We start from the raw sequence: 57,671 nt of genomic DNA on the forward strand, positions 1-57,671 counted from the left end.
CAGGCACCTGTTATATAGGTGCCTGGCACCTAAAAAAGACAAAATGTGCCATAAAAGTCCATTGTACACGGACTTGAGAAAAGGGAATTAGCGCTTGCGCTAATTCCCTTTTTTGGTGGATTAGGTGCCTGGTACTAAAAAATAAGCACAAAAATAAAATTACAAACAAGGTCTAATCTCTAGTAAAAGAGCATACAATGCTAGAGACAATATATTAGAAGTATCGTCTACTAATCGAAGCATAATATCAAAGTATGGGGGCGTAGTACATGCGGCAAATCATTATTATTGGGGCAATCTTATGTAGCGTTATTCTTATTATACCGACAATGCTAGTTCTAGCATTTCAGGGAAATGAAACAGACAAGTCTATCAAATCAGTATCAGTTCAAACGTCAAACACTATTAACTCTACTAGCGAGGGAATGGACTTACCAGAAGATCTCACGGTCGCTGTTTTTAGGTCTAAAACACAAAAGATAGAGGAGTTTGACTTCGAGGACTATATCATTGGCGTAGTTGCTTCAGAGATGCCAGCTGAATTCTCCATAGAAGCTCTAAAAGCGCAGGCGTTAACAGCTAGAACCTATATTATTAAGCATATGTTAAATCCTAGTGAGATAAATATCCCTAAGGGTGCACAAGTAACCGATACGGTGCAGCACCAAGTGTTTCGAAGTGATGCTGATCTCAGAGAATTTTGGGGCAAAGACTATGATTGGGCTAAAGCAAAAGTGACAGAAGCAGTCCGTGCTACTCGCGGACAAATTATTACCTATGAGGGAAGTCCAATAACAGCTTCATTCTTTTCGACAAGTAACGGTTATACAGAAAACTCTGAAGATTATTGGCCAAACAAGTTTCCATACTTAAGAAGTGTTGAGAGTCCATGGGACAGTGAATCACCTAGATATAAAACAGAAAAAACTATTACATCACAAGAATTTTTTAATGCTTTAGGAGTAAAACTTCCTGGGGATGGAACGGTTGGAGAAATTACTTCAAGGACACAAGGAGGTAGAGTAGCTACAGTTGAGGTGAATGGTAAAACATTTACAGGTAGAGATATAAGAGAGAAGCTAGATTTAGATTCAAGTGATTTTCAATGGAAAAGGAATGGAAATAATGTCGTCATCCAAACAAAGGGTTGGGGACATGGAGTTGGAATGAGCCAATGGGGCGCGGAGGGAATGGCTAAAGAAGGGAAAAATTATCAAGAGATCATTAAATACTATTATAATGGAGTTCAAATCTCTTCGATTGATCCGTTTATTGCAAATGTAACAGCAAAAAAATAGCTAGAAATAGAATTTAGAAGTAACAGTGGAGCGGCTTTTAACGTAATCTCAACCACTTCTAAATTCTATTTTTTTATTTTTATAATCTTATGAATTTCATAATTCATATTTTCGCTATTAAGTTCTATATGTAGTTGCGTATAAACCATTCGCAACTACATATAGTTTTATTATAGCTTGATTAAGGTAATTATGAAATTCACCTAATCTATGAATAATTTCTCCAACTTTGTCGAAAAATAATTTATTAAAATTTTTTTCTAATTGAGTATATAATTCTAATAATTTGATCACACTGATTGCTGAGGTGATGATTAAATGAGAGAAGAAAACCAATCTTCTAAATTAGCAAAAATGAAGGCAAACCTTCAGAAACAAATGAAAAAACGTTGGGTATTACCTGCAGTTTATCTTGGTTTAGCAGCACTAGTATTAAGCACAGTGATTTGGCTTCAAGGTTCTGACGAAATTGTAAAAGACGATCCTAATCCAAATGTTAGCCAAGGTACAGAAACAGATTTAGGTCCAGATTTTGAAGAAGCTTTACCAGTAACGACAGTCAATGAAGTGTTTAAAAAGCCAGTTTTAAATGAAGAAGAAGTTAAGATTATTGGACACTATTTTGACTTTAATGCAACAGAAGAAGAACAGCAAGGTGCTCTCGTCCTTTACAATAATACTTACCGTCACAACAAAGGTATTGATTTCGCGATGGAGAGTGGGGAAACATTTGATGTTGTTGCCGCTTTAAGTGGTACTGTAGTAAAAGCAGAAAAAGATGCTCTGTTTGGTAACCAAGTCTATATTGAGCATGGGAACAACGTTATTACAGTTTACCAAAGCTTAGAAGGATTAAAAGTTGAAGAAGGTCAAACGGTTAAACAAGGTGAAGTTATCGGGCAAGCTGGTAGAAACCTTTATAACCAAGATGCAGGCATTCACGTACACTTTGAAATTCGTCATGATGGAGTTCCAGTAAATCCAAACGACTTCTTTAACCAACCAGTATCAGCTATTCCAACAGCTGATAAGGAAGAAGAAGAAGCTGTTGTAGAAGAGCCGCTTGAAGATGATGATCTTGAAGAAGACGGCGTTGATGGAAACGACGTTGAGGAAAATGAAGAAACACAAAGTTAATCTGAATTCAAAACAGCCTCCAGTTGTTGCAAATAGCAACTGGAGGCTGTTTTTTTACATCCCTCCTAATACGACAGTTTTCGCTGTCACATCCCATAAATTAAACAATTTTGTCGACAAAAAAATAGTGGGACAGTGTAATTTCTCACTTGTAATTGGAAATTAATTCTGTAATAATACAATTATTGTAAAAATTATGAATATTTAAAAAACATAGAGTTGGAGGGCATAAAATGTTTTATGTTTTTTTATTAATAGTTTTAGTAAGCGTTTTCACTACAGTGAAATATAAACGGCCAAGTTTACTAGGAATTCCTATTTTAGCACTAGTTCTATTTATTTTTATTCAAATTGCGATGGTTCCATTAGGCTTTTTTGAGACAGTAAAATTTATTTTCAGTCTTAGGTAGTATACGTCTATCATAGGAACTCTGTTCCTATGTGACGATAAATTAAACAAAAAGGAAGGGGGTAAAAAATTTCTATGAAAAAAATTGAAAAGGAAGTAGCGGATGCATATTTTCGTGTTAGAACAAGAAACATCATTATCTTTTTAACGATTGGTTTTGCTGCTTCATTTGGAATTGTTGCTTTTGCAGAGTTTTTTTCGCAATTTACATTGATCGGTGGGGTACCATTGCACTACTTCATGGGAGCTCAAGGGGCAGTCTTAATATTTATTTGCCTTCTGTTCACCAACGCTGTGTTAAGCGACAAGGTAGACCGAGATTTTGGCATTGATGAAGAAAGGAATGCATCTTTGAGTGCAGGGAAATCGTTAGACCATTAAATATAGAAATAGGGGGTGAAAAATATGGATGCACAAGGTTTAATGTCTATTTCAATTATTTTTGCAACTTTCGCCCTTTATATTGGGATCTCGATTTATTGTCGAGCGAAAGTGACGTCTGATTTTTACGTAGCGAGTCGTGGTGTTCCACCGTTTTGGAATGGGATGGCGATTGGTGGTGACTGGATGAGCGCTGCCTCATTCATAGGGATGGCTGGGACGGTAATGATCTTAGGCTATGATGGTCTTGCTTATATTATGGGTTGGACCGGTGGTTACCTATTCTTAACCTTTTTATTGGCTCCACAACTGCGGAAATATGGGAGATATACAGTTCCTGAGTTTATCGGAGATCGCTTTGGAACAAACACTGGTAGATTGATTGCTGCGATTGCGACAATTATTATCAGTTTTGTCTACATTATCGGTCAGCTATCAGGATCAGGAGTTGTAATAGGTAGAATTTTGCAAATTAATACGATGTATGGAACTATGATTGGTGTTGTTATCATCGCTATCTATGCAACGCTAGGTGGAATGAAGGGGATAACTTGGACGCAGGTCGCTCAATATATTATTCTCATTATCGCTTACTTAATTCCTGTGCTTTTTATGTCGCTACAAATAACAGGAAATCCACTGCCTTGGCTTTCTTACCATAATATCGTCAGCCAGCTTGGTGATATAGATAAGCAGCTTGGATTTACCGAATACTTTGCACCGTTTGCTAGTAGTAACAAAGCACAATTTTTAGGGTTAATGTTTTGTTTAATGGTTGGGACAGCAGCATTGCCACACGTTATCGTTCGTTTCTATACAGTTGCAACGATGAAGGCAGCACGCTGGAGCGGAGCTTGGGCCCTACTGTTTATCGGACTTTTATACTTATCAGCTCCTGCCTATGCGGCGTTTTCACGATTTATTTTAATGACGAAAGTAGCTGGTAGTCCAATTGACCAATTACCCGCTTGGACGACAAGCTGGGTTGATACAGGACGACTTAAGGTTGCCGACTTAAACGGAGATGGAATTCTTGATTGGAAAGAGATTGTCATTAGTAATGACATCGTAGTAATGGCAACACCTGAAATTGCCAACTTAGGTATGTTCGTCATCGGTCTTGTCGCAGCTGGTGCCATGGCTGCTGCTCTTTCTACCGCTGGTGGATTATTAATTACGATATCATCATCATTTGCTCATGATATTTACTATCGACTCATGCGCCCAGATGCAAGTGATGCAAAACGATTAAAAGCTGGACGCTTGGCAATTGTTCTTTCAACAGTTGTTGCTGGGATTGTTGCTCTTGATCCGCCTGGAGTAATTACGCAAATTGTTGCCTGGGCATTCTCGCTTGCAGCAGGAACGTTCTTCCCGGTACTACTCTTAGGTGTATGGTGGAAACGTGCCAATGCCCAAGGGGCGATCGCCGGAATGCTATCAGGACTTCTCGTGACGATTACGTATATTATATTAGCGAAGAATGGTATTACGATTTTCGGATTACTAGATACAGCTGCTGGAGTATTTGGTGTTCCAGTTAACTTGATCGTCATGTACACTGTCTCTAAATTAACCGCAGCACCACCACAACATCTTCAGGATGAGTGTATTGATCTAAGATACCCTGAACAGATGACTTACAAAGATGGTGAGGTTTGGTTAGATGACGCTTCAACAAGATAACCCATTTTTTGAAAAAATTAATCGACACCCCTTGTTTCAAGGGGTGTCATCTGAAGTTTTTTCGGAGTTAATGGAAAAGTGTACGTTACGAAGCTATAAAAAAGGGGATACGGTTCTATATAAAAAAACACCGCGTGAAGGTCTACTCATTATTTTACAAGGGATGGCAGAGGTACTAGTTAATTCTGATAACCTAGGAGAAGTGCTAGAAGTTCTCCAAACAAATGATATCATCGGTTTTTCTAGTCTTGCAGATTTTTTAGGAGAGCCACAAACCCATGTCTACCACTATACTGTAGAAGTAAAGGCCATTGAAGATACAACATGCTTACAAGTTCCATACTCAGTTGTAGAGGAACGCTGGCCTGATGAAAATGTGAGAGACTTTGTGTTAAGGCAGGTTTCAGTGAGGCTGCGTGATATATACGGCTCACTCGCTGAACAAGTTGAACTGGCTAGTAAGTGGGGCGAAAGTGATCCTTTCATACAGAGAATACGTGATATTATGCATTTCCCTGTCAATTCAATCTCGCTTAATGACACGATCCAAAACGTCGCTAAACAAATGCTTGAAAAGAAAACAACCTCTGTATTAGTCATGGATGGAGTTAAGCTTGTCGGAATTATTACCGAGAATGATATTGTTGCTAGAGTCGTAGCAAGTAATGTCCGGCTAAATAGACCCGCGTTCGAGATTATGACGACTGATCCATACAGTATAAGTCCGGATGCCTACTATTATGAAGCTCTTTCAACGCTTCTGATGAGTGGAATTAAGCATCTTCCAGTTGTCGAAGATAATGGTGAAGTTGTTGGTATTGTCACGTTGTCAGATTTAATGAGGAAAAAAGATCGCGGAAAATTAAATGTGATTCAAACTATAGAAGACTCAACTTCTGAGAATATTGGTGAAGTAAAAGATGCTATTTATAAAGTTTTAGAGACATTAATTCATGACGAGTTACCATCTATTTATATCTTAGAAGTAATTACAAAGCTTTACGATCGTCTTGTACGCCATTGTGTAGAGCTAGCTTTACAAGTCGTAGGAAAACCACCTGTTCCATTTTCGTGGTATCAAATGGGCAGTGGTGGACGTGGCGAACAGTTTCTTTTAACTGATCAAGATCACTTTTTAGTTTACGAAGATGGTGAAGATGTTACAGAGTATTTTCGTTTGCTCGGTGCTGAGATCGTCAGGCAGCTAACATTAGCGGGGTACGAGCATTGTAAAGGGAAAATGATGGCTAGTGAAGATGCATGGTGCGGATCGATAAGTACCTGGAGTGACAGGCTCCGGCGCTGGAGTGTGCGCTCGACAACAGAACATATTTTACTTGGGCAAAATTTCTTTTCGATGAGGTTTGTTTACGGAGATGCAAGTCTCCATAACCGTTTCCTTTCTGTTATTAAGGAACAAAACGCAAAGGCGCGCATTTTTATGTATCAAATGGCTAAAGTAGAAAAAGATTACCCAGTACCAACGCTCGACCATCCAATTCGTGCCTTATTTCGCTTGGAAAAAACGATCATTGATATAAAAAAAGATGTGTTGTTTCCGTTTCACCATTGTTTGCAAATACTAGCAATAAAAAACGGAATTTACGAGGGGACCCCCCTGCAGAAAATAGCCACCTTAACAAAATCAAATGTATTTACTAAAGACTTTGCAGATGGCTTGAAATTCGCTTATAGTGTTGCGATAAAAATTCGCGTTAGTCAGGGGTGGACACGGTTCAAACAAGGTAAAGAGAGCACATCAGTCGTGAAATTTACACATTTAAAATCTCGTGAAAAAGAAGAGTTAATTCAAGCGTTAAAGATCATCAAGTCATTGCAGAACCAAGTGCTGGCACTTTTTGCGATATGACACTGCCGTTTATGGCGGTGTCTATTTTTTCGGTCTCTTTTTATTTAGTGAAAGGTATATAAACAGTAAATGTAGATCCTTCTCCCAATTTTGAATCGACAATAATTCTACCATGATGACTTTTGATAATTCGCTCACATACGTATAGGCCTAAACCAACACCATCTTCTTTTGTGCTAAAAAATGGAGAAAATAGTTGCTCCTGTTGCTTGTTTGAAATTCCTTTTCCGGAATCTTTAATTTTTATAGAGATGCCCTCAGCATCCTCCAATGCCTCAACGTAGATTTCTCCGCCGCTAGGTGTAGCATCCATTGCATTTTGAATTAGATTAATTAAAACTTGTTTTATTTGATTAACATCAATACACAAATCGTGGGCTTTTGAAAGGAGGTTGAAAACTTTTATTTGAATATTTTTCAAAGCTACCTCACTTTTTAAAAAAAGGACGGTTTGTTCGATTAGTCCAAAGACATTTGTATTCTTTTTTGATGGGGCATCGGGTTTCGATGTAAGGACAAAATTTGTAACTAGCTGATTGACCCGTTGTAATTCCTCACCAATGATTGTTAAATACATTTTTGTTGTATCATCTGAATAGTATTTTTCTAACAAATGAACAAACCCCATAATAGGTGTCAGTGGGTTTCTAATTTCATGGGCTAAACCAGCACTAAGTCTACCAATTGTTGATAGCTTTTCATTTTCAATGATTTGTTGCTCTAGCACATACCTTTCTGTAATATCTCGAAATTGTCCAAAACAGCCTATGAGCTCTTCTTTTTGATCATAGATAGGAAGAACATCAATGATAAAATATTTTTTTTCATTGCCCACCTGATAACAGATTTCAACATTGACCGTTTTCTCGTTTTTTTCTAGCGCATTCATAAAGTATTGGCCGATTTTCTCAAGGTTAACAATTGAATTACCTATACAAAGTGGTTTGTTAATTTCAAATAATCTTTCGGCATTCTCGTTAATGGAAGTAATAATACCATCTTGATCAGTAATAATAATCCCGTTACAGGTTGTGTTGAGCATAATTTGATTTAATTCTTGGAGTTTTCTATTTTGGACATTTACCGTTATTTCACGCTCAATGGAATCGACGGCGGAAGATAGCAGTCCAAGATGAAAGGTACTACTGTCATCTATTTTCGTCATTAACGTTACTGTTCCAACCACAGGATTATACTTTTGATCAATACTTTGGAATAAGCAGCTTGTACAAGAAAAATCATAAAAACAATGATGATAATGGTGCTTACCGATCACCTGAATTGGATGTTTATGTTTTAAGCATAAGCTGACTGAATTTGTTCCTGCAGTTTCTTCCTCAAACTTAAGTCCAGGAATAACACTAAAGGTTTTTTTTAATTCGCTGTCGCCAAATATCTCAATAATGGTTCCTTCTTCATTTGTTAGGATAAAAAGAGTCTGAACGCCCTCCATGTATAACGATAATTTACTCATAAAGTGCTTGGTGACATTCAAAATTTCCTCATACCGTCTTTTTTCGCTCAATATTAGAGTTTCAGTAAGGGCTAAATTAAGTTTAGGAAATTCAGTAGGGTCCAAATTGTATTTATTTTTACAATTATATTTCGAATTAAGAATATATAATGGCTCGGTATTCATGACTATCCCCCTGGCTTTTTAAAAGACCTTAATTTTGGCCTACTAAAACCTATTTTAATATTTGTATTACTTTGATCACTTTAATTCATACAAGTTCGCCAACTAGTTTAGTGGTCAGTAACTAATTTCTCAAAATGATAAGAATATTGTATATTATAATCCAATTACTGAGAAGAATAATTCTACATATTTCCAAAAGGGTAACTAAAGGACCTAGTTTTATTTTATCAATGAATACTAGATTGATTACACCACTTGAATCTAGTATTAGGGGAATTATTCACCTAATACTACTCTATTAATCGTCCAGGTGGCGATTGTAACTCCTCATCAAGATAGATTAGGTCATATAATAGACAACGATCTAAATCGCGCACCTTTCCTCCCCACAAATCTTTGAGACCACATCAGACCCTCAAAAAATCAATCTGCATAAATTAAAAACCTTGTCTCATCACCTTTTATGCATATATACCCGTCTACCTTAATAAAATGTTACAAATCATCAGTTATTAAAGGAAGGATCTCGCGAAAACTGGACGGAGGCGTATTTTACATGAGAGTTCATCTTTACATAAGGGATGGGTTTTTATAATGGACTGCTTAAGTTCAGCTCGAGGGACCTCATGAATTGGGAGGCGAGAGGTGTGCACGATTACATCAAAGAACGAACAATCAAGATTGGCAGGTACATCGTCGAAACAAGGAAAACCGTCCGCACGATTGCAAAAGAGTTTGGGGTTTCCAAAAGCACTGTTCACAAAGATTTAACAGAACGATTGCCTGAAATTAATCAAGAGCTGGCAAATGAGGTAAAAGAAATTTTAGAGTACCATAAGTCAATACGCCATTTAAGGGGCGGAGAAGCTACAAAAGTTAAGTATCAGAAGACTGAACCAGTCCAAAGAAAGGTAGTAGAAACTCAACCTTAAACTCAAAAAAAAAAAAATATCCCTGCACTTACAAAATATGATAAAATATTACATTAGATATAAACTTTTAATAATAGATGAAACGGCTACCAAAAGCAGGGAGGAAAATTGATGTTTGGCAGGGACATTGGAATTGATTTAGGAACAGCAAATGTTCTCGTTCACGTAAAAGGAAGAGGTATTGTTTTAAACGAACCTTCAGTTGTCGCAATAGATACACAGACAAATAAAGTATTAGCAGTTGGAGATGAGGCATTCCGTATGGTTGGGCGTACGCCAGGAAATATTGTTGCCCTTCGTCCAATGAAAGATGGAGTAATTGCAAATTTCGACTTAACAGAATCAATGCTTAAACACTTCTTAGACAAGATTAACGTGAGAGGATTTTTTGCGAAACCTAGAATTTTAATTTGTTGTCCAACAAACATTACTTCTGTTGAACAAAAGGCGATTCGAGAAGCCGCAGAAAAAAGTGGCGGTAAAAACGTTTACTTAGAAGAAGAACCGAAAGTGGCAGCTATTGGTGCAGGAATGGATATTTACCAACCAAGCGGTAACATGGTCGTAGACATAGGCGGTGGGACAACAGATGTTGCTGTATTATCAATGGGCGATATTGTCACCGCCTCTTCAATCAAGGTTGCAGGGGACAGGTTTGATCATGAGATTTTAAACTACGTGAAAAAGAAGTATAAATTATTAATCGGAGAACGCACTGCTGAAATGATTAAAATTCAAGTGGCAACCGTTTTCCCAGGCAGCAGAAAAGAAGAAATTGACATTCGTGGACGTGATTTAGTTAGTGGACTTCCACGAACCATTACCGTATACTCAGATGAGATACAGAAAGCTCTTGAAGAGGCAATATCACATATTGTCCAAGCTTCAAAAAGTGTCTTAGAACAGACGCCACCAGAGCTTTCAGCAGACATTATTGATCGTGGTGCAATTCTAACAGGTGGTGGAGCATTACTGCATGGAATAGATCTACTACTAGCAGAGGAGTTAAAAGTTCCTGTGTTAATTGCTGAGGACCCAATGCATTGTGTGGCAAAAGGAACAGGTATTCTACTTGAAAACTTGGACAAGGTCTCAAGGCGTAAATATAAATACTAACAGGAAATATAGATTGGTAGTGATTGGTAACAAAGGGTGAAACCCCTAATCACATCACGTAAATTACTATATATTACAATTTAAACTAATAGGCAAACAAACCGATATATATAGAAGAACGTAATTACTAGGGGTGAAAAATAATGATCCGTGGATTTTATACGTCTGCTGCCGGAATGATCGCACAGCAAAGGCGCCAGGAAATGTTAACTAACAACTTAGCTAATGCTAATACACCAGGCTATAGAGCTGATGATGCTTCACTTCGTGCATTCCCAAACTTGCTTATTAAAGCAATGGGTGTCGACAATCGTCCTCTTGGAAAATCACATCACGTTGGTGAATTAAGTACAGGTGTTTATTTACAAGAACGTACATTAAACTTTCGTCAGGGAGACATCCATGAAACAGGGAATACCACAGACATTGCCCTCGTTCAAGGCTTAGTGCCAACAAATCAAGAGACTGGCAAACCTGGCGCATTATTTTTTACCGTTGAAAATCAAGCAGGTGAAACACGCTATACAAGGAATGGGAATTTCACAATTGATGGACAAGGCTTCTTAACGACAAGTGAAGGGTATTATGTCCTTAATAATAATGGTGCACGACTAAATGTAGGTAATGAGGATTTCCAAATGACGCGAGAGGGAGTTCTCGTTAACGAGGCTGGAGAAAATCTTGGGCAAATTAACGTGGCATTTGTTGCTGACCCTAATCAGCTCGTCAAAGAAGGAAATGGACTCCTTCGTTTTGAGGGTGGACAACCTGTCATCTCAGCTATAGGAAACGCAAATGTTGCTTATCAATTACACCAAGGCTTCATTGAGCGATCTAATGTTGATACAGCGCAAACAATGACAGATATGATGACAGCTTACCGTGCGTTTGAAGCGAACCAAAAAGTACTGCAGGCTTATGATCGAAGTATGGAAAAGGCTGCAAATGAAATAGGAAGACTTGGCTAATAGTAAATAGTTGTACATTTAGCAAAGGTGTAATAATCTACATTCACATTAAAAAGAGGTGCTCTCATGAATCAATCTATGATCACAGCGTCAGTGACAATGGGGCAATTGCAAAAAAAATTAGATACGATTTCTAATAATGTTGCAAATGTTAATACAAACGGCTTCAAACGTCGTGATGTTCAGTTTCAAGACTTGTTATTTCAACAATTAAACAATCAAACTGTAGCTAGTCAAGAAACAGGTCGAAATACACCGTTTGGTCTACGTGTTGGTTCAGGTGCTCGTGTCTCTCAAACAAATGTGAGAATGGAACAAGGGTCAATTATGCAAACTGGACGAGCCTTAGACTTGGCGTTATCGGAAAAAGGTGTGTTCTTTGAAGCTATGCCGACAGAACCAGGTGGAGAGCGTCGTTTTACTAGAGATGGTACCTTTTATTTAAGTCCCAATCCAAACAATGGTGAAGAATTATACCTTGTTACTGGTGATGGTGACTACGTAATGTCTTCTACAGGAACGCCAATGGTGATTCCAGCAAACTACGATTCGATTAGAGTAACTGAAGAAGGTAGAGTAGAAGTTACTTTAAAGGACAATACGCAACGTAATGTAGGCCAACTTCAATTAGTGAAGATTACGAAACCGCAACTACTTCAAAATAATGGAGATAATTTCTATACCTTTCCTAATCTACAAGAGTTAGGATTAAACTTTGGTGACGTTGTCGACAATGTTGTAAATCGTGGAGTACTAATTCAAGGTGCTTTAGAAGGTTCGAACGTTGATCTTGGTAAAGAAATGAGCGAACTAATTTTGGCTCAACGTGCATATCAATTTAATACAAGATCGATTTCGATTGCTGATCAAATGATGGGCTTAGTCAATAATATTAGAGGTTAGTTGGTTTTTTTAAAAATCAGCATTTAAAACTTTTTCTCACTCCAAAACTGAAAAGGTGTATCAAATGACGAATGAAAACGAAAAGCAAACTAATGAAGAAAACAATAGGCAAGAACTGAAGAAACAAAAAAAGGTGAAAACAAAGCGAAATAAACGTAAACGAATTCGGTTAATACCGATTTGGGTACGAATTATTTTAGTGACACTTATTTTTGCTGGAAGCCTTATAGCTGGTGCTATGTTTGGATATGGTGTAATAGGTGACGGTGAACCAAAGGATATCTTAGAAAAAGGCCCTTGGTTAAAAATTCATGATATTATCTATAAAGATACTGAATAAAAAGCTAGGAGACTTATAAGTTTCCTAGCTTTTTATTTATGGCTAAGTTCCAGTAAGCTCACTTTTGCTTAAATGAATGAAGTTTAGGGTAACAGTTCACTAACGTGGTGTAGACACGAGCTAAATATGATACAATGTAAATATAAGATCTGTTATTAATAGGAGGTACTAAAAGTATGTTAGATATTCAACAAATAAAAGAAATCATTCCACACCGTTATCCATTTTTGCTTGTTGACCGTATTGTTGAACTTGAGGAAGGAACACGAGCAGTTGGTATTAAAAACGTCACCGCTAATGAAGAATTTTTCAATGGTCATTTTCCTGATTATCCAGTAATGCCTGGTGTATTAATTATTGAGGCACTAGCGCAAGTAGGTGCTGTAGCCATGTTAATAAAAGAAGAGAACCGTGGACGGCTTGCATTCTTTGCTGGAATTGATGGTTGCCGTTTTAAAGGCCAAGTAAAACCAGGTGATCAACTACGCCTTGAAGTCGAAATTACACGCCTTAGAGGGACAATTGGCAAAGGAAAAGGCATTGCCTATGTAGACGGGAAAGTCGTCGCTGAAACTGAACTAATGTTTGCTTTAGGTGAGAAACAGTAAATACAGCAAGTTTGTCCCAGGACTTATAATGACGTTGACAATGGTTTTGAAAGCACCGAGTCAATAGTCCTATATGTCTTGGGTTATTTAAATTAATTAGAGAAGGCTTTAGTTGCTTTTCACCCCTTGTGTTACATCTAGAATGATCTTTCTCACTACTGTAATTAACGGTTTTCTCTCACCGATTAATCCGACAAATTCGGCTGTGAACTGTATTAATAATAACGAAATGACAATAATTGTATAGCATACCCAAAGAGTTGCAGTTGAAAATAAGATAGCTGCTACACCAAAGAAAGTGCTATATAAATAAATAATTAATACAGAAGAACGATGTCCAAATCCCATCGCTAGAAAGCGGTGGTGCAAATGTGACTTATCAGGAGCAGAAATTTTTTGTTTGTTTAATATACGGCGAATAATTGCAAAAAAAGTATCAAATATTGGTACAGCCAAAATGATAATTGGAATAACAAAGCTTAACAAAGTAACACTTTTTAGTAACCCCATCATTGAAATAATCGAGATGGAAAACCCTAAAAACATTGAACCTGTATCACCCATGAATATTTTTGCTGGGTAGAAATTAAAGATGAGAAATCCTAATGTACTACCAATGATGATAACTGACAAAGCGATGATAACCAATTGATTATTAAGAATGGCCATAATTAAGATCGAAGTTAGTGCAATAATCGAAACACCTGCAGCCAGACCGTCTAAGCCGTCAATTAAATTAATTGTATTTGTAATACTTACTATCCATAAGATTGTAAATATATAGCTAAAAACACCGAAATGAATTTCCCCATATAAGGGTAAAGTAATAAATTCAATTTTTAAGCCAGCAGTTACTACTAAGAGTGCTGCTAAAGTTTGCCCAGTTAGTTTATAGATGGGAGCTAAACTATAAGTGTCATCGACTATGCCAACGGTAATAATGATTAGTGCACCTATAAAAATAGATGGTAAATAAACAGAGTATGGTGTTAAATAAAAGTAACCAGATAAGGTACCAAATATAATCGAGAGTCCACCAAGTCTTGGTAATGCCTTCTTATGAACTTTTCTGGAATTTGGTTTATCTAAAGCGCCGATTTTTTTTGCGAACATTGAAATGATTGGTGTAGAAATAACGGCAACCAAAAAGGAAATAATAAGCGCAAAAAGATAAGTACTAACTAATTCATTCATGTTATTTACCTCACTATTTACTTTGATTGGGATTGGATGAATAGTACTTAGTGTTTATACTGTCCTAGGTGTCCAATTCATAAACAAAAAAATGAACTTTAGCAAGAAATAAAAAAATTATGAAGTTTACCTCCAACTTAGATGGTTAATGTCCCCGAACACTAAACCGGCATCACCTATAAAAGTCGCTGGCTTCCCTTTCTCTTCGCTGTAAAATTTTAGCGGATTTTAGAGGCTTGTTAAAGGGAAACCAGCGACATCATGTTGAAGGTAAGTCATTATTGATTAGCCATAAAAAGATGTTTTGCAGTTGCTCTAGGAACAATTTTTAAAAAACATAAAGAAGCAGTTCGTTTTTTAGAAAACCGAACTGCTTCTTTATATTGAGTGATGTTTACTAACTATTCGGCTATAATATAACATCGTAATACATGTATTCGGTCTCACCTTTGACTATATTTGCCTGCCCATTCGTCAAATCTGTCATCCAATTAATAAAAGTGTCTTCCTCGCCACTAGTCACATACGTCTGAACTTCTACCTGATCTAAATAATTTATTTCTTTTATGAGATAAGGGGAAGTCCGGAGTTCATTTTCTAACTTTCCAAGCCAAGTATATTCAACTTTAGTATGAAATATTTGCATTAGTCTTCGCTCAAAAATTCCTGTCGCATTAAGACCTTCACTAGTAGCACTTCCATATGCGCGAATTAATCCACCTGCACCGAGCTTAATTCCACCGAAATAGCGAGTCACGACGACAACGGTATCCTTTAGTCCACGTTTTTTTAATACTTCAAGCATTGGTACGCCAGCAGTTCCACTCGGTTCACCATCATCATTTGCTTTTTGGATATGGTCATTTTCGCCGATAAGATATGCTGAACAATTGTGATTTGCATCCCAGTGCTTTTTTTTAATTTTTTCAATAAAGGCTTGAGCATCTGCTTCAGATGATACACGATCTACATACGTAATGAAACGTGATTTTTGAATGACGAGCTCATGCTCTCCATACCCCTTAACAGTAAAGAATGTTGTCGCCAAAAAATACACCTCTTCCGTAATCTCACGGTACCAGCACTAAACGTAGGGTGCCAGGCACCGCTTTTAACGTAAGGTGCCTGGCACCCGTTTTGGTCTTTGCCTAAGTGTAACACATCACACTTAGGTAAAATCAACTATTTACCACTATTGAAATACATTAAACCTCTCGATATATGGTAGAATGAAAACAAGAGTTGTCAAAACAATGAAATAGTGTACAAACTGTATCTGACTAATAAATTTCATTTAGAAAAAATACCAAAAGCGAAAGTCAACTAGTAAAGTTTACCTATATAAATATTAGGTAATTAGTTTCTATTATCTAGAAGTATAGTTCTGTACATTAAAGTGAGGGACTAAAATGTCGAATAAAACAAAATTAGATGAGATTTTGGATAAAATGCTAGAAACTGTTAGTCAAAGTAAGGAACAAGTTTTTGATATAACGGAGCAATCACGAAATGAATATTCGCAACTTCAGGTTGAATTAGCTCAAGTCCAAATGAAAGTAGCTACAGTTATTGAAAATACAGATCGAATGGAACGACATGCGCGTTTTGCCCGTAACCGCTTAGCAGAGATTAGCAAAAATTTTGATAAGTATACAGATGAAGAAGTTCGTAACGCTTACGAAATGGCAAATGATTTCCAAGTGAAACTCGCATTATATCGGCAAGAGGAAAGTCAGCTAAGAGAACGACGTGACACCCTTGAACGCAGGCTCATTGGAATTCAAGAGACGATTAAAAAAGCAGAAACGTTAGTTGGGCAAATATCCGTTGTATTAAATTATCTAACAAGTGACCTTCAACAAGTGACCGAACTAATTAATGATGCAAAAGAAATGCAAGAGTTTGGTTTGAAAATTATTGAAGCTCAAGAAGAAGAAAGAAAGCGCGTTTCAAGGGAGATTCATGATGGACCGGCACAAATGATGGCAAATGTACTCCTTCGCTCAGAACTAGTTGAACGGATCTATCGTGAAAAAGGCATTGATGACGCCTTAAAGGAAATCCGCGACTTAAGAGTAATGGTCAAGAATTCATTGTCTGAAGTAAGAAGAATTATTTATGATCTGCGTCCGATGGCTTTAGATGACCTGGGGTTAATTCCGACATTAGCAAAATACCTAAAAAATTTCCAAGAGCATACCGGAATGACAATCGCATTCCGAAATATCGGGAAAGAAGAGCGACTCCCTGCCGCCCTTGAAATAGCTATTTTCCGTTTTGTGCAAGAAGCTGTTCAAAATTCCTATAAACATGCAAAACCAAAACAAGTCCAAGTTAAAATAGAAATAAAGGCTTTGAAGGTCGTTGTTGTCATAAAAGATGACGGTAAAGGTTTCGATCAAAGTGAAAAAAGAGAAGGTACCTTTGGCTTACTTGGTATGAAAGAGCGAGTAAATATGTTAAAAGGTGAGCTGGTTATCGACTCTAAAGTTAATAAAGGCACAATGATTATGCTAGCAATTCCTATACATAAGTAGAAATTAGAGGAGGGATTTATTTTTATGTTCAATCAAGAAGAAAAAATTATCAAGATTGTCATTATTGATGATCATCAGTTGTTTCGTGAAGGCGTTAAGAGAATTTTAGCGATGGAAAATAACTTTGATATCGTAGCTGAAGGTGATGACGGTGCATTAGCTATGAGCCTTGTTGAGGAACATCAACCTGATGTCATTTTAATGGATATTAACATGCCTAAAGTGAACGGGGTTGAAGCTACAAGGCAGCTTATCGAAAAATATCCTAATGTCAAAGTGTTAATCCTCTCTATTCATGATGATGAAACATATGTAACACATGTATTGAAGACAGGTGCTTCAGGATATTTATTAAAAGAAATGGATGCCGACTCTTTAATTGAAGCAGTAAGAGTCGTTGCCGATGGTGGTGCTTATATCCATCCTAAGGTAACTCATAACCTTATTAATGAATATCGCCGTTTAGCTACTGAAGCAACTTCCGACACCGAAATTGGTTACCGAGAAGTTGAATACTGTCGACCACTACATTTGTTAACTCGTCGTGAGTGCGAAGTTTTACAGCTAATGACAGATGGAAAAAGTAACCGTTCAATTGGAGAACTCCTATTTATTAGTGAAAAAACGGTTAAAAACCATGTAAGCAACATTTTGCAAAAAATGAATGTCAACGATCGCACCCAAGCAGTTGTGGAAGCGATAAAAAATGGTTGGGTCATGGTTCGCTAACTTGGAAGGATATTGTAACACGAAAAACTGCTAATTAAGCTGTTTATCTGACACGACTCTACTAACTCATCAATCTTTTATTGTTGTCGGATTTTGCTCTTATTTGTAAGGGAATAATGATGGACAGTTATTAAGGTTATTGGTACTATAAAAGTATATAATTAGGTTAAGTGTGAGCTTGTACAATTACTGTACAGGCTTTTTTGAAAACGAAAATACATTAAAGTGAGGATATAACTATGAGTAAGATAGCAATTGTTACAGACAGTACGGCTTATATTCCCAAGCAGATAAGAGATGAGTTAGGGATTACAATGGTTCCCCTCAATGTAATTTTTGGCAATGAAACTTACAAAGAGGAAACTGAAATTACAGCTCCCGATTTTTATGAAATGATGAAAAAAATTGAAAATTTGCCGACGACTTCTCAACCGGCGATCGGCTTATTTGCGGTCGAATTCGAGCGCTTAGCTAAAGACCACAACCAAGTAATCTCGATCCATCTTTCAAGCGAAATAAGTGGCACGTACCAATCAGCTGTAGCAGCCGGAAGCATGGTTGAAGGGATTGAAGTGATTCCCTTTGATTCTGAACTGAGCTGTATGCCACAAGGCTTTTTCGTTCTAGAAGCAGCAAAGCTTGCGAATGAAGGTAAGTCATCAGATGAAATCCTCGCTCGTTTGCAGGAAATGAAAGCTAATATGCGTGCTTACTTTATGGCCGATGATTTAAGTCACTTGCATCGTGGTGGTCGACTAAACGGTGCGCAATTATTAGTAGGAAGTCTCCTACAAATTAAGCCAATCCTTCATTTCGAGGCAGGAAAGATCGTTCCTTTTGAAAAAGTTCGAACAGCAAAAAAAGCTCTTAACCGTATTTACGGTCTTTTAGATGAAGATGCTAAGACTGGCGAACCTATTCATATTGTCGTAATCCACGGCAATTGCGAGGAAGAAGCTGAAAAAATTGCAGCGCATCTTAAAACGGAATATCCTCATGCGGACTTATCAATCAGCTACTTTGGACCAGTAATCGGAACTCATCTTGGTGAAGGTAGTATTGGCATAGGTTGGTATAAAGGCTAAAATTAGTAGGGTGTTGAGTTATGTGGGTAAGCGATAAATAATTTACTCGCCTAAACTCTTAACTCAACACCTATATCTTTAATTAAAAAAGAGGTGTATAAGTTTATGAAATTTGTATCTTATGACTCCGGTTCCTTTCGCTTTGTCGCCCCTGCTCATTTGCACCCCTCAAATTCACTACCTACAGCAATCAGCAAGTTACCAGACATCCAAACCCCTCCTATAAACGCCACCTATAACTACTCAACTTCTCTCCAAAAAGTGCTCAATGGTCGTATCCTTCTTCTTCAAGAAATACCTTTTCCGCTAGAAGACATCGATGAACATTATAAAAGTGGGTATGTTACTTATCATAAAGCGATTATCGAAAAAAATAACTCTTATTTTTGCAGGCGCTGTGGCAACGAAAAAAGACAATTGTTTGCCAAGCATGCTTGTGCAAGATGTGAAGATGAATGTTTGTATTGTCGTCACTGTATTACGATGGGGAAAGTTTCGCAATGCACACCATTACTAACATGGTCAGGGCCAACCATCGACTATGGAAAGAGAGTGCGAACTCTTAAGTGGCAAGGGACATTATCAGCTGGTCAAGAACATGCCTCAAGTAAAATTGTTGCGGCTGTCGGAACACCACGGAAAATCCTTATCTGGGCCGTTTGTGGTGCCGGAAAAACAGAAATATTATTTGAAGGAATAAATAAAGCGATCGAACATGGCCAAACAGTTTTGATTGCGACACCAAGGAGTGATGTTGTCCACGAACTAACCCCTCGAATTAAAGCAGTCTTCCCGAATGTATCCGTACTTTCTTTATATGGCGGTAGTGAAGACCGTGGCAAAGAGGGTCAACTTGTCATCGCGACGACGCATCAACTGCTCCGCTATGAAAACCATTTTGACTTTGTTGTGATTGATGAAGTCGACGCATTTCCCTTTTCCTATGACCCGATGTTAAAATATGCGGCCAATAAAGCAGCCAAGAAAGAAGCAACGACCATCTTCCTAACAGCAACCCCGGATAAAAAACTGCAAAAATCACCCGACCTCGAGATTGTTAAAATTCCCAGCCGTTTTCATGGCTACCCACTACCAGTACCTAAACCGACATGGGCCGGAAACTGGCGTAAGCTACTCAAAAAAAAGCAGGTGCCAGGCACCATTATCAATTGGCTCACTGAAAGAGTTGCCAAGCAGCAACAAACCTTCCTCTTTGTACCATCGGTTATCGTGCTCGACCAACTTGTACCAATCCTCCAACGAAAATTTGAACGACTTGATGGTGTTCATGCTGAAGATCCTAACCGTCGCGAGAAAGTGCAAAAATTTCGCAATAACGAAATTCAACTATTAGTAACAACGACAATTTTAGAGCGTGGTGTAACCGTTCCGAATGTAGCGGTAGCTGTTTACGGAGCTGATGATGATGTCTTTACTGAAAGTGCTCTCGTTCAAATTTCCGGTCGCGCCGGCAGAAGTGCGCAATTTCCATGTGGTGAAATCATCTTTTTTCATTATGGTCATACCGAAGCGATGCTTGATGCGATCGACCATATTAACTTGATGAATAAGCTGGGAGGTTTCTAAATGCACTGTCTCTGGTGTCACTCCACTTTTATTGAAAGTATTAGCTGGCAGTTTGTCTTTGGTAGATCAACTCCTATGCCGTTATGTGAGCAATGTAAACCTAGATTAGAAAAAATCAAAGGCGACATTTGTCAAAAATGTGGTCGTCCTTTTACTGACCTAGACCCTAAATACCGGGTTGGTGATCTTTGTAGTGATTGTCACAGCTGGGGTGAAGCTGCGTTAATAAAAAACCGTTCGCTTTACGTTTACAATGATTTTTTGCAAGAGGTCATCGCAAGGTGGAAATTTCGTGGTGATGCCGAACTGGTCAAATTATTCTGGCCAAGTCTTCAAAAGCTGCTTAGCGATTACGAGAAGATTGATGTTGTTGTGCCAATCCCGTTAAGTAGTCAGCGATTATACGAAAGAAGTTTTAACCAAGCCATAGCTTTAGCAGAGAGTATACCGTTTCCGATAATTGAAGCACTTCTCAAACCTGAAGATACAGTAAAGCAAAGCAAGAAAACGCGGAAACAGCGCTTAGAGAAAAAGTTAGAATTTCAATTGGCACCGAACTTACAAAACAAAATACAAGGTAAGACTATTTTGTTAGTCGATGATATCTATACGACAGGTGCAACGCTATATGCAGCAGCCGGTGTTCTGAGAGCTATCGGTGGAGCAGAGAAAGTTTTTGCGGTTACCGTAGCCAGAGGCTAAGTGTCTAACGATTTGCTGCTATCAGTCATCACCATTGCGTCCCCTCGCTGTTCGACAAATTTTTTATAAACGCTTAACGAGATCATTTTATATGCCGATATAATTAATATCAAAATTTATCACAGGGGGAATTTCAATGGCAGAGCTACTTAATTGTCCACGTTGTAATAAAATATTTGTGAAAAGCTTTCGTGACGTTTGTCAGGATTGTCAAAAACAAGAAGATCAAGATTATCAGACTGTTTACCAATATGTAAGAAAAAAAGAAAATCGTATGGCATCAATTATTGAGGTGGAAGCAGCAACAGGTGTTGATCAACAATTTATTTATAAATTTATCAAACAAGGCCGGATTTCACTGCAAAGCTTCCCAAATCTTGCATATCCATGTGATGCTTGCGGAACAATGATTCGTGAAGGGCGTATTTGCGGGAGTTGTAAAGGTAATATTACTTCAGGTTTAGATCGTTTAGAAGCTGAAAAGAAGTTTGAAGCACGCAAAAGGCAAGAGGAAAATAGTCGGATTACAACTTATCACTCATTAAAAAATAATCGTGGCAAGTGATGTACGTTGTTGTGCGGATTCTTTTTCCTATAATCTTCTATTTACCCTAAACAAATCTGTATTTTTGACGATATAAATAACAAAGTAGTTTTTGGAATAAGGAAAGAGGTGGAGAAGAATGAAGATCAATCCGTACGGAAATATTCAAAATATTTATCGGAAATCGATTGAAAAACAACAGCCAAAAGGTGATGTTTCTAAAAAGAGAGATCAACTAGAAATCTCGACAACGGCAAAATTAATGCAGCAAGAAACAAGAATTGCTACTGAACGTAAAGAAAAGGTCGAAGCGCTAAAAGCTAAGATTGACTCTGGAGAATATAAAGTCAACGCCCAAGATGTGGCGAAAAAGTTTTATGAATTTTGGAACGAATAGACTCGAGGTGAAAAAAGATGTCCGCCCAACAAATAATTGAATGTATGAAGAAATTAGGACAAGTCCATACAACATTTAATCAACTAGCCGAAGAAAAAACTGAGGCATTAAAAAAGGGCGACATCTCTCACTTAAGGTCACTCCTACAAAAAGAATCCGCCTACTTAAAACAACTACAACAGCTTGAACAAGAGCGAGTCCGACTAGTTCGTTATTTTATCAATGGTAAGGGATTAGCGTCAGAAGGCGGAACGGTCACTGAACTCCTTCTTCATGTAAATGAAGAGGAAAAAAATCAGCTAATAAGTCTGCAAAAAGAATTAATTGAGGAAATTGAAAGACTCAAGATGCAAAATGAATTAAATCAGCAGCTTATTCAAGATTCGTTACGTTTTGTTAACTTATCTCTCGACGTAATACAACCGCAGTCGGATACAGGGAATTACCAAAGAACAACGAATGATGACGATGAGCAATTAGGAAGATCGTTATTTGATACAAAAGCATAAAACAAAAATAGAGAGCTTCTTGGAATAAGGGAATGGAGGAACAACAACAATGCGATCCACTTTTCACGGATTAGAAACCGGTCGCCGCGCGCTTTTTACGCAGCAAACGGCACTACACACAACAGGACATAATATTGCCAATGCAAATACTGCTGGTTTTTCAAGGCAACGAGTGAATTTTAGTCAGACTGAAGCCTTCCCAAAACCTGGTTTAAACATGCCGGGGATACCAGGACAACTGGGGACAGGGGTAAAAGCTGGGGCAATTCAACGAATTCGTGAAGGGTTCCTCGATACACAATTCCGCGCAGAAACTAGTAAGTTCGGATATTGGGATTCACGTCAGGTTGCTCTAAGGAAAATGGAAGACGTTATGAATGAACCAACAGAAGACGGCTTAGCAAAGACTTTGGATCGTTTTTGGTCGTCACTTCAAGATTTATCTGTTCACCCTGAAGACTCGGGTGCAAGGTCAGTTGTCCGCCAACGCGGAATGGCTCTAGCAGAAACATTTAACTACACTGCTGATTCGTTGAAAGCTGTTCAGCGTGATATGAAGGAACAAATCAACGTTACGCTAAATGAGGTTAATTCTTTAGCAAGACAAATTAATAACTTGAATAAGCAAATTGCTTCTGTAGAACCACATGGGTATTTGCCAAACGACTTGTATGATCAGCGTGATCTGTTAGTCGACCGTCTTTCGCAAATCGCTAATGTAAAGGTTGAACGTGTAGGTAGTGGTGGTCAATCGTTAGAAATTGCTGAAGGTAAATATACGGTAAAACTAATCGACGATAATGGTCGTGATATGGGTGTAACACTAGTCGATGGTAGGCGTCTAGAAGCAAACGAAATGAGAGTAGCCTTTCACGAAGGTACAGGTTTAGTAGAACATGTTTACGTCGCATCAGCAAATGCACTTAAGGATCCAAATTTTGATTATAAAACATCAGGTGGAGTAAATATATTTGATGTTGATACATTCCGTGCCGTTGGTAAATTAAAGGCGGATCTTGAAGCGTATGGATATGTAAAGATGAACAATGGCCTATTGGAGCAAAAAGGGTTATATCCAGAAATGCTTCGTAATTTGGATCAAATGGTATTTACTTTCGTCCAACAGTTTAATGCTGTACACAGTGCAGGTTGGAATTTGACGGATATTGCAAGCGGCGTACATTCACCAGTTGATTTTTTTGATTTCGGTAGCCTTGTTCCGTCTGATGGCAATTTCCAAGGAGCAGCTTCTAGTTTAAGAGTTTCAGATAAAATTATGTCGCATTTGGACAATATTGCTGCTAGTAAAGGGATTAATGGAGAAGCTTTCTCTGGAGATGGATCTAACGCACTCTTATTAGCAAACGTAAAAGACGCTAATCTAGATTTTGGTGGAACGACAACGAATGTAATGAGCTTTTATCAAGGGGTCATCGGAGATATGGCTGTTAATACAAATGAAGCCGAAAGAATGACTCGTAACTCTGATACATTAAGGCTTTCTGTTGACCAACGCCGTGAAAGCGTAAGTGGTGTTTCGCTTGACGAAGAAATGACAAACTTAATTCAATTCCAACATGCATACAACGCAGCTGCCCGAACGATCACAATGGTTGATGAAATGCTAGACAAAATCATTAATGGTATGGGCTTAGTTGGTAGATAAATAGTTTAGTTACTTTAGTAATTGATAACTTTATATAATTAGCAATTACTTCGAAACTAGGCGTTTTGAATAATCAAAACTAAAACAGTAGGTGAACATAGATGAGAACGACTCAAGCAATGCTGGCAAACAATTCCTTACGTCATTTGAGTAACAATTATAAAAATATGAGTAAAGTTCAGGATCAGTTAGCAACTGGGAAAAAGATTAGTCGTGCTTCCCAAGACCCTGTAGTGGCGATGAACGGTATGCGCTACAGAACTCAGGTTACTGAAGTAGAGCAGTTTAAGCGGAATCTTGGTGAAGTATACAACTGGATGGATACAGCTGATGCAACGCTAGACAAAGTGACGAACACACTCCAACGTATCCGCGAATTAACTGTTCAAGCTTCAAATGATACGTATGAAAGTACACAACGTGGCAACATGGCTAAAGAGGTAGAGCAATTAAGGGAACATCTAATTGCATTAGCGAATACGAAGTCAAATAATAAATTTATTTTTAACGGAACGAACACAACAAATCCGCCAGTCGATACGACAAAAATTAATTTAAGTGCCGATGTGTTACAACCAGGTAGCCCTGATTTGGCTTCATTAGAGATCACGTATAATGGTGAGTTATATAAGTTTGATACTGCTGACACTTTTAAAAGTGCAACGGGAAAAACGATTAACATAGCAAATGACAATGGTGCAATTAGCATCAGTCATAACTTTTTAGATAAAGATAACAATCAAGTTTCTCAAAAAATAACTGGTGGAGATATTGTCATTTCTGACAGAACAGCCGTTTCTACTAATGGACAAAATGTTAATATTGAAGTGTTAAAGGGTGTAAACATTGCTGTTAATATTAACCCAGCAAATGTATTTTCAAATGATTTCTTTGGGGAACTTATTCGTCTAGAAAATACATTAAAAAACCCAGCTACAAAGGCTGAAGATTTGACGAAATTTTTAAGCAGTATAAGTGGTCAATTAGACAGAGTTGTAAACGAACGAGCGGAACTAGGTGCGCGCGTGAACCGTGTCGAAATGATTGAAGACCGAGTAATGGAACAAGAAGTTATTGCTAAACGAATTCTTTCCAATAATGAAGATGCGGATATGGAAAAGGTTATAATTGACCTTAAAACACAAGAAAGTGTTCACCGAGCAGCCTTAGCTGCTGGAGCTAGAATTATTCAACCGACGTTAATGGACTTTTTAAGATAAGCAATAGTATAAGGTGAAGAGGTTTCACGTGACGGGCAAAAGAAGGGGGATGACTGATGCAAGTACCATATATACAAATGAACTCAGTTCTAGGTCAGATTGGCTTGCAACCAAATCGCCCCCAAATGCAAATCAATCAACGCAATGCCGAGCTCTCAATTCACCAAGACCATTCAACGATGAGCATAAGTACACGGGCGTCAAAATTGTATATTGACCAAACCGAAGCATTTGCTGATGCTCACTTGAAGGGGCCATTGCGCAGTTCAAATGAATTTATCTCAAAAGCAGAAGGTAAAGTTGCACAGTACATTGCGAAAACAGCGCAACAAGGCGATATGATGATGAGAATTGAAAATGGTTTTGGGGCCATCCCAAGGATCGCTGAAATCAATTCAGAGTTGTATCCCGAAAAAGAGCTTAACGTTGGATTTTTACCGCGTTCAACTTCTCAAGTGAAATTTAATTATGTCCCTAGTGAAGTGAAGATACAAGTGACGAGTAGTATGCCTGAAATTCATGTCAGAAAGAACGACCCGCAAATATCAATTCCCAAATGGCAGTCAAATGCTTACGTAAAACAAAAAAACAATCTCACAATGAAGGTCATCGGTTTAAACGTAAACCGCCAACTCTAGCTTCGATATCATATCGGGGCTTTTTCTATATCATAACTTGTCCATAAAAGTTCATTAGTGACGTTTAAATTCTTTGGTAACTGCATTACAATAGAAGTAATAAAAAGTAAAGTGGTGGTAATCTATGAAGATTAATACGAAATATTTAGGTGAAGTAGAAATAAGTGAAGAAAAGATCATCCATTTTGAAGCTGGTATCCCAAGTTTTTTAGATGAGAAAAAATTTGTTTTATTACCGTTTGATGAGAGCACCCCTTTTTACATACTACAATCAGTCACGACACCTGAACTCGGTTTCGTAGTCGTCTCACCGTTTCAGTTTTTCCCGGACTATCAAGTAAAGCTCTCAGATGCAACAATTGAAGCATTAAAAATCGAAAAAGAGGAAGACGTTTCGATTTTCTCTATACTTACAGTTCAAGAACCATTCACGAAAACAACAGCCAATTTGCAAGGACCAGTTGTCATTAATAACAAAACAAATCAAGGCAAGCAGATTTCCTTAAATGATCCGAACTACGGTACTAAGCACTTACTCATGCCACAAGCTGTCGGTAAGGAGGGATAACGATGCTCGTCTTATCACGAAAAAAGGATCAGTCGATTATGATTGGTGACGATATTGAGATTACGGTTATTGCTGTTGAAGGTGACCAGATTAAACTAGGTATTAATGCACCGCGTTCAGTGGAAATTCAACGGAAAGAGATATTCCTTTCAATCAAAGAAGAAAACGCAAGTGCAGCAAATACTTCGGTTGATTTGCTAAAACAATTGACAGGGACTTTTCTAAAAAAAGAAGAGCAATAAATGAATATAGTCACTCCTTCAATTATGAGGGAGTGTTTTTTTGAGTTAGTCGTTCAGAAATTTCTACTAAGTTTATAGTAACATTTACGATTAATATAGTAAGTTATAGTAACAAAAAACTGCAATTCGACAAGAAACAAAAATATTTTAAAAAATAAATAAAAAAGTTAAAAATTTATCGAAAAAACTCTAAACATTCTATTAATCTATCCGATATTATTAGTGTAAAGCAAAATGAGAAAAAAGGCGGCCGACTTTTCACTCACTTTTGTTTAAACCCTTTCCAACCACAAGGATGTGGGCGGAGTAAAAAACAATTTCAAGGAGGAAATTATAATGATTATCAATAACAATTTAAATGCAATGAACGCTCACCGTCAAATGGGCATGAATGTTAACTCAACTGGTAAAGCTATGGAGAAATTATCTTCAGGTCTTCGTATTAACCGTGCTGGTGACGATGCAGCTGGTCTTTCAATCTCTGAAAAAATGCGTGGACAAATTCGTGGTTTAGATCAAGCATCTCGTAATTCTCAAGATGGTATTTCTATGATTCAAACAGCAGAAGGTTCTCTTAACGAAGCTCATGCAATTTTACAACGTATGCGTGAACTAGCTGTACAGGCAGCGAACGATACGAATGTTACAGAAGATAGAACGGCTATCAAAAACGAGATTGACGAATTAGCACTTGAGATCACTAGAATTAGTACTGATACTGAGTTTAATAAACAAAAATTACTAGATGGTACAGCTGGTGATGCAGGAACAGTTACGCTTCAAGTAGGAGCTAATGAAGGTCAATTTATGGAATTAGACTTTACAGCTACTGGAATTGATTTATCTGCTGTAGCTACTGCTGTAACTGGACTTGATGTTGACACTTATGCAAATGCTGATGCAACAATCGCTGCGATAGAAGCTGAGATTGCAAATGTAAGTGAAGGTCGTTCTAAATTAGGTGCATGGCAAAATCGTTTAGAGCATACAATTAAAAATCTTGACAATGCATCTGAGAACTTGCAAGCTTCAGAATCTCGTATCCGTGACGTAGACATGGCTAAAGAAATGATGGAGTTCACTCGATCTAACATTCTTAACCAAGCTTCTCAAGCTATGCTTGCTCAAGCAAACCAACAACCACAATCTGTATTACAATTACTTCGTTAATTTCAAAAGAAAGGGCTCCCAGATAATGGGATCTCTTTTTTTTGCTTTAACATAAACTTTTTATGAAAGAGTTTAATATATCAGAAATTCTAAAGTTCCTTACTGGCTTCTTCCCAAGTGAAGAAAAGTTATGTTACAAACATAATTGTCGATGCAAGAGAATAAAAAGTATGGTATGAATTAACTTTTAGTCCAGTAATTTTTTTTTGATTAATTAGCTTATTGTTTCAATAATAATAGCTAGCTACCGATATAAAAACTAATAGATTATTTTTTAAGAATTTGAATTGCTTCAAGGAGGATTGAGTGCAAAATAAGTCGTTAGTAACACAATATTGAAAGGGCTCTCTCGTATAGTGTCTGGCTTTGAGGATACTTGTTATATTGCGTGGAATATGAAAATAAATAGATACATTTAAAAGTCTAGTGCAATATAAAAAGCGCACCCGCTAAACTCTTTATTATTTTTAAATAGTGTTTAGAAAAATTGTGAAGGCTATCATATGGGTAACTATGCAAAAAATAAATTCACAAGACAATTGCTGTCCAATACTGGGTGGAAATAATTAATGTAATAATTTTTAGTCAGTAAGGTGAGGTTACTGGAGTTTATTTTTTTACCAAATCTGAACAAAATTGATAACAGAACTGAGATTAGGTGGTGCATTTATGAATACTTTATCACTTTGCATGATAGTTAAAAATGAAGAGAAGGTATTGTCAAGGTGCTTGGAAAGTGTAAAGGGTCTTGTAGACGAAATGATAATTGTAGATACTGGATCAGAAGATAAAACAATTGAAGTTGCCAAGTCATATGGGGCAAACATATACCATTATAAATGGGATAATCACTTTTCAAATGCTAGAAACTTCTCGTTAGAACAAACAAAAACAGATTGGCAGTTAGTGCTGGATGCTGATGAATATATAGTAAATGATTGTAAGTCTAAAATAATAGAATTTATTAATTCTAGACCTGCAGTTGGTAGAATTAAAAGGATAGATAAGTTCGTTCAAAATAATGAAGTTCGGCATTCACAAGCCTATATTTCACGGATTTTCCCAAAAAACACCAGGTATAATGGCAGAATACACGAGCAAGTTAAATCTATACATCCTCGAAAAAAATTAGACGTTGAAGTTTATCATGATGGTTACTATTTAAAAGAAAAGTCTATTAGGAATATTGCTTTGTTAATAAAAGAGGAAAAACAGAACGCTAATGATAACTATATACTATATCAACTAGCTAAAGAATATAGAATTACTAAGGATTATCTTAATGCCAATAAGTACTATAACATGTGTTACTCAATGATAACTAACTCAGATAGTTATAAGCCAAACCTAATAGTTGGTTATATTTATAATTTAATCTTATTAAAAGATTTTAAAAAGGGTTTAGAAATAATTAATAACGAATATTCTTTTTTAAAGTCGTTTGCAGATTTTCACTTTGTAGTAGCACTATTCTATATGGAACTTGTATTTAGTAATTTTGAAGAATATAGTAATTTTCTAGTAAATATTGAAAAAGAATATTTGTACTGCATCGAGTTGGGTGAAACGAGCGAATATGATAGTACATTGGGAACGGGTAGTTACTTAGCTTTATATAATCTTGGAGTATATTATGAAACAATGGGTTATCATGATAAAGCCAAAGCATGCTATACTCAAGCTGCTAGCTATAATTATCAACCTGCTGTAGAGAGATTATTTATTTACAAATAAAAAGATAGTTGCTCTAGACCCAGCTGTAAGTTTATAAAAAAGATAATAGTTCTAAGTTCATTGAAAGAGTCCCCGATTAAGTAAAAAGGAATAATTCCTCAATCCCTGGGGGGATTATTCCTTTATTGTTTTTAGTTAAAGATCGGAGCATATATTGATGAGAAATCAACTTGCATAAGTATCGATTTCATCTATTATTAATGAGGAAGTTTAGTTAAATTTGATATAATCAGTTCAAGATTACTAGTAGATTTTACATAATAGAAGAAATTATAGTTCAATTGCACTATTCAGCTATTTCCATATACCTAGTATTATAGTATGTAGTAGTAAAAAATCACCAAGTGAAAAAGGCAAATCATAGGAAACTATGAGACGCAAAGCCAAGGACCTGAACCACAGGAGAATTTTCTTGTGGATGGTAGCCGGTTGCCACAAGGAATCATAGCTTTTTACCTATGAACCTTGTTTAAGGTTCTTTTTTATTTGGAAATTATAAGAAAAGGCGGGACTATTGTATGGGTAAACGTTTCCTTAGAAACATAGCGTTTCTAACACTGTTCACTATTTTTTCTCAATTTTTATTTCCATTTGCTAGTGTGCTTGCTAATACTAACAGCAGCATATTACCTCCTAGCGATCTAGGGGCAATTCATCTAACACCGGATGATGTAAGGTTGACATGGGGCTCAGTTGTTGGAGCAACTGGCTACAATGTCTACGAAATTACAGAAGGACAGCTTATTTTACATGGCAAGACTACAGCAAATATTTATAATTTAAATGATTTAGCAGAAGGGTCATATCGGTTTGTCGTTTCAACCTTAAGCTCCAATGGTGAATCTGGTCCAAGTGCACCGGTATCCTTTACGGTTACATATCCGCAGATGGCAGAACCAGGCAACTTCACTCAATCAATTAGAAATGGTAATGATATCGTTTTGAACTGGGGGGCATCTCAGTATGCTGAACATTACAATGTATATCGAATCCTAAATGGTAATGAGAAAAGTTTGTTAGCTTCAGTAACAACAAGAACTTTTACTGTAACAAATGCACCTGAAGGGCAATATACGTATGCTGTTTCCGCTGTTAACACTTTATATGGCGAATCGGCTCTTTCTAAGTATTTAGATATAGAAGTAATTCATCCTATAATGACAGCACCTAGTAATTTCACTTATTCTGTGACTAATGGTAGTGATTTGACGTTAAAATGGGGTTCTGTACCTTTTGCAACAAACTATAATGTCTATCAATTAAAAGATGGGAAGAGAGTGTTAATAAATACGGTAACAGCAACGACGTTAAAATTTACAAACGTCCCAACTGGTGAATATATATATGAAGTTACAGCAAATAGCACTCGTTTTGGTGAGTCAGTTGAAGGAAGTCGATTGAATGCAACTGTTAGTGACATTACGATGGTTGCACCAAGTAATATTAACTATACGCTACAAAACATCAATGATATTGTTTTAACTTGGAACACTGTCCCACATGCAAATAGTTATAAAGTCTATCAAATTGTAGATGGAGAAAAAGTGTTACGGAGCACAGTTACAAGTACAACTGTTAGATTTAATAATTCTCCTAGCGGAAGTTATGTTTATGAAGTACATTCATATAGTGATCGTTTTGGAGAGTCAGAGGATAGTAGTCAAATAACTGTAACTGTTGAAGGCCACACCATGTCGGCCCCAAGTAACTTTACCTATAAAGTTCAAAATGGAAATGACATCGTCCTTAGTTGGAATGGTGTAGCGAATGCAAATAACTATAGAGTCTATCAAATTGTAAATGGAGAAAAGATATTAAGAAGTACAATTACTGGTACTAGTGTAACGTATTCCAATAGACCTGAGGGTGAATACCAATACGAGGTTTCTGCCTTTTCGACTCGCTTTGGAGAATCAGAGAGTAGCGGTATATTAGCTTTTTCAGTTGTTCATCCAACTATGGAGCCTCCGGCAAATTTGATCCATGCAGTAAATAGTGCAACCCAATTTACATTAAGCTGGGACGTGGCGCCACATGCAACCAGTTACAAAGTTTATCAAGTTGTAGATGGCCAAAAAGTTTTAAGAACGACAACTTCTAATAGAAACGTTACTTATAGTAGCATGGCGCCTGGGGAGTATACTTATCTTGTTCACGCTGTTTCTAATAGATTTGGAGAGTCTAGCGTTGGGACACAGGTTAAAGTAACTTTAAACGGTCAAACAATGGCTACACCGACTAATTTTACTTACAGTATTTTAAACGGTAACGATATTTCTCTAAGATGGACAAGTGTTCAATATGCGAATAGTTATCGAGTTTATCAAGTGATTAATGGCGAAAAAGTCTTAAGTAGAACAGTTACTGGTACAACTGTAACTATTGCAAATGCACCTGCTGGAGAATATCAATATATTGTTCATTCTGTTTCGTCTTTATTAGGTGAATCACCAGAGGGAGCAGAGGTAGCCATCTCTTTAGTTCATCCTGTTATGGAGGCACCAAGTAATTTCACTTCTAGAGTTCAAAATGGAAATGATGTTGTCTTAACTTGGAGCTCAGTTCCATTTGCTAACAATTATAAAATCTATGAGGTAATCAATGGGGTATTAGAATTAAGAAGGACTGTAACAACCCTATCTACTACCCTTTCAAATGAGTCTGAAGGTGAACATACTTATGTTGTTCATTCTCTCAGTAGTCGTTTTGGTGAGTCAGTCGAAGGAAGTCAAATTGCTCAGGTAGTAGTTTTTCCGATTATGGAAAAACCTTCAAATCTAACTATAAAAGTCAATAATGGTAATGATTTAGCGTTGAGTTGGAGTGCAGTTTCATTTGCCAATAACTATAACGTCTACCGAGAAATTGATGGAAAGTTAGTATTTCAAAGAACCGTAACAGCAACTTCTACTACGTTTACGAATCAACCTGAGGGAGATTACAAATACGTTATCAAATCTAATAGTACTCGTTACGGAGAATCATTGGAAGGAAGCAATGTTTCTTTAACACTAGCCCATCCAGTTATGGAAAGACCAGAAAACTTTACAAGTAGCATTACGAATGGAAATGATATTGTCCTTAGATGGAATGCTGCTACATTTGCGACAGCTTATAAGGTCTACCGAGTGGTCGATGGTAATGCTGTTTTAGAAAGAACCGTAACTGGTACGTCGACAACGTTTGTTAATATGCCTGAGGGTGACTACCAGTATATTGTTCATTCCGTCAGTAGCCGTTTTGGCGACTCTCCAGAAGGAAGTTCGTTAAACTTAACGCTAACATGGCCAGTTGTATTAGCGCCAGTAGTATCGAAAAATGTTTTTAATGCAAATAATATTACCTTTACTTGGCCAATCGTTACATGGGCAAATGAATATCGAGTATATAGAATTATCAATGATACAAGACAGTTACTTTATAAAGGTACTGCACGTAGTTTTACAGTTAATAATTTAACTGAAGATACGCACCAATTTGAAGTTACAGCATTTAGCACACGCTTTGGTGAATCACAGCCTGCAAGAGTAACGGAAACGATTATTTATCCAATTATGCAACCACCTGTGGCAAAGCTAACTTTGTTAAGTGATACAAGTGCGAGAATTTCTTGGGACTTCATCACCTACGCAAATGGTTATAACATTTACGAATTAATAAATGGCGTACCAGTATTAGTGGCCGAAAAGGTAAATAACCTCTCTTATACGATTACAAATATGTCGTATGCAGATCATGAGTATTATGTTACATCGTATAGTAATTCCTTTGGCGAATCATCACAGTCAAATATCGTTCTAGCTAAATTAATAGTTGATACGGAAGCTCCAGTAACAACAGTTAACGCTCCGCAAGATTGGACGAATCAAGCTGTAGTCGCTACGCTATCAGCAACTGATAACGAAACGGGAGTTGCAGATACTTTCTATTCAATAAACAATAGTGCTTTTGTGAAAGGGACAACCTTTACTCTTGATAAAGAGGGTATTCACAAAATTTCCTTCTATTCAATTGATAAAGTAGGGAACGTTGAAAAAATCAAAACTAGTGAAGTGAATATTGATAAAACAGCACCAATTACTTCAGCAGTTATACAGTCTTCTTGGAGTAAAGAAGCTGTAAGCGTTGAGCTAACGGCTGTAGATAAATTAAGTGGAGTTGCCAAAACGTTCTACTCGATAAACGGGTCAGAATTAAAAGAAGGAACAAGCTTTACAGTGACTGAAGAGGGTATAAGTTTGATTACGTTTTTCAGTATCGATAAAGCAGGTAACGTAGAAGATCAAAAAACAGTTGTAGTGAAAATCGATAAAACAGCACCAGTTACAAGTGCCGATGCCTCATCCACTTGGAGCAAGGAGTCTGTAAATGTAAAGCTGACAGTTGAAGATAAGCTAAGCGGACCTGCCCAAACATTCTATTCAATTAACGGATCAATGTTAAAAGAAGGAATAAGTTTTGACGTAATTGAAGAAGGAGTAAATAAAGTATCTTTCTTTAGTATTGATAAAGCAGGTAACGTAGAAGATCAACAAACAATAGAAGTGAAGATTGATAAAACAGCACCAGTTACAAATGCGGATGTTCCATCTACTTGGAGCAAGGAACCTGTAAATGTTGAGCTTACAGTTGAAGACAAACTAAGTGGAGTTGCTAAGACATTCTACTCAATAAACGGCTCAGCATTAAGAGAAGGTACAAGCTTTTCAGTACCTGAAGAAGGTGTAAATTTAATTACATTTTTTAGTACTGATAGGGCAGGGAACATAGAAGATCAACAAACAGTTGTAGTGAAAATTGACAAAACAGCTCCTAACGTTGTATTGGATTTGAATGATTCTTATCAATTAGAAACTGTTGTTAATTTAAGTTATTCTGCTCACGATAACTTGTCGGGCATCCAAAGTGAAGTACTATTAGTGAATGGAGTTCAATTTGACAATGGGGATATGTTTAGCTTCGACAAACCAGGTAGTTACTCAATCAAGTTAACAGTGATTGATCATGCTGGGTGGTCGACAACTTTAGAAAAAACGATCAATGTTTATATCCCTATTGAAATAAAAGTAAACCCAGGAGTTATTAATCCAAATACGGGTAAATTTACAGTTCAAGTTGTTTTTACAAAAGAGTTCGAAAAAGAATTCGGTAAAAAGCACATTAAGGAACTACTGAAGAGTTTTGATCTAACTAGTGTTACTTTAAATGGTGTATCAGCAATCGCTGAAAAGAATGGCGATCAAAAAAAATCTGAAAATGGCCTCTTTAAATTCAACCGTGAAGACTTTAATTGGGTTGCAGGTGAAACATTAGTAGAATTCCGTGGGATGTTAGGTGACTATCAGGTTGTTGGTTATGAAACAGTAAAAGTTCTAAGTAATAATAAGAGGTAATACAAGTATTAATAGTCACTAACTATGAAAAGCCAGGCTGTTCGGGTAAAACCGTAGCAAACTGGCTTTTTATTTTGAAGTATTCTATTACATTTTCATTAATTGTAATTATTGTGTCTGTTTTTATAAAAAAACTTCAAATATCCTAGGATTTGTCGATATAAATAAAAAGTGTAATGAGGGAGATGAATAAATGGAAATCGGACGGAACCTTCCAACAAATACGTATCAACAAGCAAAGACTAATGTAACAATGGAGAAAGCGCTAGTCAGTGAACCAATAAAACAAAGCACGTTTCCAGAACAAAGTGGCGTTATAAAAAAAGAAGATGTTGAAAAAAAACTTGAGAGTATTAATAAATTCCTAACTTCAACTAATAGTTCTTTGAAATTTACGCTTCATGAAGAATTAAATGAGTATTATGTAGCGATAGTCGATGAACAGACAAAAGAAGTTATAAAAGAAATTCCTCCTAAAAAGCTATTGGATATGTTTGCGGCAATGAAAGAGACAATTGGGATATTTATTGATAAGAAGATATAAGGTGGTGTAGTAATTGAGAATTGGTGGTATTGCTAGTGGTCTAGATACAGAAAGTATTATTAAAAATTTAATGAAAGTGGAACGATTACCGTTAGATCGTTTTACACAACGAAAGACAAGGCTAGAATGGCAACGAGACGCATACCGTGATATGAATCTGCTTTTTAAAAATCTAGATGATGCTGCATCTAATATTCGACTTAGATCTTCTATTAATACAAGGCAAGCAGCAAGTTCAAATGAAAGTGTTCTGACGGCAACAGCAAATGCTTCAGTAAGAAATGGTTCATATGAAGTAGAAGTAACAAAAGTAGCTAAAGCAGAGAGATATATGAGTTACGAAACTATTATGGATACTGATGGAAGTAAATTGGATCCAGCTAAATCATTTCAAAAACAAATGGGTTTAGAGGGAGTTTCCAATACATTTACGATTAGCACGAACAAAAAAGATAAGGATGGTAATCTTTTACCGCCAACATCATTTACTATTGATAACAAGTCCTTAAATGACATTTTAAAGGACATAAATGCATCAGGTTTAGGTATAAATGCTAGATACGATACAGTATTTGGCCGTGTTATTATTGAGAAAACAGAAACAGGCATCCATAATCAAGAGCCAAATGGCCAGGAAATTATGCTTGCAGGTGAATTCTTTGCTAAACTAAATGTTAACACTGACGTGAATAGTAAACCTAATCACAAGGCACAAGACGCTGAGTTTATTTTTAAAAATAAAAGTCTTGGTCTATCGGAAACAATTACTTCAAAAACAAATCGGAATACAGTTGGTGGTATAACTGTAAATTTACAAGAGGTTGGGACAACTAATATTACGATTACTAGTAATACTGACGATGCGTTTAATAAAATTAAGAGCTTTGTTGAGAAATACAATGAAACTATCGATACTATACGTTCAAAACTTAATGAACCAACCCACCGTGGTTTTCCACCATTAACCGATGAACAGAGAAGAGAGTTAACTGAACGAGAAGCTGAGCTTTGGGATGAGAAGGCGAAAAGTGGTCTATTAAGAAGAGATCAAAATTTGACAAGTGCCCTTAGTCAAATGCGCTTAGATTTATATTCCCCAGTAACTAATTCAGGGCAGTTTAACCAATTAGCTCAAATTGGAATTAAAACATCAAGTAATTATCTAGAAGGTGGAAAACTAGAAATCGATGAGGAAAAGCTAAGAGCAGCTTTAGCTGATGATCCTGACGCTGTCCATCAGTTATTAAACAATGCCGCTGATCCAGATCTAACTAAAAAACCTATAGGTGAACGAACTCGCGAGGAAATGCAAACGATCTATAACCAAACTGGATTAATCGGGCGTTTACGGAACTCAGTTAGTGAATCAATTAAGAAGATTGTTGCACGTGCTGGTAATGAAAACCGCACGAACCAACAATTTACCCTTGGTAGAGAGTTATTAAACGTAGACCAACAAATTGATCGTTTCCAAAGGAGATTAGTTGATATAGAAAGCCGTCATTGGGCTAAGTTTACAGCCATGGAAAAGGCGATGAATCAAGCGAATGCTCAAGGAATGGCTTTCATGAATCAAATCATGGGTGCCGGAAATTTCTAAACAATTGAAAGGATGTTATTAATTTGATGCAAACTGCCAATCAAGTATATCAAAAAAATAAATTTGACACAGCGTCACCAGGAGAATTAACATTAATGCTTTATAACGGCTGTTTGAAGTTTATTAAGTTTGGCAAGGAAGCAATTAGTAATAAACAAATCGAGGCTCGTAATGTTAATTTAACAAAAGCTCAAAATATCATTCGTGAGTTAATGGTAACGCTAAAAACCGATGGTGAAGTCGGCAAGAGTATGCTAAAAATGTACGATTATATTCTTCATCAATTAACTCAAGCGAATATTAATAATGATATTACTGCATTAGAAGAAGCCGAACAGTATGTTGTCCAATTCCGTGATACTTGGAAAGAGGTAGTGCTGATAAACCGCAAAAGACAACATGGTGGAGGAAGCATCTAGTGTTAGAGCTCCTTAAAAACATAGATCTTGTTAACGGAAGGCTGATCAGACTATTAAAAAATGACACTGCTGTTGAAGATGATTCATTCACCGAGCAAATAGAACAATTTCTTGATCTTCGAGAACAGCTATTTGCAGCTGTTAAAAAAGCCGAAACTGCCGAGGAAAAACAGCTAGGCGAGAGAATAATCCAGGATAACGAGCTGATTAATAAACTTTTAAATGAACAAACACAACAGCTAAAGAAAGAAATTAATCAATTCAACCAAAAAAAGAAGCATAATCAACATTACGATAATCCTTATCAAAACACCTACGTAGATGGTACGTTTATTGATAAGAAGAAATAGTAGGAGAGAGGTGGTCATTTAATGACTGCCTCTTCTTTTGTAATTATTAGGGAAGTGTGAAAATTTCCATTAGAGATTAATTGGAAGAATGAAAAAACCGATTTAATGAAATCGTTTTCTTCCTTTCTATTATTCACAAAAAAACCTATGGTAATAAACTGAAAATATAGGTATTATAAGAAGTAGATTGATAGCCTACTAGAAAGCCCTTTTTTTAGTAAAAAATTATTAAAGTTGAGGTGTAGCTCCTTGTTTCAAACTATTAGGAATATTTACAAAGTAGGAGATTTACGAAATAAGATTATCTTTACTTTACTCATGCTTGTTGTTTTCAGAATTGGTGCCTTTATCCCAGTGCCTGGAGCCAATGCAGACGTACTTCAGTTTCAGGATCAAATGAATGCCTTTGGATTTCTAAACACGTTCGGTGGTGGAGCGTTAGAGAACTTTTCAATTTTTGCGATGGGTATTATGCCTTATATTACTGCGTCAATCATTGTTCAGTTATTGCAAATGGATGTAGTACCAAAGTTTGTTGAATGGGCAAAAGAAGGCGAATCAGGTAGACGTAAATTAGCTCAGGTTACGCGTTACGGTACAATCGTTCTTGGGTTTATCCAAGCGATCGGGATGTCAATCGGCTTTAACCGTTTAATGCCAGGATTAATTCCGAACCCGAGTATTGGAAAATATATATTTATTGCTTTAGTGTTAACAGCTGGTACCGCATTTTTAATGTGGCTTGGTGAACAAATTACAGCTAAAGGTATCGGTAACGGTATCTCAATCCTTATTTTTGCGGGGATTGCTGCAGGAATTCCGAATGCAGTGAACCAAGTGTATGCGACACAATTACAAAACGCCGGCGATTTATTATTTATTAATATTGTAAAAGTACTTTTACTAGTTTTAGTTGTTTTAGCGATCGTTGTTGGTGTGATCTACATCCAACAAGCATTGCGTAAAATTCCAGTCCAATATGCGAAAAAGATTGTCGCAGGCCGTCCTCAAGGTGGAGGCGCGACACATTTACCATTAAAGGTTAATGCGGCAGGGGTAATCCCGGTAATCTTTGCAATGTCATTATTTATTTTTCCTCCTACTGTTGCCGGCTTTATCGGAGATGGTAATGTCGTTGCTGCTTGGATTATCGATAATTTCACATACCAAAAACCGTTTGGAATGGTCTTATATGCAGCGTTAATCATTGGCTTCACGTATTTCTATACCTTTATTCAAGTGAATCCAGAGAAAATGGCTGAAAACTTGAAAAAGCAAGGCGGCTATATTCCAGGAATTCGTCCAGGGAAAACGACGCAAACGTATGTTACAAGAATTTTATACCGCTTAACATTTGTTGGAGCACTATTCTTAGCGACGATTTCGTTGATCCCAGTATTTTTCACAACGGCGATGAGTTTACCGGCTGCTGTACAAATCGGAGGAACTGGCTTACTAATCGTTGTCGGTGTAGCTTTAGATACAATGAAGCAAATCGAAAACCAATTGATCAAACGCCACTACAAAGGATTTATTAAGAAAACTTCATAACATTTTAGGTGCCTGGCACCCAAAATGGACAAAAAGCGTAGAGTGTCCACCGTCGGTGTACATTCTACGCTTTTTTCTCCATTATACCTCATCAGTTTCTCTACGAAAATGTTGTAGGCTACTGTTGATCTACGAGCAACGAGGTTGGGGAAATGCTTGTACCTCTAACTTTTATATATCCGTTCATCTCCAGTGTTAGTAGAACTGGTGAAAGATTAACTTCGGATAGTTGTAGGTGTTGGGCGAGCGCCTCAACAGTTATAGTTTGAACATTACGTAAGTAACAGATGATCGATTTTTCTAATGGAGAATGTTGAGGCGGTGTTGCGGGGAAATGCTCCACTAAACTTCCGCTGCTAGGCTGTAAACCTTCAAGTTTCAAAGAGTGGCTACCTAAATAGGGGTTAGCACCTTTTTCTAATAGTTGATTTGATCCTCTCGCCTCGGTGACATAGATGGAGTGAGGGACGACAAACAAATTTCGACCTTGTTCAAGAGCAAAACGTGCGGTAGTCAGCGAACCACTTTTTTCCGATGCTTGAACAACAATGACATCTGTAGACCATGCTGAGATATGTGCATTCCGTTCAACGAAAAATTTAGGGTGTGGCCTCGTACCTGGCGGATGGGCAGAAACAATAGCACCATTTCTAGCGATGATTTCACGAAACAATCGTAAATGTTCCTTCGGATAACAAATATCCACGCCGTTTGCTAGAATAGCCGTCGTGTGTCCGCCAACCTTCAGACTTGAGGTATGAGCGTAGCTATCGACGCCTTTTGCCAAACCGCTAATGACTGAAAGAGGGTTTTGGGCAATGAAGGTAGCAATTTCCTCAGTAGCCTGCTTCGCCTCGTAAGTGCAGCGTCTAGCTCCGACAATTGCCATGCCACGTGCTGGAGGCAATCTCCCTCGGTAGTAAAATAAGATTGGTGTTTGCTTACAAGCGAATACATCAGCATATATTTTATTTTCAATAGTAACAACTTGCAGGCCAAGTTTTTCGATATTAGTCAAAATTTGAGAAACTTCATTTACACGAAACTGAACGATTTTTTCCGCAATTTGCTTGCCAATCCCTTCAACCTCTATTAAATCTAGTACAGAAGCCTTGTGAATATTTTTGGGGCTACCAAAGACTTCTAGTAATCTTTTTTGCAAAATGGAACCAACTCCAGGCAGCTGACTAAGCCAAATCCAGTAGTCCATCAAAAATCACCTCCTTTCTATGTGGTTAGTAGTCCACTTTTCTCACGATCTAAATCTCTAGAAAGAAGGGCGGTTAATACATCCTTTTTACGAATCGATGTAGCGCCTTCGAGATCTGCACATGTCCTAGCAATCTTTAAAAACTTATGTAACGTCCGACCACTATAGTTGTAGTGCTGGTAAGCCTTTTTTAGTAAAGTTTCAGATTCGGAGTCAAGTTGACAATATTTATTTACTAATCTAGGGGGTAGTTCTGCGTTGCAGTTTATCGTTGTTCCTTTGTAACGGTTTTGTTGAATTAATCTAGCAGCAGTAACTTTTTCAAGGATAGACTCCGAAGAATTGTTCGCGGATTTGGGCTCGAACAAATTGACGTAAGAGACATATTTTTGGATATCAATTCGATCTAAAATGGGCCCTGATAGTTTATTTCGATATTTCAAGATTTCATAATCTGTACAGCGGCAATTTTCTTGACCGAAATAGCCACAAGGACAAGGGTTCATGGCTGCGACTAGCATAAAGTTGGCCGGGTAAGTATTCGTTGTATGAACACGACTAATCGTAACTTTGCGATCTTCTAATGGTTGCCTTAGAGCGTCCAATGCTTTTTTCGAAAACTCAGCAATTTCATCTAAGAATAAAATGCCGTGATGAGCAAGGGAGATCTCACCGGGCATCGAGAGGTAGCCACCGCCTATAAGTGAGTTTGTCGAGGCGTTATGGTGTGGTGCTCGAAATGGCCGATTCTCAATGAGTCCACCTTGCTGAAGTTGTTTTGCGACACTATAAATCTTTGTAACTTCAAGTGCTTCTTTCTCCGCCATTGGCGGTAAAATAGATGGGATACGCTTAGCGATCATTGATTTTCCACAACCAGGCGGCCCGATCATTAAAAAATTATGTCCGCCTGCTGAAGCGATAGTCAAGTATTCAATTAATAGTTGCTGTCCTTTCACATCGGAAAAGTCAAGTTGAAGTTGTTGTGAGTCTTTAGTTTTTGCTTGCAGGATATGTGTTGGTTCAGGGATGGTGCCTCTTTGCAAAAAATGAATAACTTGATGCAATGTTTCGCAACCAATAATTTGAAGACCCGTTACTAGAGCAGCTTCTTTAGCATTTTCGTAAGGAACGATGAGGCTTTTAATCTGAAATTCTTTTGCAGCGATTGCCATTGGCAGAACTCCGGCAACTGGGCGAACTTCACCATTGAGCGATAATTCTCCTAGAATAGCATAAGATTTTTGAACGACCTTTATTTGGTTTGTCCGAATTAATAGCGCAATCGCCATTGGAAGGTCATAATGAGTGCCACTTTTTTTCATATGTGATGGGGCTAAGTTTATGACTAGTTTTTGTTCAGGGAAATGAAAGCCGCAAAATGATAAGGCTGAATGAATTCGCTCCTTTGCTTCCTTAACTGATGTGTCACCAAGCCCGACAATCGAAACAGCAGGATAGCCACAAATTGTATCAGCCTCAACGTTTATAAGCTGACCATCAACTCCTTGAATTGTAAATGAATGTACAATTGCCGCCATTTTAGCTCTCCTTTATATTGGTACTTTTTTTGGTGTTTGGTGCCTGGTACCCTTAATGGACATTTTTAGCTAATTTTCCACCCCACGTGGACACTTCGTAAGTAGAGGTGCCTGGCACCGAAAATTAAACCTCCCACTTGGCAAAAAATAAAAAGTATGAACATTGAAGAAAAACATCAGTAGCTATGGTTGAGAAGCCATTCCTAAAAGGAATACAAGCGAAGAGAGAGGGGGGAACTGGGGATTTCAATAAACTATAAATAAATTACCATATTCTAGAGTGACTGTGAATATGGTAATTTTGACATTTTTTTGAAAATAGGAAATTTTTCATAAGTCACCTTGTAAAGTATTGTCCTTTGTATCGCCACAAATGGTAAAAAAGTTCAAGAAAGGTACCAGGCACTTTTCTTGACGCAACTTTCTGGAAATAGTAAAAAAGTCCACAAAGGGTGCCAGGCACCTTTCCGTGGACTTTACAGCTTATTTTTGTTTTAAGATAACGTATTCTAATCCAGAGACAGCGACTCTTTCACCATCCAGCGTAGCGTTTCCAGTGACAATGTCATAAGAACCTGGTACTTGTACTTCAACTGCTTCAGCTCCAGCGTTCATGACAATCACAAAACGATTATGTTCGTCAGTGCGTTCAAAGACAATGTGCTTCGAGCCTTTGACTGCATCTAAAAACTTAAATGAGCCATCACGTAAAGCACGATTTTCTTTACGAAGCTTGATCATCCCTTTGTAGAATTCAAATAAATCATGGTCTTGCTTATCTTTATTCCAAACCATTGGCTTACGGCAGTCTGGATCATTCCCGCCATTCATCCCAAATTCGTCTCCGTAATAAATACAAGGTGCACCCATGTAAGTTAATTGGAAAGTAGCAGCAAGCTTCATGCGCTTTTTGTCATCGTTACAAAGTGTAAGTAACCGCGCCGTGTCATGTGAGTCTAACAAGTTAAACGCTGTTTCGTTCACTTGTAGTGGATACGCTAAAAGAATCGCATCTAAACGGCCCATAAACTCTTCGGCATCGATTAAGTCCTTACTGAAAAACTCTAAAATTGAATTCGTTACCGGATAGTTCATAACTGCATCAAATTGGTCGCCTTGAAGCCAAGGTAATGAGTTGTGCCAAATTTCTCCTAGAATATATGCCTCAGGGTTAGCTGCTTTGACAACTTGACGGAACTCACGCCAGAATTGGTGGTCAACCTCATTTGCAACGTCTAATCTCCAACCGTCACAACCGATGTCGGCGATCCAATAGCGGGCAACTTCTAATAAGTAAGCCTTAACTTCTGGATGTTCCGTATTCAATTTAGGCATTTGCCCAGTGAATGCGAATGTATCAAAGTTTGGTTTTGGCTCTGTTTGAATTGGAAACTCGCGAACATAGAACCAATCTTTGTACTTCGATGCTTCTCCATTTTTGACAACATCTTGGAATGGTCCGAAGAAATATCCAGAATGGTTGAATACCGCATCAAGCATCACCTTAATACCTTTTTCATGACACTTATCAACAAGTGTTTTAGCTAGCTCGTTATCACCAAAATGAGGGTCAACCTTCATATAATCAACCGTATCATATTTGTGATTTGTCGTAGCTTCAAAAATAGGTGTAAAGTAAATGCAATTAATTCCAAGCTCTACTAAATGGTCAAGGTGGTCAATAACCCCTTGTAAGTCTCCACCAAAGAAGTTATCGCGTTCAGGCTGAGCAGTTTCCCAATCCTCAACCTTTTCAGGATTAAGCGAAGGGTCACCATTTCCAAAACGCTCAGGGAAGATTTGATAGAAGATTGCATCCTTCACCCATTGTGGTGGTTTGTTGACATCAATGGCATTCAGGAATGGATACTCAAATAATCCTGTCGCAAATAAAACTGTCGCATCACTAAACTCTTTGTCAGTTACAAAACCGACTTCGTTCATTGCAACGGTTTCATCACCTTTAATAAATTGGAACATATAAGCAAAACGACGGAATTTGGGTTGTGCTTCTGCTTGATAATAGTCAAAAAGAGAGTCGCTAGCGATTTTTCTCATTTCAACTTTTGTAAAACCTGTTTCATTGATGTTGTACTTGTCACAATGCAGTAAAAAAACTTGGTCCATGTCTTCACGCTTCGTGCGTACGCGGATATGTATTGTTTTCTCGTCGTAGGCATACGCATAATTTGATTTTGGACGATGGTAAATAGCTTCTAATAACATAAATAAAGAACCTCCTTCAGATAATGTCCGCTTTATAGTATTAGCAAATAAAGTAAATATGTTACATTTTGCGCAAACGATTTCACAAGCACCTAATAAAAAAACAACCATTGTTTCATAGCGGAAACGAGGTTGTACCTGGTGGTAGCAGTGCCTTCAGACTTTTGCACTTAAATTATAACAATTAGGACGTTTTTTGTATATGAAAATTATGTTAAATTTTATTGAATTGGGTATCCCACCCCGGAGTTTATCGCTCCCTAGCTCTGGTTAGGGATGGGATATGGGAAAGAACGAGAACCTTATACTAGGGAGCGAGGTAGGAGAATTTAGAAATGCAAAAGGAAAGATTAAAAATTCTTAAACTTGTCACTAACCTAAATGCTGCTACAATCAACTAATAAGTCCTCATCTGGTCATCAGATATGTTGCGCCTTTCTTCCTATATTTTATTTTGTGTGTTTAAAAAGATCAACACATTTTTTTACAAAATAGGAATAATTTCTTAATTTCTGTAAAAAAATTGTCAAAATTTAGGTGCCAGGCACCCAAAAAAAGTAGGGGGAGCTCCCTCGACTGATAAGCTCCCCCTATTGCACCCGAACGATGTCACACCAAAGAAAGTCCACCTTACCACTAAAGTTATAAGTTGTAGCAACTACTCATATTCTTCAGTTCAACACTTACCCGCCTCTCCGTAGATATTTTAATAGAAGCTCGTCACTTTGGATATTTTCCAAATGCATTTCTTCCATTTTTCGGTTGAGTTGACCATAACTGCGTTGTAACGCTGCGATTTCAGACTCGATTTTATATTGATAGAAATTGGTCGGTTGTTTTTTTCGCGATTTTTTTCCAAGATGAAATGTTTTCAAAAAAAACGCCCCTTCCTAAGCTAGAACTTTTTCTTTTTTAGCTTCACTACGTCTTCTCTGTAAAAATTCAATACTATCGACAACTACTTCTGTAACATAAATTTTAATATTATCCTTGTTTTCATAACTTCTAGTTTGCAGCCGCCCTGACAAGGCAACTAGGGTTCCTTTGTCACAATAGCTAGCAATATTCTCTGCGTTTTTTCTAAAGGAAACACAAGGAACAAAGTCAGCTTCGTATGTTCCGTCTGAGCTTTTATAATTTCGTTTAACAGCAAGGTGAAATGACGTTACGCCAATTCCGTCTTTTGAGTAGTGCAATTCTGGTTCTTTTGCTAATCGCCCTGTAAGGATTACTTGGTTCAAGGAAAGGCCTCCTTTTGGGAATTCTCCCATAAATATTTGCCTCGATTTTCTTCACCTTCAACAAAAAGATAATAATGATTAGATTTAGGGTGCCTAAAATAATATAAAATTTGTGAAGTAACAACGTGATCATTAGGAACGGAGCTAATAAATGCTAGGTAACTACTCCAACCGTAATTGTTAAGAGGAAGGTTGTCTTGTAGGGGTGCTAGGTGAGTGATTTTACTAGCATTTAAAAAATTTTCTACGGAGTCGATAAGTGATGTATGAAATTGAAATTCGGGAAAACATGAGTACTTTCTTTGGAAGTATAATGAGTATTCAAGATTGAGAGTTGTGATGACTTCTTTAATTGGAACATGAGTTGTTTCTAATAGTAGCAGAATGCGGTTTGCAATGAGGCAATATGAATGAAGGTAAAAAGGGTATTGGTATCGAACGCGTTCTAGAACAGATAAGTAGGCGACATAATCAGGCTCTTCATAAAAAATACGCCGACACCATGGCCCAAAACAACTAACATGGAAAATGGCCCCAGGAAACCAATTATTGTGTTTTTTGACCATCTAAAAACTCCATTCATAGGTATAATGTTTCATTTTAAATGGATGTATTTCTGGTAAAATAAGAGTAGTTTGTCGAGAAAGCAATGAAATTGTTGAGGAAAATCGAGGCTAGTACTATTTTAATAGAAAATATATCCAATTACAACATTAAATTACAAAATAAGGAGATACAATGATGGAGTTAATCATTGCGGGAATCGTATCGGTATTCCTCATTCTAATTATAGCAATGCATGCAATTGCCAAAATAGTAAATGCACAAAAACTATTCTTCAGGGCATTTTATTCGTTTATGATCATTTTAATCGTACTCGGAGGAGTTACCTATACGTTTCGTGACTCTTTTATAGAAAAGTTGGTCTTTCCAGAGGATATTGAAGTTTTCCCAGAAGAAACGCCATTTGCTGTCGGTCATAATCATGGAGAGGTAGCATATTTCAAATCGTATGCTGAAGCAGTTAGTTTTTCTCGTGAACTGAATGCGAAATCACCTGTCTATTTTCAAAAGCCTGAAATCATTGTTTGGAAAAAAACCGACGGATTACCGTCTGAAGTCCTGCAAGTACCGCTAATTCTTCAATTACCAGAGCTCCAAAGAGGGGCAGAAATAACAAGTCTAGCCATGTTACTTCATTTTGCGGGGGAAAAGGTGCATAAACTAGAATTAGCTGAAAAAATACGCAAGGATACGACACCATTAATTATAGAAGAAGATCGTATCTACTTTGGGAACCCTTTTGATGGTTTTGTTGGCAATCCCTATTCTGCCGATGAACCTGGCTTTGGTGTTTACCACGGCCCAATTGCCGATCTTGCCGAAGTGTATCTGCCCGAAAAAATTATTGATATGACTGGTGCAAGTTTTGAAGATATTTTGTATCCAATTCACAATGGCAATCCGGTCTGGACGATCATTCATACTCAATTTACAACATTGCCCCAAAGTGCGTTTCAAACGTGGTTGACACCATCTGGTGAAGAGATTGAAGCAACAAAATATCACCATGCTGTGTTAATCACAGGCTACGATGAAAAGAATGTATATTTTAATGATCCATTATCTCAAGAGGTCAATCAGCCGGTCCCGAAAGACCAATTTAAACTTGCATGGACACAAATGGGGAGTCAAGCGATTAGTTATGTGAATAAAGAAAATTGACAGCCCCAATAGTATGCTCTTCATACAGAAATACGTGATTGTAGAAAAAAATGAGGCTATCCCAATTTTAGGTCGGTTACCTCGTCTAGTAAAGATAGATTGTGTACAAACAAAGCACTCGTACTTCTATCTAGACGGGGGGCACTGACACTTATGGGACTGCCTCATTTTTGTTGTCGTTATATGATGCCTAACCTGTAATTGGAATTTCTTCTGCTGCAAGAGCTAGTCGACGATCTACCGAGAAATGCTCAGTTGCCTGTACTCTGAAATCAAAGCTCTTCTCAACATAAATTTGATGCCACGTCATGAAGGTGAGCGCGGTCCATAGTTTGCGACTATAATCACCTTTACCTTGGGCATGGTCGTCTAAAAGTCTTAATAAGTAATCTTTATGGAATAAATGAGCTGTGTCACTTGTTTTAATGGTTTTTACAGCCCAATCATACAGCGTGTCTTTTAACCAAACTCGTATAGGTACAGGAAAACCAAGTTTGCGTCTGTTTAACACGTGATCTGGAACGATTTCTGCCATCGCTTCTCTTAAAGCGAATTTCGTTGTCTCTTTTGTTACCTTTAAATGAGGTGCTAGCTGTGAAGCAACGTTAAATACTTCTTTATCCAAAAATGGAACTCTTAATTCTAACGAGTGGGCCATCGTCATCCTATCTGCTTTTACTAAAATATCTCCACGAAGCCAAGTATGGAGGTCAACGTATTGCATTTTTGTAATTTCATCATAAGCTATCGCTTCATTAAATAGTGGTTTTGTCACAGATGTGTATACTTGCTCTGGGTCGTAATTTTTTAGAAGTAATGACTTTTCAAATTCAGTAAATATTTTCGCGTTCCCTACATAGCGATCTTCAATTTCGGTACAACCTCTTTCAATAAAACTTTTTCCTTTGATCCCTTCTGGTAGATAACTAGCAAGTCGTTTTAAATGTTTTTTACCAGTGTGTGAAACATAAGAAAAGGCTTTTAATGACATTGGCTCTCGGTAAATATTATAGCCACCGAATAATTCATCAGCACCTTCTCCGGAAAGAACAACTTTCACTTGCTTTGCGGCTTCCTTCGCTAAAAAATAGAGAGGGACAATGGAAGGGTCTGCGACAGGATCGTCGAGATGCCAGATGATTTTCGGAAGTTCCTCAATGAACTCTTCTGGAGTAATGATATGGGTATAATGTTCAACCTTCAATTTTTCAGCAGTTTCCTCAGCAATTGAAACCTCACTATAGCCTTGATATTCAAAGCCGACCGTAAAGGTTTTTAACTTTGGATTCACTTCCTTTGCTAGTGCAACGATTGCTGTTGAATCAATACCTCCTGATAAAAACGAACCGACTGGAACGTCACTACGCATATGCATGTTCACAGAATTTCTTAGGATATTTAGGATTTCTTTTTTTGCTGTTGGCAAACTGCTTGTTATTGGATTAAAAGAAGGTTTCCAATAATGCTTGATTTGCATGTCTTCGCCTAATTTTTTCGTAAAATAACAACCAGGCTCAAGTTGAAAAATAGTTTTCGACATTGTCGCTGTTTCAGGTACATATTGGTATGTCAAATAATGTTGAAGGGCCTGTTCATTTAATGTATCTTCTTCTAGAGCAGCTAGAATACTTTTCTTTTCAGAACTGAAAAAAGTAACTCCATCTTTCTGATGGTAGAAAAATGGTTTTATTCCAAAATGATCTCTTGCCCCAAAGAGCGTTTTCTCTTGCTTGTCCCATATGACAAAGGCAAACATCCCACGAAGGTCACTGACCATTGCTTCTTTTTTTACGCTATAAAGTGCAAGTAGTGTTTCTGTGTCTGAAGTTGTTACGAACTCGACTCCAAACTTCAGCAGTTGCTCTCGAATTTCAATATAATTATAAATCTCTCCGTTAAAAATGATCCAGTAGCGCTCGTTTTCAAAAGAGAGCGGCTGACTACCGTTTTCTAAATCAATGATACTCAAGCGTGTAAAGGCTAATTGTACATACTCATCTTGATAAAATCCCTGTTCATCCGGCCCCCGATGGATAATCGTATTAGTAAGGTGAGACAGGTTATAACTTTGAACTTTGATTTGGAAAATTGCACCGATAAATCCGCACATTTAAGAATTCCTCCTGTAAAAAGACACTATTTTCCTTATTAGTCATTTATTTTCGCCAAAAGGTTTCAAAATTCCCATGCAATTGGAAATATAATTATCGACAAAATATTTAAACTATGGAAAAATACGAGGATTTTTGTCGAAATTGAAAAAACAAAATAGTTTGACTAGATTTTCACACGTTGCTATAGTTAATTTGTGGAGCATTTCCACAAGATTTTAAACACGAAGGGAATGTGTAAGTATGTTAGGAAAAGTAAAATGGTTTAACGCAGAAAAAGGTTTTGGATTTATCGAGCGTGAAAATGGAGACGACGTTTTCGTTCATTTCTCAGCGATCAACACTGATGGATTCAAAACATTAGAAGAAGGACAAGAAGTTGAGTTTGAAATCGTTGAAGGAGCTCGCGGACCTCAAGCGGCAAACGTTACGAAGCGCTAGTCCACATTCCCAGTAAGGTAAGTTATTTTAAAAAAGCAATTTTTTTATATAGCTTTAGTAAGGGATATGAATATGAGCAAAAACCCTGCCTGTTATGGTAGGGTTTTTTAACAGGTGTTTACAGCGAAGTGAAGCGACTTTTAAATTGGTGATGGTAGTGGCGCGGTTTTCAATGCAATATGTGTTTTCTGTGAAAACAGGGCTATTTTTCCATAAATAAGTGAATACTAAATGTGAACAATAAACAAGTCAAATGAGTTAACTATTTGTTCACATCTTTTTGTAAAGATTTTGTAAGTTTATGAAGGACTACTTGAAGGGTATGTAGAATATTACATACATAAAGGAAAGGAGGAGTTTATATGAACTTTAACATTCGTGGTGAAAACATTGAAGTAACTCCAGCAATTAGGAATTACGCTGAAAAGAAGGTGGGGAAGCTTGAGAGGTATTTTGACGAAACCCCAACTTCACCAGTTCATGTAAACCTGCAAGTAATCAACAACCAACAAATTATTGAGATTACAATTCCGATGCCTGGGCTATTATTAAGAGCTGAGGAAACTCATACTGACATGTATGCAGCAATTGATCTTGTTGTTGAAAAGCTTGAAAGGCAAATCCGTAAACATAAAACGAAAGTTAATCGTAAATTCCGTCAAGAAGGCAGTTTGAAATATATGTTCAGCAATGAAGTAGGCAATGGTGTTGCTTTTGAGGATGAAGACGAACTAGAAATCGTTCGTACAAAACGCTTCTCATTAAAGCCAATGGATGCAGAAGAAGCAATTCTGCAAATGGATATGCTTGGACATAACTTCTTCGTATTTGCTAATTCAGTAAATGGCGATACAAATGTAGTCTACCGTCGTAAAGATGGTCGCTATGGGATTATTGAGCCACAGTAAAAAGGATGTTTAAGAGTGCAGCGGTTGCTGTGCTCTTTTGTTTATACATCATTGTTTCTTTAAAGTTACTTCAATCAAGTTCTTTCTATAAATATAAAATTCAGGGCACACATCGCGATCCTTGTAACGAACCTCTTGAACTGTTAAAATTACAATTGAGTGTAAAATGTAGGGAATTATGAACAAAAGTTGAAATAACGAATTGTCTATAGCTTTTACAGGTGAAAAGTGTAAAATCAAAGGATACATATTACTAGGGATTTTGTCCCGAAAAAGGAGAGCAGTATAAATGATAGGTTTTTTGAAAAAAGTGATTGGTGATCCGAGCCAACGTCAATTAAAAAAAATGCAAAAGACGGTTGACCAAATCGAGGCTCTCGAAAGCGATATGGCAAAGCTTTCAGATGATGGTCTCCGTCAAAAAACAGAAGAATTTAAGAAGCGCTACCAAGATGGAGAGTCTCTAGACTCACTTTTACCAGAAGCGTTTGCAGTTGTTCGCGAAGGATCAAAGCGTGTTTTAAACATGCGCCATTATCCGGTACAGCTACTTGGTGGAATTGTTCTTCATGAAGGAAATATTTCTGAGATGAAAACAGGGGAAGGTAAAACATTAGTGGCAACTCTACCTGTTTACTTAAATGCCCTTTCTGGTAAAGGTGTTCATGTTGTTACAGTCAATGAATACTTAGCATCTCGTGACGCACAGATGATGGGTGAATTGTATAACTTTTTAGGCTTAACAGTTGGTCTAAATGTAAGTGGCTTATCGAAAGAAGAAAAACGAGCAGTTTACCACTGTGATATTACATATGGAACGAACAACGAGTTTGGGTTTGATTATCTTCGTGATAATATGGTCATTTATAAAGAACAGATGGCACAACGCACGTTAAATTATGCCTTAGTCGATGAGGTAGACTCGATTTTAATCGATGAAGCTCGTACGCCATTAATTATTTCAGGTTCGGCGGAAAAGTCGACGAAGCTTTACCAAGTTGCCAACTCTTTTGTGCGGACAATTCGTAAAGAAGAAGATTATACGTATGATGAAAAAACAAAAAATGTTCAGCTTACTGATGAAGGTGTTGAAAAAGCAGAAAAGGCGTTTAATATTGAAAACCTTTATGATTCAACGCATGTTCAGTTAAACCATCATATTAATCAAGCATTAAAAGCACATGTCGTGATGCATCGCGATACTGATTATGTCGTTGAAGATGGTGAAGTTGTCATTGTCGATCAATTTACGGGTCGTCTAATGAAAGGTCGCCGTTACTCTGATGGACTTCATCAAGCAATCGAAGCAAAAGAAGGCCTAATTGTGCAACGTGAGAGTATGACATTAGCATCGATCACCTTCCAAAACTACTTCCGTATGTATCAAAAGCTTGCCGGTATGACCGGTACAGCAAAAACAGAGGAAGAAGAGTTCCGGAATATTTATGGGATGGATGTCATGGTAGTCCCAACTAATTTACCGGTTGTTCGTGAAGATCGTCCTGACTTAATTTTTAAAACGATGGAAGCGAAGTTTAAAGCAGTTGTTAATGAAATTGCTGAATTAAATAAAAAAGGACAACCAGTTCTAGTTGGTACTGTAAGCGTTGAAACGTCAGAATTATTGGCTTCTTTACTAAAAAAGAAGGGCGTTCCCCACAACGTTTTAAATGCAAAAAACCATGCAAGAGAAGCAGAAATCATTGAGAATGCAGGTCAAAGAGGAGCTGTAACAATTGCCACTAACATGGCTGGTCGTGGTACCGACATTAAGCTTGGTGAAGGTGTAGTTGGCTTAGGTGGTTTACACGTACTAGGTACAGAGCGCCATGAATCTCGCCGAATTGATAACCAGCTTCGTGGACGTGCAGGACGTCAAGGTGATCCAGGTTCGTCTCAATTTTACTTGTCGATGGAAGATGAGTTAATGCGCCGTTTTGGTTCAGATAATATGAAAACAATGATGGAAAAGCTCGGTATGGATGAAGATGCGATTGAAAGTAAGCTTGTCAGCCGTGCTGTTGAGACAGCGCAAAAACGAGTTGAAGGAAACAACTTTGACGCTCGTAAACAGATTTTACAATATGATGACGTTATGCGTGAGCAACGCGAAATTATCTACAAGCAGCGCTTAGAAGTACTTGAGTCTGAAAATGTTCGCGAGATCGTTGAAAATATGATTAAATCTGCCGTAGAGCGTAATGTTCATACTCTAACTCCAGAAGATCAAGTTCCAGAGGATTGGGATTTAAAAGCAATAGCTGATTATATGAGGGGTACTGTTCTTAACGAAGGTGTTGTCACAGAGAAAGATCTTTTTGGAAAAGACCCTGAAGAAATGATCGAGCTAATCATGGAGAAAGTGAAAGAAGCGTATAATCAAAAAGAGATCGATTTCCAACCGGAGAGAATGCGCGAATTTGAAAAAGTTATTTTACTTCGTTCTGTTGATACGAAGTGGATGAACCATATCGATCAGATGGATCAACTTCGTCAAGGGATTCATTTACGTGCATACGGCCAAAATGACCCATTACGTGAATATCGTTTTGAAGGATTTGTGATGTTTGAAGAAATGATTGCTTCAATTGAAGAAGAAGTTGCAACCTATATAATGAAAGCACAAATCGAGCAAAATTTAGAGCGGAAGCAAGTCGCTGAAGGAAAAGCGATTCATGCGAGCTCAGGTAAAGAACCAGAGAAAAAGAAGCCGATTCGTAAAGGTGAAACAATCGGCCGAAATGAGCCTTGTATTTGTGGAAGTGGAAAGAAATATAAGCAATGTTGCGGTAATTAATAAATAATGGAGTGGGTTAGGCTGCAAAGCTTGACCCACTTGATTTTAGATTTAAATTTTACAATATAAAGGTGGATACAAATGGAACTTGTCGAGATCAAACAAGAGCTTACGATGATGGCTAAGCGTTTAGCGGACTTTAGGGGGTCTCTTTGACCTAGAAGTTAAGCAAGAGCGAATTGCAGAACTCGAGGAAAAGATGACAGACCCGAGTTTTTGGGACGATCAACAAAAAGCCCAAGGGGTTATAAATGAATCGAATGGCCTAAAAGAGCAAGTAGATATCTTTTTAAGCCTTCAAGAACGCTACGACGATTTAGATGTGTCGTACCAACTCGTTAAAGAAGAACCGGATGCTGAATTAGAAAAGGAATTAGAAGTTGGTGTTCTAACGCTTTCTAATGATTTAAATGAATTTGAATTGACGCTGCTTTTAAGCGAACCTTACGATAAAAATAATGCCCTCTTAGAGCTCCATCCAGGTGCTGGTGGTACTGAGTCCCAGGATTGGGCATCGATGTTACTGCGGATGTATACTCGCTGGGCAGAACGCAAAGGTTTCAAAGTCGAAACACTCGACTATTTGCCAGGTGATGAGGCAGGGGTAAAAAGTGTAACCTTGCTTATTAAAGGCCATAATGCCTACGGTTACTTGAAGGCAGAAAAGGGTGTCCACCGTCTTGTTCGAATCTCTCCGTTCGATGCCTCAGGCCGTCGTCATACGTCCTTTGCATCATGCGAAATTATGCCTGAACTTGAAGATGACTTTGAAATTGATATCTCACCAGATGAACTTAAAGTCGATACGTACCGAGCAAGTGGCGCGGGTGGGCAGCATATTAACACAACAGACTCGGCAGTAAGGATTACACATGTGCCGACAAATACGGTTGTAACATGTCAGACTGAGCGTTCACAAATTAAAAACCGTGAACGAGCAATGAAGATGCTTCAAGCAAAACTCTTTCAGCTTAAGCTTGACGAGCAAAAAGCAGAATTAGACGAAATACGTGGTGAACAAAAAGAAATCGGTTGGGGCAGTCAAATCCGTTCATATGTCTTCCATCCGTATAGCTTAGTTAAAGACCACCGCACAAACTTCGAGGTTGGCAACACCTCGGCTGTCATGGATGGTGACTTAGACCCATTTATTGATGCATATTTACGCTCCAAAATCAGAAGCTAAAAAAAGGCTGGGACAAAAGTGTCTGACACAACAAGGATCCTACTAAATATAGACGTACAGATATATCATATGTCTATATTAGGTGCCTGGCGGTGTCTGATACTTTGTTATGTCCCCGCCTCTTTTTTTATGGATTTTGTTCTCCTAGGGTGGATAAAAATGAAAAATGTCCACGAAGGGTGCCAGGCACCAATGAAAGTTCACTTTCACCAACACAGATGTTAATATAATTGGCGCGAGTTTTCTATTCGCAGAAAGTGAACTTTCCTGTAGATACTATTTACAGGTAGACACACTTAAATGTATTTCCTTCGTTAAAGCGTTAATTTACTTACGTTTACAGAGTTCAAGAAGTGGTGTTATACTACTGAAGGATTTTTACTCCATGAAATTCATAAAGTAGGTGTTGATATTGAATAAGCAAGGTAAAAGAAGAAGTCCATTTCGACCGAATTGTCCGAAGTGGCATGCTGTTTGGGAGTATGCCCACGTCGTTGTTGGATCAGCAATTGTAGCATTAGCCTTTAATTTATTTTTACTACCTAATCGTATTGCCTCAGGAGGGGTAAGCGGGATAAGTACGATTATTTATGATATGTTTGCAATTACACCGGCATTTACGCAATGGGCTCTTAATATCCCTTTATTTATCGCTGGTGTAATTTTATTAGGTGGATTTAAGTACGGAGCGAAAACGTTAGTAGGAACGATCTTTCTACCACTTGTCGTTTTCTTATCGAGAAATTTAGAACCTGCCACTTTAGACCCTCTTTTAGGTGCCCTTTTTGGAGGGATAGGTGTTGGGTTAGGGTTAGGAATTGTTTTTCGATCTAATTCGTCAACTGGTGGGACTGATTTGGCAGCACAAATCATTCATAAATATACAGGTCTGTCGTTAGGTGCCTGCGTATTTATCATTGACGGCTTGATTGTTGCCTCGTCGGCAATCGTCTTTAACATTGAATTAGCCCTTTACGCACTAATTGCCCTTTACATTACTGGAAAAACAATTGATCTTGTGCAAATGGGCGTTGGCTATGCAAAAGTAGCACTGATTATTTCTGAAAAGCAAGAGGAAGTGCAAGAGGGTCTTCTTAAAGGTGTTGACCGTGGTGTGACGAAGTTAGAAGGCTATGGTGGATATACGAACCATAAGCGTCCTGTGCTAATGTGTGTCGTAAATCAGATGGAAGTCACGAAATTGAAACAAGTTATTAAAAATATTGACCCAAATGCGTTTGTAATTGTGACAAATGCTACAGAAGTTTTAGGTGAAGGGTTTAAAAAGTGAGAAAAAAGTCGAGTGGAATTACTTGCTAAATAATGTATAATTTAATAGTATTGATACTAGAAATAGAGAAGTAAGGACATACTATATAGGTCCTTGCATATAATCAATAAAACTTGGGAGGGTCTTGGAAATGAAAAAACTACTTACAGCATTATTTGGTGCAGCATTAATTTTAGCAGCCTGTGGAGGAGACGAGCCAGCAAAAGAACCAGCTCCAACTGAAACGCCAGCTACAGATGAAACAGCAGCAGGTGCATACGATGCAGCAGCAGCAGAAAGTACTTATAAGCAATCATGTGCAATGTGCCATGGTGGCAACTTAGAAGGTCAAGGATCTAATCCAGCATTAGTAGGCACAGGCTTATCTAAGGATGATGTTGTCGCAATTCTTACTGAAGGTCAAGGTGCAATGCCAGGTGGTTTAGTTAAGGATCAAGCAGAACTTGAAAACTTAGCAGCATGGGTTGCAGCTCAATAATTGTATTAAATCTCTTATCGACACGATAAGGGATTTTTTTTCATGAAAAGTTCACTATCTTTTTGAGATTGGTTAAAAAAACCGGTATAGTATAATTATAAAAAAATATAACCATCGGAGGACTTGAATAGTGAAAAAAATCTTTTTTGCATTATTGGCTGGGACGTTCTTATTAACAGCCTGTGGTGAAACTCAATCCGAACCAGCAACAGAAGGTCTAAAGCCTGAAGACATCACACTACCAGATACATACGACGCAGCGTTAGCTGAGGCAACAAATAAGCGATCTTGCGCGGGTTGTCACGGAGTTGATTTGCAAGGTGCTGGAGCCTACCCACAGCCAATTACTGGCCTAACAAAAGAAGAAGTCTACATCGCCATTGTCGAAGGTGTTGGTAGAATGCCTGCAAATATGGTAACTGGAGAAGAAGCAGAAAATTTAGCGGTTTGGATTGCAGCTCAATAAACTCAAATAAGAGGTTATTCTGTATATGTTGGTGCCTGGCACCGACATCACAGGATAACCTTTTTATTTTAAGATAAGGATGTATATCGTTTTTCTAAATAAATCTTAGCTCTGAGCACCTACTGCTCCTGAGCTTTCCTTTATACTAGTGGGTTTTTATTTTTCAAAAAATCATAGATGCCCAGTATTTACTAATTATAAAAATTTAGCAAAACAAAGAGCTTAGTCGCCTAACTCGTAGGCGTTTTTTAAATAACGAAATATTCTTTTTTTTTATGAAATCAAAATGTAATATTTTTCAGCTTAATTTGTAGATTAATGATGTTATAATGGAATCTGAGACGGATACTGTACAAATTTGTATATTACTGTAAAATAGGAATA

The 57,671-nt window shown here is 37.5% G+C and carries 51 protein-coding genes and 1 riboswitch; of the genes, 41 read left to right on the forward strand and 10 right to left on the reverse strand.

The window, feature by feature from the left end; translation table 11 throughout:
- Window positions 1–269 precede the first annotated feature (269 nt).
- The 6 genes from spoIID (at window position 270) to ACK4M9_RS17230 (ending at window position 6,781) form a co-directional block, all read left to right on the forward strand.
- A complete protein-coding gene (gene spoIID / locus ACK4M9_RS17205; RefSeq protein WP_409853231.1) occupies window positions 270–1,298 on the forward strand; it encodes a stage II sporulation protein D in 1,029 nt (342 codons plus the stop codon).
- 318 nt (window positions 1,299–1,616) lie between these two features.
- The gene (gene spoIIQ, locus ACK4M9_RS17210) at window positions 1,617–2,435 is read left to right on the forward strand and encodes a stage II sporulation protein SpoIIQ (protein WP_409853234.1); all 819 of its coding nucleotides are present in this window, start codon (window positions 1,617–1,619) and stop codon (window positions 2,433–2,435) included.
- A 233-nt stretch (window positions 2,436–2,668) separates the two neighbouring features.
- A complete protein-coding gene (locus ACK4M9_RS17215; protein WP_409853237.1) occupies window positions 2,669–2,845 on the forward strand; it encodes a hypothetical protein in 177 nt (58 codons plus the stop codon).
- A 74-nt stretch (window positions 2,846–2,919) separates the two neighbouring features.
- On the forward strand, window positions 2,920–3,225 hold the full coding sequence (locus ACK4M9_RS17220; RefSeq protein ID WP_409853240.1) for a DUF4212 domain-containing protein: 306 nt from the start codon (window positions 2,920–2,922) through the stop codon (window positions 3,223–3,225).
- Window positions 3,226–3,249: 24 nt separating this feature from the next.
- Window positions 3,250–4,911, forward strand: coding sequence for a sodium:solute symporter family protein (locus ACK4M9_RS17225; protein WP_409853242.1), 1,662 nt, complete (start codon window positions 3,250–3,252; stop codon window positions 4,909–4,911).
- On the forward strand, window positions 4,892–6,781 hold the full coding sequence (locus ACK4M9_RS17230) for a DUF294 nucleotidyltransferase-like domain-containing protein (protein ID WP_409853245.1): 1,890 nt from the start codon (window positions 4,892–4,894) through the stop codon (window positions 6,779–6,781). The genes ACK4M9_RS17225 and ACK4M9_RS17230 overlap by 20 nt, the downstream gene beginning before the upstream one ends.
- Window positions 6,782–6,821: 40 nt before the next feature.
- Here the strand turns inward: ACK4M9_RS17230 and ACK4M9_RS17235 are convergent, their stop codons facing one another.
- Window positions 6,822–8,420: an ATP-binding protein gene (locus ACK4M9_RS17235; RefSeq protein WP_409853247.1), complete on the reverse strand. Its 1,599-nt coding sequence runs from the start codon at window positions 8,418–8,420 to the stop codon at window positions 6,822–6,824.
- 647 nt (window positions 8,421–9,067) lie between these two features.
- Here ACK4M9_RS17235 and spoIIID point away from each other — a divergent pair.
- From spoIIID to fabZ, 6 genes are all read left to right on the forward strand, one after another.
- Window positions 9,068–9,352 carry a sporulation transcriptional regulator SpoIIID gene (gene spoIIID, locus ACK4M9_RS17240; RefSeq protein ID WP_409853251.1) on the forward strand — a complete coding sequence of 95 codons (285 nt, stop codon included), beginning with the start codon at window positions 9,068–9,070 and terminating at the stop codon, window positions 9,350–9,352.
- A 111-nt stretch (window positions 9,353–9,463) separates the two neighbouring features.
- On the forward strand, window positions 9,464–10,468 hold the full coding sequence (gene mreB / locus ACK4M9_RS17245) for a rod shape-determining protein (RefSeq protein WP_409853254.1): 1,005 nt from the start codon (window positions 9,464–9,466) through the stop codon (window positions 10,466–10,468).
- Window positions 10,469–10,611: 143 nt separating this feature from the next.
- On the forward strand, window positions 10,612–11,436 hold the full coding sequence (locus ACK4M9_RS17250; protein WP_409853257.1) for a flagellar hook-basal body protein: 825 nt from the start codon (window positions 10,612–10,614) through the stop codon (window positions 11,434–11,436).
- 66 nt (window positions 11,437–11,502) lie between these two features.
- Window positions 11,503–12,339, forward strand: a complete 837-nt coding sequence (locus tag ACK4M9_RS17255) for a flagellar hook-basal body protein (RefSeq protein ID WP_409853259.1) — start codon at window positions 11,503–11,505, stop codon at window positions 12,337–12,339.
- A 64-nt stretch (window positions 12,340–12,403) separates the two neighbouring features.
- Window positions 12,404–12,679 (forward strand): DNA-directed RNA polymerase subunit beta, encoded by a 276-nt coding sequence (locus ACK4M9_RS17260; RefSeq protein WP_409853262.1) that lies wholly within the window; start codon window positions 12,404–12,406, stop codon window positions 12,677–12,679.
- Window positions 12,680–12,855: 176 nt separating this feature from the next.
- Complete coding sequence (gene fabZ / locus ACK4M9_RS17265; protein ID WP_409853265.1) at window positions 12,856–13,287, forward strand: 3-hydroxyacyl-ACP dehydratase FabZ; 432 nt, start codon at window positions 12,856–12,858, stop codon at window positions 13,285–13,287.
- Between the two features lie 108 nt (window positions 13,288–13,395).
- Here fabZ and ACK4M9_RS17270 read toward each other — a convergent pair whose 3' ends face one another.
- Window positions 13,396–14,481 (reverse strand): glycosyltransferase family 4 protein, encoded by a 1,086-nt coding sequence (locus ACK4M9_RS17270; RefSeq protein ID WP_409853268.1) that lies wholly within the window; start codon window positions 14,479–14,481, stop codon window positions 13,396–13,398.
- 409 nt (window positions 14,482–14,890) lie between these two features.
- Window positions 14,891–15,529: a YigZ family protein gene (locus ACK4M9_RS17275; RefSeq protein WP_409853271.1), complete on the reverse strand. Its 639-nt coding sequence runs from the start codon at window positions 15,527–15,529 to the stop codon at window positions 14,891–14,893.
- A gap of 361 nt (window positions 15,530–15,890) precedes the next feature.
- Here ACK4M9_RS17275 and ACK4M9_RS17280 point away from each other — a divergent pair, with 361 nt between their 5' ends.
- The 21 genes from ACK4M9_RS17280 (at window position 15,891) to secY (ending at window position 39,666) form a co-directional block, all read left to right on the forward strand.
- Window positions 15,891–17,018, forward strand: a complete 1,128-nt coding sequence (locus tag ACK4M9_RS17280; RefSeq protein ID WP_409853274.1) for a sensor histidine kinase — start codon at window positions 15,891–15,893, stop codon at window positions 17,016–17,018.
- Window positions 17,019–17,042: 24 nt separating this feature from the next.
- Window positions 17,043–17,747 carry a response regulator gene (locus ACK4M9_RS17285; RefSeq protein ID WP_409853276.1) on the forward strand — a complete coding sequence of 235 codons (705 nt, stop codon included), beginning with the start codon at window positions 17,043–17,045 and terminating at the stop codon, window positions 17,745–17,747.
- Between the two features lie 239 nt (window positions 17,748–17,986).
- Window positions 17,987–18,832 carry a DegV family protein gene (locus ACK4M9_RS17290; RefSeq protein ID WP_409853279.1) on the forward strand — a complete coding sequence of 282 codons (846 nt, stop codon included), beginning with the start codon at window positions 17,987–17,989 and terminating at the stop codon, window positions 18,830–18,832.
- 261 nt (window positions 18,833–19,093) lie between these two features.
- Window positions 19,094–20,419 carry an ATP-dependent helicase ComFA gene (locus ACK4M9_RS17295; RefSeq protein WP_409853282.1) on the forward strand — a complete coding sequence of 442 codons (1,326 nt, stop codon included), beginning with the start codon at window positions 19,094–19,096 and terminating at the stop codon, window positions 20,417–20,419.
- A complete protein-coding gene (locus tag ACK4M9_RS17300) occupies window positions 20,420–21,121 on the forward strand; it encodes a ComFC family protein (protein ID WP_409853284.1) in 702 nt (233 codons plus the stop codon). It begins immediately after the preceding gene.
- Window positions 21,122–21,257: 136 nt separating this feature from the next.
- The gene (locus ACK4M9_RS17305) at window positions 21,258–21,686 is read left to right on the forward strand and encodes a TIGR03826 family flagellar region protein (RefSeq protein WP_409853287.1); all 429 of its coding nucleotides are present in this window, start codon (window positions 21,258–21,260) and stop codon (window positions 21,684–21,686) included.
- 118 nt (window positions 21,687–21,804) lie between these two features.
- Complete coding sequence (gene flgM / locus ACK4M9_RS17310; RefSeq protein ID WP_409853290.1) at window positions 21,805–22,062, forward strand: flagellar biosynthesis anti-sigma factor FlgM; 258 nt, start codon at window positions 21,805–21,807, stop codon at window positions 22,060–22,062.
- Window positions 22,063–22,079: 17 nt separating this feature from the next.
- Window positions 22,080–22,571 carry a flagellar protein FlgN gene (locus tag ACK4M9_RS17315; RefSeq protein ID WP_409853291.1) on the forward strand — a complete coding sequence of 164 codons (492 nt, stop codon included), beginning with the start codon at window positions 22,080–22,082 and terminating at the stop codon, window positions 22,569–22,571.
- Between the two features lie 49 nt (window positions 22,572–22,620).
- A complete protein-coding gene (gene flgK / locus ACK4M9_RS17320) occupies window positions 22,621–24,237 on the forward strand; it encodes a flagellar hook-associated protein FlgK (RefSeq protein ID WP_409853294.1) in 1,617 nt (538 codons plus the stop codon).
- Window positions 24,238–24,338: 101 nt separating this feature from the next.
- The gene (flgL, locus tag ACK4M9_RS17325; protein ID WP_409853296.1) at window positions 24,339–25,457 is read left to right on the forward strand and encodes a flagellar hook-associated protein FlgL; all 1,119 of its coding nucleotides are present in this window, start codon (window positions 24,339–24,341) and stop codon (window positions 25,455–25,457) included.
- 56 nt (window positions 25,458–25,513) lie between these two features.
- The gene (locus ACK4M9_RS17330; protein ID WP_409853298.1) at window positions 25,514–26,095 is read left to right on the forward strand and encodes a DUF6470 family protein; all 582 of its coding nucleotides are present in this window, start codon (window positions 25,514–25,516) and stop codon (window positions 26,093–26,095) included.
- 124 nt (window positions 26,096–26,219) lie between these two features.
- Window positions 26,220–26,663, forward strand: coding sequence for a flagellar assembly protein FliW (gene fliW / locus ACK4M9_RS17335; protein ID WP_409853301.1), 444 nt, complete (start codon window positions 26,220–26,222; stop codon window positions 26,661–26,663).
- Window positions 26,664–26,665: 2 nt separating this feature from the next.
- Window positions 26,666–26,905, forward strand: a complete 240-nt coding sequence (csrA, locus tag ACK4M9_RS17340; RefSeq protein ID WP_409853303.1) for a carbon storage regulator CsrA — start codon at window positions 26,666–26,668, stop codon at window positions 26,903–26,905.
- Between the two features lie 336 nt (window positions 26,906–27,241).
- Window positions 27,242–28,075: a flagellin N-terminal helical domain-containing protein gene (locus ACK4M9_RS17345; protein WP_409853305.1), complete on the forward strand. Its 834-nt coding sequence runs from the start codon at window positions 27,242–27,244 to the stop codon at window positions 28,073–28,075.
- Between the two features lie 669 nt (window positions 28,076–28,744).
- Window positions 28,745–29,809 carry a glycosyltransferase family 2 protein gene (locus tag ACK4M9_RS17350; RefSeq protein WP_409853307.1) on the forward strand — a complete coding sequence of 355 codons (1,065 nt, stop codon included), beginning with the start codon at window positions 28,745–28,747 and terminating at the stop codon, window positions 29,807–29,809.
- Window positions 29,810–30,151: 342 nt separating this feature from the next.
- Window positions 30,152–30,246, forward strand: a riboswitch (cyclic di-GMP riboswitch).
- 81 nt (window positions 30,247–30,327) lie between these two features.
- Window positions 30,328–35,202, forward strand: coding sequence for an OmpL47-type beta-barrel domain-containing protein (locus ACK4M9_RS17355; RefSeq protein WP_409853309.1), 4,875 nt, complete (start codon window positions 30,328–30,330; stop codon window positions 35,200–35,202).
- A 193-nt stretch (window positions 35,203–35,395) separates the two neighbouring features.
- Window positions 35,396–35,746, forward strand: coding sequence for a flagellar protein FlaG (gene flaG / locus ACK4M9_RS17360; RefSeq protein WP_409853311.1), 351 nt, complete (start codon window positions 35,396–35,398; stop codon window positions 35,744–35,746).
- A gap of 13 nt (window positions 35,747–35,759) precedes the next feature.
- Window positions 35,760–37,346, forward strand: a complete 1,587-nt coding sequence (fliD, locus tag ACK4M9_RS17365) for a flagellar filament capping protein FliD (protein ID WP_409853313.1) — start codon at window positions 35,760–35,762, stop codon at window positions 37,344–37,346.
- A 26-nt stretch (window positions 37,347–37,372) separates the two neighbouring features.
- Window positions 37,373–37,765 carry a flagellar export chaperone FliS gene (gene fliS, locus ACK4M9_RS17370; protein ID WP_409853472.1) on the forward strand — a complete coding sequence of 131 codons (393 nt, stop codon included), beginning with the start codon at window positions 37,373–37,375 and terminating at the stop codon, window positions 37,763–37,765.
- Window positions 37,765–38,115, forward strand: coding sequence for a flagellar protein FliT (gene fliT, locus ACK4M9_RS17375; protein WP_409853316.1), 351 nt, complete (start codon window positions 37,765–37,767; stop codon window positions 38,113–38,115). Before fliS ends, fliT begins: the two co-directional genes overlap by 1 nt.
- Window positions 38,116–38,364: 249 nt before the next feature.
- The gene (gene secY / locus ACK4M9_RS17380) at window positions 38,365–39,666 is read left to right on the forward strand and encodes a preprotein translocase subunit SecY (RefSeq protein ID WP_409853318.1); all 1,302 of its coding nucleotides are present in this window, start codon (window positions 38,365–38,367) and stop codon (window positions 39,664–39,666) included.
- Between the two features lie 118 nt (window positions 39,667–39,784).
- On the opposite strand, the gene ACK4M9_RS17385 is transcribed toward secY, so the two are convergent.
- From ACK4M9_RS17385 to ACK4M9_RS17410, 6 genes are all read right to left on the reverse strand, one after another.
- On the reverse strand, window positions 39,785–40,876 hold the full coding sequence (locus tag ACK4M9_RS17385) for a DNA-processing protein DprA (protein ID WP_409853320.1): 1,092 nt from the start codon (window positions 40,874–40,876) through the stop codon (window positions 39,785–39,787).
- Window positions 40,877–40,893: 17 nt separating this feature from the next.
- On the reverse strand, window positions 40,894–42,417 hold the full coding sequence (locus ACK4M9_RS17390; RefSeq protein WP_409853323.1) for a YifB family Mg chelatase-like AAA ATPase: 1,524 nt from the start codon (window positions 42,415–42,417) through the stop codon (window positions 40,894–40,896).
- Between the two features lie 483 nt (window positions 42,418–42,900).
- Window positions 42,901–44,643: an alpha amylase N-terminal ig-like domain-containing protein gene (locus ACK4M9_RS17395; RefSeq protein WP_409853326.1), complete on the reverse strand. Its 1,743-nt coding sequence runs from the start codon at window positions 44,641–44,643 to the stop codon at window positions 42,901–42,903.
- Between the two features lie 683 nt (window positions 44,644–45,326).
- Window positions 45,327–45,518 (reverse strand): hypothetical protein, encoded by a 192-nt coding sequence (locus tag ACK4M9_RS17400; RefSeq protein ID WP_409853328.1) that lies wholly within the window; start codon window positions 45,516–45,518, stop codon window positions 45,327–45,329.
- 15 nt (window positions 45,519–45,533) lie between these two features.
- Window positions 45,534–45,884, reverse strand: a complete 351-nt coding sequence (locus ACK4M9_RS17405; RefSeq protein ID WP_409853330.1) for a single-stranded DNA-binding protein — start codon at window positions 45,882–45,884, stop codon at window positions 45,534–45,536.
- Window positions 45,881–46,450 carry a hypothetical protein gene (locus ACK4M9_RS17410; RefSeq protein ID WP_409853333.1) on the reverse strand — a complete coding sequence of 190 codons (570 nt, stop codon included), beginning with the start codon at window positions 46,448–46,450 and terminating at the stop codon, window positions 45,881–45,883. Before ACK4M9_RS17410 ends, ACK4M9_RS17405 begins: the two co-directional genes overlap by 4 nt.
- 172 nt (window positions 46,451–46,622) lie before the next feature.
- Between ACK4M9_RS17410 and ACK4M9_RS17415 the strand changes: the two genes are divergently transcribed.
- Window positions 46,623–47,609 (forward strand): C39 family peptidase, encoded by a 987-nt coding sequence (locus tag ACK4M9_RS17415; protein ID WP_409853336.1) that lies wholly within the window; start codon window positions 46,623–46,625, stop codon window positions 47,607–47,609.
- Between the two features lie 190 nt (window positions 47,610–47,799).
- Here ACK4M9_RS17415 and asnB read toward each other — a convergent pair whose 3' ends face one another.
- Window positions 47,800–49,719, reverse strand: a complete 1,920-nt coding sequence (gene asnB, locus ACK4M9_RS17420; RefSeq protein WP_409853338.1) for an asparagine synthase (glutamine-hydrolyzing) — start codon at window positions 49,717–49,719, stop codon at window positions 47,800–47,802.
- A 244-nt stretch (window positions 49,720–49,963) separates the two neighbouring features.
- Between asnB and cspD the strand changes: the two genes are divergently transcribed.
- The 7 genes from cspD to ACK4M9_RS17455 all read left to right on the forward strand — a co-directional run bounded on the left by cspD (window position 49,964) and on the right by ACK4M9_RS17455 (window position 57,287).
- Window positions 49,964–50,161 carry a cold-shock protein CspD gene (gene cspD / locus ACK4M9_RS17425; RefSeq protein ID WP_071315607.1) on the forward strand — a complete coding sequence of 66 codons (198 nt, stop codon included), beginning with the start codon at window positions 49,964–49,966 and terminating at the stop codon, window positions 50,159–50,161.
- A 362-nt stretch (window positions 50,162–50,523) separates the two neighbouring features.
- Window positions 50,524–51,069 (forward strand): ribosome hibernation-promoting factor, HPF/YfiA family, encoded by a 546-nt coding sequence (gene hpf / locus ACK4M9_RS17430; protein ID WP_409853341.1) that lies wholly within the window; start codon window positions 50,524–50,526, stop codon window positions 51,067–51,069.
- Between the two features lie 289 nt (window positions 51,070–51,358).
- Window positions 51,359–53,866, forward strand: coding sequence for a preprotein translocase subunit SecA (secA, locus tag ACK4M9_RS17435; protein WP_409853343.1), 2,508 nt, complete (start codon window positions 51,359–51,361; stop codon window positions 53,864–53,866).
- An 81-nt stretch (window positions 53,867–53,947) separates the two neighbouring features.
- A protein-coding gene (gene prfB, locus ACK4M9_RS17440; RefSeq protein WP_409853346.1) for a peptide chain release factor 2 occupies window positions 53,948–55,052 on the forward strand; the annotation gives its coding sequence in 2 pieces (ribosomal slippage) (window positions 53,948–54,019 and window positions 54,021–55,052; 1,104 coding nt in all).
- 412 nt (window positions 55,053–55,464) lie between these two features.
- On the forward strand, window positions 55,465–56,343 hold the full coding sequence (locus tag ACK4M9_RS17445) for a YitT family protein (RefSeq protein WP_409853348.1): 879 nt from the start codon (window positions 55,465–55,467) through the stop codon (window positions 56,341–56,343).
- Between the two features lie 130 nt (window positions 56,344–56,473).
- The gene (locus ACK4M9_RS17450) at window positions 56,474–56,821 is read left to right on the forward strand and encodes a c-type cytochrome (protein WP_409853351.1); all 348 of its coding nucleotides are present in this window, start codon (window positions 56,474–56,476) and stop codon (window positions 56,819–56,821) included.
- A gap of 130 nt (window positions 56,822–56,951) precedes the next feature.
- Complete coding sequence (locus ACK4M9_RS17455) at window positions 56,952–57,287, forward strand: c-type cytochrome (RefSeq protein WP_409853353.1); 336 nt, start codon at window positions 56,952–56,954, stop codon at window positions 57,285–57,287.
- Window positions 57,288–57,671: the final 384 nt, after the last annotated feature.

Origin of the sequence: Anaerobacillus sp., assembly GCF_046314235.1 — a bacterium.
Classification (GTDB): domain Bacteria; phylum Bacillota; class Bacilli; order Bacillales; family Anaerobacillaceae; genus Anaerobacillus.

Bases quoted from the DNA above. Each gene is read 5' to 3' on its own strand.
- spoIID (WP_409853231.1), top strand. From the start codon at position 270: ATGCGGCAAATCATTATTATTGGGGCAATCTTATGTAGCGTTATTCTT.
- spoIIQ (WP_409853234.1), top strand. From the start codon at position 1,617: ATGAGAGAAGAAAACCAATCTTCTAAATTAGCAAAAATGAAGGCAAAC.
- ACK4M9_RS17215 (WP_409853237.1), top strand. From the start codon at position 2,669: ATGTTTTATGTTTTTTTATTAATAGTTTTAGTAAGCGTTTTCACTACA.
- ACK4M9_RS17220 (WP_409853240.1), top strand. From the start codon at position 2,920: ATGAAAAAAATTGAAAAGGAAGTAGCGGATGCATATTTTCGTGTTAGA.
- ACK4M9_RS17225 (WP_409853242.1), top strand. From the start codon at position 3,250: ATGGATGCACAAGGTTTAATGTCTATTTCAATTATTTTTGCAACTTTC.
- ACK4M9_RS17230 (WP_409853245.1), top strand. From the start codon at position 4,892: ATGACGCTTCAACAAGATAACCCATTTTTTGAAAAAATTAATCGACAC.
- ACK4M9_RS17235 (WP_409853247.1), bottom strand. From the start codon at position 8,420: ATGAATACCGAGCCATTATATATTCTTAATTCGAAATATAATTGTAAA.
- mreB (WP_409853254.1), top strand. From the start codon at position 9,464: ATGTTTGGCAGGGACATTGGAATTGATTTAGGAACAGCAAATGTTCTC.
- ACK4M9_RS17250 (WP_409853257.1), top strand. From the start codon at position 10,612: ATGATCCGTGGATTTTATACGTCTGCTGCCGGAATGATCGCACAGCAA.
- ACK4M9_RS17255 (WP_409853259.1), top strand. From the start codon at position 11,503: ATGAATCAATCTATGATCACAGCGTCAGTGACAATGGGGCAATTGCAA.
- ACK4M9_RS17260 (WP_409853262.1), top strand. From the start codon at position 12,404: ATGACGAATGAAAACGAAAAGCAAACTAATGAAGAAAACAATAGGCAA.
- fabZ (WP_409853265.1), top strand. From the start codon at position 12,856: ATGTTAGATATTCAACAAATAAAAGAAATCATTCCACACCGTTATCCA.
- ACK4M9_RS17270 (WP_409853268.1), bottom strand. From the start codon at position 14,481: ATGAATGAATTAGTTAGTACTTATCTTTTTGCGCTTATTATTTCCTTT.
- ACK4M9_RS17280 (WP_409853274.1), top strand. From the start codon at position 15,891: ATGTCGAATAAAACAAAATTAGATGAGATTTTGGATAAAATGCTAGAA.
- ACK4M9_RS17285 (WP_409853276.1), top strand. From the start codon at position 17,043: ATGTTCAATCAAGAAGAAAAAATTATCAAGATTGTCATTATTGATGAT.
- ACK4M9_RS17290 (WP_409853279.1), top strand. From the start codon at position 17,987: ATGAGTAAGATAGCAATTGTTACAGACAGTACGGCTTATATTCCCAAG.
- ACK4M9_RS17300 (WP_409853284.1), top strand. From the start codon at position 20,420: ATGCACTGTCTCTGGTGTCACTCCACTTTTATTGAAAGTATTAGCTGG.
- ACK4M9_RS17305 (WP_409853287.1), top strand. From the start codon at position 21,258: ATGGCAGAGCTACTTAATTGTCCACGTTGTAATAAAATATTTGTGAAA.
- flgM (WP_409853290.1), top strand. From the start codon at position 21,805: ATGAAGATCAATCCGTACGGAAATATTCAAAATATTTATCGGAAATCG.
- ACK4M9_RS17315 (WP_409853291.1), top strand. From the start codon at position 22,080: ATGTCCGCCCAACAAATAATTGAATGTATGAAGAAATTAGGACAAGTC.
- flgK (WP_409853294.1), top strand. From the start codon at position 22,621: ATGCGATCCACTTTTCACGGATTAGAAACCGGTCGCCGCGCGCTTTTT.
- flgL (WP_409853296.1), top strand. From the start codon at position 24,339: ATGAGAACGACTCAAGCAATGCTGGCAAACAATTCCTTACGTCATTTG.
- ACK4M9_RS17330 (WP_409853298.1), top strand. From the start codon at position 25,514: ATGCAAGTACCATATATACAAATGAACTCAGTTCTAGGTCAGATTGGC.
- fliW (WP_409853301.1), top strand. From the start codon at position 26,220: ATGAAGATTAATACGAAATATTTAGGTGAAGTAGAAATAAGTGAAGAA.
- csrA (WP_409853303.1), top strand. From the start codon at position 26,666: ATGCTCGTCTTATCACGAAAAAAGGATCAGTCGATTATGATTGGTGAC.
- ACK4M9_RS17345 (WP_409853305.1), top strand. From the start codon at position 27,242: ATGATTATCAATAACAATTTAAATGCAATGAACGCTCACCGTCAAATG.
- ACK4M9_RS17350 (WP_409853307.1), top strand. From the start codon at position 28,745: ATGAATACTTTATCACTTTGCATGATAGTTAAAAATGAAGAGAAGGTA.
- ACK4M9_RS17355 (WP_409853309.1), top strand. From the start codon at position 30,328: ATGGGTAAACGTTTCCTTAGAAACATAGCGTTTCTAACACTGTTCACT.
- flaG (WP_409853311.1), top strand. From the start codon at position 35,396: ATGGAAATCGGACGGAACCTTCCAACAAATACGTATCAACAAGCAAAG.
- fliS (WP_409853472.1), top strand. From the start codon at position 37,373: ATGCAAACTGCCAATCAAGTATATCAAAAAAATAAATTTGACACAGCG.
- ACK4M9_RS17385 (WP_409853320.1), bottom strand. From the start codon at position 40,876: ATGGACTACTGGATTTGGCTTAGTCAGCTGCCTGGAGTTGGTTCCATT.
- ACK4M9_RS17390 (WP_409853323.1), bottom strand. From the start codon at position 42,417: ATGGCGGCAATTGTACATTCATTTACAATTCAAGGAGTTGATGGTCAG.
- ACK4M9_RS17395 (WP_409853326.1), bottom strand. From the start codon at position 44,643: ATGTTATTAGAAGCTATTTACCATCGTCCAAAATCAAATTATGCGTAT.
- ACK4M9_RS17410 (WP_409853333.1), bottom strand. From the start codon at position 46,450: ATGGTCAAAAAACACAATAATTGGTTTCCTGGGGCCATTTTCCATGTT.
- ACK4M9_RS17415 (WP_409853336.1), top strand. From the start codon at position 46,623: ATGATGGAGTTAATCATTGCGGGAATCGTATCGGTATTCCTCATTCTA.
- asnB (WP_409853338.1), bottom strand. From the start codon at position 49,719: ATGTGCGGATTTATCGGTGCAATTTTCCAAATCAAAGTTCAAAGTTAT.
- cspD (WP_071315607.1), top strand. From the start codon at position 49,964: ATGTTAGGAAAAGTAAAATGGTTTAACGCAGAAAAAGGTTTTGGATTT.
- hpf (WP_409853341.1), top strand. From the start codon at position 50,524: ATGAACTTTAACATTCGTGGTGAAAACATTGAAGTAACTCCAGCAATT.
- secA (WP_409853343.1), top strand. From the start codon at position 51,359: ATGATAGGTTTTTTGAAAAAAGTGATTGGTGATCCGAGCCAACGTCAA.
- ACK4M9_RS17450 (WP_409853351.1), top strand. From the start codon at position 56,474: ATGAAAAAACTACTTACAGCATTATTTGGTGCAGCATTAATTTTAGCA.